Genomic DNA, 45,383 nt, shown 5'->3' on the forward strand with positions numbered 1-45,383 from the left:
GACTGTTGTCTATTCTAGGGAGAACTGTTCACGATGCATCAGTCTAACACATTGATTAAGAATACTAATGTGAGGTCAACCGTGAACAGAACACTCCTGAAAGCAAGTAGTATTAACCCGATCATAAAAGTGTTCATGCGATGGCCTTATCCATTGGAATGCCTAGATTGTCCAATGGGCATTTGTTCACCGTTATGTGTCGATCAGTAGGTGTGCCGTGAACACTATTGTCCGATCAGCCATTCATCTTGATCAGCATCCAGCTATGCCGCCTGAGGCATTGGCATCCTGTGCGTTACCAACGGGCTTTTTATTTTTGGTTGACGATGATACGGGACGCGTCATAGAGCCGGTATTACTGTATCTGATGGATCGATTCCTCATTCGTCACGGCAATACCAGGCCCAATACCTTGCGAGCCACGGTTTACAACCTGAAGGATTGGTGGGCGTTTCTGGCGGAGTTTGCCAAAACTTGGAACGAAGTCAGTGAGGATGAACTTCGATTTTACCGCGACGCTATGCTGCAGACCGTGTCGCCCAAAACCCATCAACCCTATGACGTAGGCACGGTCCGCCGTCGACTGACCACGGTATTGCAATTCTATGACTGGGCGCGGCGGGCGGGGTTTTTCGGAGTGATTTTCGATTCAAAATCCACTCGCCAAATCGTCAGATCGATGGACCACGATGCGTTGGCGCATTTGCATGCAAATCCGGTACAGCGTACCACCTCTGATTTACTACCATTACCACGTCGGGGCGCCGATGATGCCGTTCGACCATTGACTGAAACGGAGTATCGCACGGTTGCCCATTGTCTTGGGCCACTACCGCCAGGCAGCACACGATCTGGCGATGATTGCCGACCAACCTCGGACCGGCTGATTGCCGAAATTGCCCTCCATACCGGCATGCGGCGGGATGAAATTTCATCACTGAATCGTTGGCAAATTCTAGATCTGCGACCTGATGTATCACAACCTTTCGGTGTGGTGAAGCTGCGGCTCAGTCAAACCAAGGGGCTCAGGCCGCGTGTCGTGTTCATGCCCAATTGGCTGGTAACGGCATTGCACTGGTATATCGATCATGAGCGCAAGGACGCGCTGCATGCCGCCAAAAAGCAGGGCCAACTCAAAGAACCGAGCGCATTGTTTTTGAACGGTATCCATGCCGGACGTCATGTTGGAAAACCGATTCAAAATGGCAGTATTGATGCGCATTTTCGGCAGGCTTTGTTTGCCGCCGGCTTGACGCATACCGTGCATAAAACGGATCCGGAAACAGGGAAACCGTATACCACGCAAGCACCCCGTCATGTTTTCCACGACCTCAGACATACCTTTGCGACCTGGCTGTATTGGTTTGAAAAGTCGCAGGGTAATGCGGAACCCTGGAAAAAGATTCAGGCCCGCTTGGGACATACCGCTTTGGCGACAACCACCAATCTCTACTTGCGCGCCGTGACGGATTTTGAAGCTCAAGTCAGTGATACCACCATGAAGTTTTTCGAGGCGATGCGTCATGGCTGAGTCATTTTCTGATCGTCGCTCCCCACGCCCCAGTCGCTACGCACAACTCGTAGGTATGACGGTGGCAGACCTCGACGCTGTTCGCAGGGAACGCCTATCCTCGGTCAGTGAAGAAACCGATGGGGATGGCAAACGTCGGTTATTCATTCGTTTCCCGACACCACACAGTCGAGAATCCATTCAAACCTTGGAGGTTTCAAACTGGCTGATGGCGCCCGAGTTGGCGGTTGCCTTTGCCGAGATGGTCGTCGTATGGGGTGGGGATAAAACCGAACCAAGTCGGCAAACGTTTATCAACGATCTGAACCATGGGTTTTTCCAGTATCTGGCTCGCAGCGATACGCCCACGCCCAGTCTGCCAACCTTTGATACGGCATTCATCAACGGTTTTATCGAATGGTTGGGACGCATGGAAGACGGCGCCTATGTGCTTGCGGCTTACACCCGTTTGCATTACCTGGGTGCGTTTCGCAGCGTGGTTACCTTTCTGAAGAAATCTGCGCAATACCGTTCCCAGTTACCCAAGGATTTACATATTCGCCGTAATCCCTGGCCAGGGGCGTCACGGCAAATCGCACATCCGACAAAAATCATCGAGCCGGCGGATTGGATCCATCTTCACAGCACGTGTATCGAAGCCTGTACGCAAATCATGCAAACCGTCGAACAAGGCTGGATGATGTTGACCGAAGAATGCCCCAAACCCAATAGCCTGGCAAGCCATTTGCAAAGACTGGACGCACTGTTTCCGACAGTGATTGGGTCTTTCGTCAAACTACAGCAACTCGACGCGTCATTGGCCCGCCAAATTGGCACGCCGGAAGCACTGGCGACACTCAGAACCTACTTTCACCCCTCGCCAAGGGATCTGGTGCCGTTCCTACTGTTATTAGCCATGGTGAGCTTTTTCAGTGGCGAAACGCTGTTTGCAACCCGCCGAAGTGACGTGTCCTATATCGAAATCCAGGGTGTCAAACGCTTGGTTTGGCGCCCCTATAAATCAAGAAGCCGGCGTCGACAGCATCGCAGTTTTCCGATCTCGGATGCCCCAGACAGTCCGACGGTATTGATTCCGTTTATCGAGCGCTGGACAGCGCGGATTCGTCCAGTAGCAACGCCGCGTTTGCAAGAATGGTTGTTTATCTGGATTCCCGTGAACAAACCGTCTGAGCCTCATGGTTTCGAATCCAAGTCGGGAGGTAGCAAAGGGGCCTGGCAAAACCATTTGTCAGCCTTTTTGATCGAGAACGAACTCCCTCATCTGACACTCAGGCAAGTTCGCACAACCGGCCTGGATAATGTCCATACCTGGTTTGACGGCGATCTGCTGGCAGTACAAGCCGTCAGCGGCCATCAACACCCAGGGGTCATCCTCTCGCATTACACGTCCGATGCGGCACGCAAACGGCATGATGAGCGACTCGGCGACGTCATGGCCTTGCGTAGTCGTTGGCGAGAAACCGATGGCACTATCGATCCACGCACATTGCCGCCCAAACAGGACTTGGCGGCCGCGACGCCCGGATGGCGCTGCTTTGATCCCTATGACAGCCCGGTGCCTGGCCAGGACAAAGGCAAATTGTGCAGTGCTTACGGCGCTTGTCCAGGCTGTGCGTTAGCCCATCTGAATCTTCAGGACGGCTACGCGCTGGTCCGTGTTCTACAGCTTAAAGTCAAAATCGAACAGGCCCAAACCCAATTACCGGCTGCACGCTGGTTGACGGCGTGGGCACCGAGACTGCAACGCCTGATCGAATACTGGCTCCCGCGTTTCCAGGATGAAACGGTGATCCGCGAAGCCGCCCAATGGGATTTGGACGACCTGCCTGAACTGGAGTAATCGTCATGACTTCACTCAATTCTTTCACCAAACCCCAGATTCATTTGCTATCGGCCGATGATCTGACCGCGCAACGTGTTTCCCCCATCAGCCTCTGGGGTGACGCCCAATGGCGCCTGGATAATCCGACCCCCGGTCAACCCGATCATCGCTCCACCGTGAACTGGAATATCAAACTGCCGCACGGACAAAGCCTACTGGACCCGCAATGGGCCGGGTTACTCGACAGCTTACGACGCTTTGTCTGGAGTTTACTGACCGATCCCCGTGAAGGTAAAAGCCTGAAAACCACGTCGATGGCGACCATTAGTCGGATGTTGGCTTATCTGGTTAACTGGATGGCCACACAGGATTTTCGAGCTATCCATGAATTGGACAACCATGCCAGTTGGGAATACGTCGAACACGTCGCCATAACGGGGAGCGATAAGCAATATTCCACCTTGCATGAGGGTTGGGTCTGGCAACGGCTCCATATTTTGATGCTGCTGTATAAGCAAAGTGGCGCATTGCGGGAATCCGGCGTCAGCCCGATGCCTGAGCCGCCATTTGATGGCCGCAATCCCTTCGATGTTGCCAAACGCATCACGAATCGCCGACGTGATTTCATTCCGCCCTTACCGGATGCAGTGGCATTGCCGATCATGTCTGCAGCAGAGCGGTTGATCGGGGTACCTGCCGATGACGTGATCAAACTGCAAGACGTTTATCTTGCAGCTTATGCACAAGGCGGACCTGGCAATCACAAAGGGCCAGGCCACAGTTTGCCGGTTAGAACCGATGCCGCTCGCCGGGCCGTCCATTCATTCCAGTTTTCAGTGCTTGCCGGTGAATCAGAACCTTGGCATGACGTCATCGACACTCAACCGCGAAGAGGCGCTGGGCAAGTTGATTTCGTTGCCGCCATCCGATTGCTGATTATGGATATTCGGATTGCCTGCATCATCGTGTTACAAAGCCATGTCGGTTTACGCATCAGTGAAGTGATGGGCCTAAAAGCCGGTATCGATCCCGATAGCGGATTGCCGTCATGCCTGCAACAACGCCCGTCAAAAACCGGCTTGAATACCATTTTTTATCTCAAAAGCCTGGCCGCCAAAATCCATGGCAGACCGGTGGAATGGATCGTCGGCGCTCGCCCGGCCGACAGTCAGTATCTTCCGCCGCCGGTCAGGGCGTTAGTCGTACTCGAACGATTGTTTCGCCCGTGGCGTCAGTTAGGCGATTGCCAGCATCTGATCGTGTCGTTTTGCGCAAACCGCGGGCTGCCGAAAAACCAACGATCGGTTGGGCGTCCCTTCAGTCAGAATGTCAATCTCGGCCAAAAGGATTTTCTGCGCCGCTATGTCGATTGGCAAGCCTTACCGCCCAGCCCCGAACTGGACACGTACCGGGATGGGCGTTCGCTACGCACGCACCAGTGGCGGAAAACCTTTGCGCTGTATGTCATCCAGGTGGATAGCCGCATGCTTCCGCACATAAGCCAGCATTTCAAACACCTGTCTCTGGCCATGACCGAGCAAGGCTACATCGGTCGCGATCCGGAAATCATTGAAGCCATGTCCGATGCTCGGGCTCGTTTGACCGTAAGGTTGCTGTATGAAGCCGCAACGGGTGATGCGACCTATGCCGGCAACATGGCGCCATGGCTCGAAGCCCATCGAAAGTCGGTTAGAGCATCCATGCAGAACAAGACTCCGGAACAAATCCTTAGCGACCTGGAACACCAAGTCGTCGAGCACGATTTTAGAATTTGGTTCGCTGACCACGGGAAATGCCTGATCGAGCTGAAACCGGAATCGGCACGTTGCCATCAGATCGCCGGCACCACAAATTGGGAGGACTCGAATCCGAATTTCCAATACCGTGAACCGTCGGTTTGCGTTGGCTGCGAATGCTTTCTGATCGACCGGGAAAGCGCTGGGTTCTGGCGTAAACGCCATTTCGATAATCAACAAGCGGTGGAGAATGCCGAACGCATTGGCCGTGGTGACGAGTTTTATGTCGCCCGTCAGCGGGCGCGGCAAGCGGCGGCCATTTTGCACGCACTCGGTGAAGACATCGAGGAGAACGGCCATGACGCGTAAATCCAAAACACCACCGCCCATCGACCCGATCGAGCAAGACTTCCTGGATGCACTTGAACGTCTGGAGGGCGGCGTACCACTAAACACGAAGCTCGCCAAACAAGCCAAGTTAGGCACGCTCAAAATCAATGTTTCGGTGGTTGCCCAGGAAGCCGGTCACAGCCGAACTCTGATTGGACACGACGCTTGCAAATACCCTCGCATCAGGACACGCATCATGGCATTGAAAGCACCAGTTGCGCCAACAACAAACGCCGAAACGGTCATCCGGCACCTGCGCGAAGAGAACGCGGAGCTGCGGAGAAAACTGGTTCAACGCGACACGGAAAATGCCGCGCTGATAGTCCGGCTCCGTCAATTGGAAATCGACACCCAACGGGCCTTGCGCAAAGCCGAACGCATGGCCAACCGATCCGAAAAACCCTCGGATCAGCTTGCCGGCGCGAGCATTCCAGCTGAACGCGGCGAAATTTTACCTTTTCCGGCACCCCAGGAGGAGTGAGTGCAATTATTTACCCCATATCAAGTATCAACCGGCTGCCGCCGGTACCGATCCATCGGTTATCATCGGACTAGTCAGGTTCCCATATGGGGACTGCCCCGTGAACAGTTCAGAACCGGCATTCACTACGGCAACCCATGCGTGGCAAGGGTTGCAGGCGTTTCGTGGACACCTTCGTCCAATAGAAACTGTTGTGTTGGGTTATAAGGCGATGAGAAAGTTCTTTGAACCTCAAGCATTCGTCACGCAAAGCCTATCTGCGGTACTGTGCGTCACACTCGCTTGGACGCCGTTTGGCGTTTCCTGGGCGGATGCCATTCAGGCGGCCGGGCGTGATGGCCAACAATTGGGCCAACAAGTTCTGGGCGGTTTTGCGTTTCCGCTCGATACCGGTAACGGCACGCTAACCTTGAATCCGGGGACTGCTCAGGAAAGTGCCATATCGATTGGCACCTTGTTTCCGGATACTAACAGCGCTACGACCACGGCCCAGGACTTTGCCGATCTCTATGGCAACAACCCCGGCACACTGGCGGCGGGGTTAAACGCGCAGACAGCCTTGAACGGCGAAACCAGCTTCACCGGCGAAGCCTATCGCACCCTGATTGACAACGCCCACCAGTCGCATCCGGATTTACACAACGATGCAGTCTGGACTGCCGGTGATCAGGTGTTTGCCAATTTCACGCCCTGGGCGCAGTCGTTTTCGGACTGTACCACCGTGACCACGCAAACCGAGACCAGCCATTCTGTCCGTATCCCCGACTATCAGTTGTGTCTGCGCCAACCGACAGTACCGCAAAGCTGTACAGCGACACATCAAGTCAACGTAGAGACCCTACTCAGCTTTGTATCCGGTAACGGAGGCATGTCCAGCTGTGGATCTGGCTGCATGGATTTGTACGTGGGCCGCGTTGGCGATAACTATTGGTCAGCCGGTTGCGGCATATTCAACTGGGAAGTGACTTACAACGTCCTGCATCCGGAAGCCATCATCAGTGCCACATTGGAGGATGTCGAGTTCGATGACCATGCTCGCGTGTCCTATGGTGGCAATCTGATTTACACCGGCTCGACCGGCTGGGGCGGTTCTTGCGAACTGGGTAACAGTTGGGTGGATCATCCCAATCGCGATGTCACCTATGCCTTCAACAGCACGGGCAACAAAGTCTTTAAACAGGAAACTATGGTCGGTGGTAATGGTGAGGGTTATTCCAGGATTCGGCTCCGCTACGATTTGTCGAAACTGATCACCCAGGACCAATGGAGTTGGAGTGGCCCGAATTGCCAAAACTTAGCCGATGCGATTACCGATGGCATTTGTCAGGCCGGCAGCCAATTAAGTTGTACGAATGACCCCGCCAATGCTTCGGGTTGTTACGTCGATCCGACTTCGCAAGTCATGGTTTGCGGCACGGATTTGGCCCAAGCCCCGGTGGCCAGTTCGACCGGGATTCGCAATACCTGTATGAATATCCAGTCCTCTGGACACTGCGATTTGAATCAGTATGGCCAATGCTGGACCGATACCGCCGGCACCCACTGTTTAGAACCGCCGGCGAACGGGATACCCAACAAGACCTGTGAGTCGTTGGAAACCCAAGGCTGCTCGTTCATCAAAAGCCAATGCACCAGTGTGTTGGCCTCCGGCACCTGCTGGGACAGCGTCGATACTTATGACTGCGGGCAAACGGTGGGCATTCCCGGCATTCAAAGCAACACCCAACAGCAATGTGCCGGGCCGATTCGGTGCATGGGGGAAGATTGCATTACCGTGAATCGCACCCAGAGTCAGGATTTCAGCAAGGCGGTAGCCTTACTCAACAGCGCCCAGCAAATGGCGATGGATTTGCATTGTGACTATGCCAACGCCGATCTGCAGCAAAAGGATCCGACCACCTGCCAGGTATTCCAGGGCAAACCGGCCAGTTGCAAAATGGTCGGCGGCGCCCTCAGTCTGGTCGATTGCTGCGAAACACCCTCGGGTGCGATGGGGCTGGGCCGTTACATTGATCTGCTGATAGCCACCAGTCAAATGGACAGCGCAGTCATGGCTATGGACAGTACCTCCGCTATCCGTGGCGCCTGGGAAACCATGCGCACCCCGTTAACGTTGGCTGGCGATGCCTGGAACAGTTTTCAGGCGGATTTTGCCTCGACCGTGAATGACTTGGTCGGCACCGACATGCTCAGTACCAGCGACATTGCCTCGCAAGGTTTACTGGATTCGCTCAAAGGCGAATTGATGAAGTCGGTGGCGGAATGGATAGGCCAGACCTTTGGCGAAGCCGCCGGCAATGCGCTGTTCAGTGCCGGTGGCCAGGCTGCCTTTGATTCGGCGGGTAATCTGACCCCGGCAGCGGAATCGGGTGGCGTCGAGTTGGGCGGTGGTGCCGCAGTCGCCGGCGAACTGCTCAGTACGCTGATGACGGCCTACACCGTGGTGATGATCATCATCATGATTATCCAGATCGTCTATTCCTGCGAAGAACCGGAGTACGAACTCGCAGCCAAGAAACAGCTCAAAGTCTGTACGGACCTCGGCACCTATTGTGAAAGCAAGGTGGCTGGCGTGTGTTGGGTACGCAAGGAAAGTTACTGCTGCTACAACTCGCCGCTAGCGCGCATCCTCAATGAACAAATCAAACCGCAATTAGGGATGGATTTCGGCACGCCGGAAACTCCCAGTTGTACCGGGATAAAGGTCGCTGACCTGGACCGCGTGAACTGGACACAGGTCAATCTGGACGAGTGGTTGGCAATTCTGGCTCAGACCGGGCATTTGCCGTCCGCCGCCAATGCGGCATCCATGCTCAATCTCGATCAACTCACCGGCACAGGCAGCCGGCTCAATCCGCAGAAATACGGCGCAGCCTCCAGTGGCCGGCAAGACACCTTAACCCGCACCCAAGGCCGGATGACCGATTTGGATGTCCCTACGGTCAAACGGCAATCGGAACTGGAAGGCTGGGGCATGGGACCGCAATAAATGTGCGGCCAAAAACTTACTGAACTGCTACTTTCAAGCCTTTTCCGGCTTTGAAGGATGGTGATTTAGACGCAGCAATCGTAATCGCTTCGCCGGTTTGTGGATTGCGACCAGTGCGTTTAGCACGTTCCTTCACTTCAAACGTACCGAAGCCCACCAGCGCCACCGAATCACCGGCTTTCAGCGCCGCTTGAATGGAATGGGTGATAGCATCCAATGCACGGCCGGCGTCGGCTTTGGTCAGGTTGGCGTGGCTAGCGATAGCATTGATGAGGTCGGATTTGTTCATTTGTCGTTTCGTAGAAAATATTCATTGGAATAGTGTTCTGATTTCGCTGGTTGATCAAATCAATGCGATCATTCCTGCCCCATTGTCGGCTTCGCCGTCTTGCAGAGCGTCCATATTTGGATACAAAACCACCGATTCATCTGTGATACCTAAGACTCTACCATCGGCAAGTTCAACGACGTCCACCACTATTCCTCCACCGGAATCCCATGAGGAAACCGAACGAACATACTCAAGTTTTTGTTCCATATAAATTACCCAATTTTAAATATAGTTGGAGGTTATGAGACCAAATAAACCCATTTCTACATGATGATACTGACTATCTTACTTGACTTCCAAGCAAAATCTAACACACCAACAATTTCAAACCTTATCAACGATTTTTAGCTCGATCATCGTATTCAAATGACGTTCCAATAAAACCGGTACCCGCCCGCCATTAACCAAAACTCCCGCTTCCATATTCTTCTCCATCGCAAAACCCGTCAAATTTGCGCTGGTGATGAAACAAGAATGTCCATCCGCCAAGGCTATCTTGGCATGGACACGACCTCCACTGAAGGGATCGGTTTTGTTGGTCCATGCATACAAGACGACATTGGGAACCAGCTTGCGCATCTTGCCTATCACGTCCATAGACATGCTTCCACCATGCTCGCTAGATGATTCCAGCAACATGGAAACTATTGCACCCCGAGCGACTGCTATATTCAAAGCATTGATGATCGAAGAAACGTCATAAGCAACGAAACTGGTGATGAACAAAGTTTTCCGAGCCGACTCAATGACCTGCAACAATGCCTGTTCCGTTCGACGAGCAGAAACGAACGGTGTCGTAGGCCCGGTCCATACAAGTTCCAGGGATTGCTCGGCATTGATTTTATCGATCGTGTGAGATGAGGCTATCAACATCGCAGCCAACTCACTGGCAGAGACTTCGCTAGTTTGCCATGATTTTTTCAAGCGGGCGATCGCAGATGCTACTTGATGCGTACTTTCGAAATCGGTCAACGATACGGCCAAGGAGTTCGATTTCCGAATTCTATTGGCAATGGCATCAATTTTCTCACGAGGAACTAGAGTCACTAGCTCGGTGACCGCATCCAACAACGCTTTCATCTCAAAACCCTTTGAAGAAACCAGCCTCGGCGTGCTCGAAGGTTGGGATCAACAATGCCCTGTCGAGATAACGGTTGCCGCGTTCACACGAAGTCTCGGCCACGAAAGAGCAAGCATGGCATGCGGCGGCATGTAGGCTCCTGTCTTTTGCCGGATCGTGTTCGGAACACAGTGGGTCGGAAGAGCAAACCTTCGCCCGCTCCAATGCTTGTTTCAGTAACCTTCCCAAGTTTTCCGGTTTACCGAGTTCGACCAAACCACCCAGCGTCCCATCGGAATCCGCCGCAGCGGTATATATCAAGATGCCCGCTTGCGGTATGTCGTCGGTCATGTCGGCGTAGACTCGCTCACGAATGCTGGCCGCGTTATACCCACACTCCAAAGCCAACTCCCTGATCAATAGATGTGCCAACGTATGTAACATGGCATAACGAATGCCAGGATAGTCCTCATTTGGACTCAAATGTCTGGCATTACGCCAACCACGGTGACCACTCTGCAGGATTTGGTCGATGTCATCGACGGCTTTTCTGCTTTCCCAATCTTTCAGCGCCGATTCATCGAATTGAATGAAGATCCCTTCGCCATGAACCTCGCATGCCGGCACCCATTCGGGTTTCGTGCGGGAAATCGGCGCCATCGCCGAACGATCTTGTCCAATCGATTCATCCGGGGATTCGACTCGAGTGAAACCGATCAAGGCATTGACTTCACGCAAGCGTTCCAACAAGAGCACTCGGTTGATTTTCGACTCAAATCTTTCTGGCACTGCGACCGGTGTACTCATGAAATGCGGATAATCGGCCGGGGGATTCGGCGACGACAATACCAGCCATTCCGGTCCTTTGATGTCTGCTTGTTCGACGATCTGGTCACTGCCATCCCTATAGGCTTGAATGGCTGCCCAAATCGTTTCTGCTTCGTATTTTTCTATGCCTTGGGCTTCGCCACGTTTCTTCAGCGCCTTGATGGTACCTTTCAGTTCGCCGACGTCTTCGACATCCGCAAAATCTTCCCAATGATCGGCGATGATCTGATCCAAAGGCGAACCATCCTGCTGCGGAATCGCCAATGCGGATAGATTCATCGGAAACCAACTGTTGGTAGCCCCCAAGAGAACGGCCCTCGGCTCTTCGGAACAATCGGAATCGAATTTATCCAAATGCGGGTGACGCCCACGGCATCCGGGTAGATTTTCCCTACCGGCTTGGCCAAACGCGTGTGCCATGCTGCGCGATGCGGCGCAACCGTCACACTTGACCCACAGATTCTCGGTCTGTAACGAGGCGCCACTTTCGAAAAAGCGTAGAGTTCCCTTGCATTCACTCGGGCCACCATGAACGAAATAATGCCAAGGGAAATCGTCCAGATGTCCATTGCGACAAGCCAACAAAAAACGCGCCGGTACTGCATCGGCATCCTTGGCCTTGTCACTGCCTTTCGAACCCGTACAGCCTCTGTGTACGAATTTCGTCATTTCTGGTCTGTACCGATTTTCCTTCAAACCGAACAAACCCAAGTCGTAAGGCGACAGCAAACCACACTTCACACAACGCAGCCATCGAGGAAAAGGACGGACTGGCACGCCGATGTTGGCTTCTGCGGACCACAAGTCGACCATTTCAGCCTTGGTGAATGGAGGCATACGCAGACTCTCGACCTGAGCTCCCAGAACCTGCCGCACGGCATTCAACAATCGGGCCTCGTGGATGGGTTGACATCTGTCTCGCTCCCATCGGTCGATACCCAAGGTCACGACCGATAGATTCGGCAAGTCTATCAAGGCACCCGGACCATAGGTCCACAACAATTGACTGGGACGCACTTCACCGACGGGTGTCTTTTCACTCATGCTTCATCCTCTTCATTTCCTTCCGTGACCGTCGGGCGCGGTCTCCACTCGTATTCATCTTCCAGACGGCTGGTATTCATGATCAAGCGTACGCCTGGTTCGACTTCTCGCATCGACATGGGTACCGTCCAATTATCCCAGGCACGTACACCGGGTGATTTGATCAAAGCAACCGTCGTATCTTTTTGTTGCCCACGCTTTTCATAAGCCAGGGTTCGACCGCCCAAACCGGCTTCCTTCGCCCAATCGTCGGCTCGTGCCTTCAAACCGTCGATCGCAAGTTGCTTCTTGGTATTGTCTTCGACGTTACCGGCGCGGGCTGCCAGGACCTCGATAACCTTGGTCATCTCGGCTTGATTGGCCTTCTCCAACTGACCGGCACCTTCGTTGGGACTAAAGTCTTCATATGCCAAACGCATCACACTGAGCATCGCCCCAGTCAGTCCGCGGTCCATCGCTCGCGGCGAAAACGGTGTGACGGACTGTGCTTCGACGTGCTTGTAAAACGTCGCGTGATAATGCTCGAAAGTCTCGTAGTGCGACAAATCCCGTGGTCTCGCCCAAGTCAGTACCGTACAGACCAGACCCGGTGAGGCCCGGCCGACGCGGCTAGTGGCCTGGATGTATTCTGCCGTACCCTTGGGTTGGCCGTTCACTGCCATCAAACCCAACCGGTTGACATCGACCCCAACCGAAAGCATGTTGGTAGCCAAGACCACGTCGATGGCTCTGACCTCACCATCTTGCCAGCGACAGAGGTACTTACCTTTGTCGGCATCGTATTCGGCGTTGAATTTGACCTCCAACTGGTCGAGATACTTCGGGATGTCCTGATTTGAAACGCGTGAGGTCAATTCGCTGATGTTGTTGACACTACGCTGACTGAGACCAGGTCTCTCGACCAGACTCATCTGCACACGATAGGAACGCGTCTGCACGTCATCTTCGGCCAAACGTTTCATACCACCGAGTTCACGTAGTGAATTGAAATAACCGACCATGGTCATGTATGGATCGGCAGCCGAACCGAATCGTTCGAACAACGTTTGCCCTGCCGTCAAGAATGCCGTATAGACGCGAATCAACATCGCCGGCCGGGAGCTACCCGGTGAGCAAACCCCCAAATAACGGCGTCCTGGACGATCTCGAATCGGGCGCTGTATCGAGAAAAAATTGTCCTCTACGTCCAAACCATGAGGTGGAAATACGGCGACCTGTCGCATGAACACGTTGTTGACCTGTTCCCGTGCTTTGCGCACCGTCGCGGTCGAAGCGACGATCTTGGGTCGTACGGTCACATCATCGAATTGCCAGGCGCTCAATTCGTCGATGGCGGTTTCGTATAGGCCGACCATGGTACCCAGTGGACCGCTGATCAAGTGAAATTCGTCTTGGATGATCAAATCCGGTGGTCGTATCGGTGAAATCGTTTTGACTCTGACCGCCGGCAAACTTTTTTTGGATTGATGGGAGCCATGGCAATCCGCATCGGGTAACACTAGACCATGTCTCGGGCATTCCTTGTTCACACGACCGAATAGAGTCCTAACCTGGCCACGCCAAGCCATCATGGCGAATTTGTCGACCGTGCTGATCATCATCGTCGGCGGGCGATGATAGATTTCTTCGTCGACGACCAATACCGGAATCCCCGGATGAGTTCGTTTACTGGATTTTCCTTTGGAGAATTCGCATTGGCCCTTTTTATCGCCACAATAGATGACCGTCCGTAAGGTATCCCGATCCACTTCGATGTCACGGCCCGGCGCGATTTCCGATCCGCACCAGGGACAACTCGTCAACTGTGCCGGCGACGCCAGACCGGCCGTATTCTGGCCAGGGGTACGTCTGGCCTCGATGGCACGATGACTATCCTCGGTAGTGCCCGGTGTAACCTTGTTGCCAACCCACAGGCCGATGGTAAAGGGCTCCTTGCCCAATGACTCGTCACCCTTGTCTAGGGCTTCTCGTCGTAATACGTCCATCGCGCAAATCAATGCAGTGGCCCGTTGGAATTGCTGCAAGGTCAACAAGCGTAACGTGTAACGCATGATCACCGCCAAACCACGCGAACCATCATAGCCACCCAAGTCGAGTTGCATGCGGCGAATGGCCATGGTGAACGCGGCTACGCCCAGATAGGCTTCGGTCTTACCGCCACCGGTCGGAAACCACAGCAAATCGGCATGGGCTTCGATGGGAAGGGTACGATCCGGATGCTTAGGATCGGTCAATGACGGAATGGACAGCAACAAGAAGGCGAGCTGAAAGGGCCGCCAACTGCGATTCTTGGGTATGTCGATGCTCGCCAACGTACACTCTTCCTTACGTCGCATGGCCAGTGAATAGATACTGCGCACCCGTTGAGTCGCCATGGCGCGATTGGCGAATCGAAACGCCGCCAACGCCTTTTCATTGATTTCCAAGGTGGTAATGCCTTCGCGTAGACGTTTCAATACCTCATCGCAGCGGTCCAATGCCGGATATGCTTGATCGTCATGGCCGACTACATCCTGCCCGATACGGTTACGCTGTTCGCCTATCCATTCGGCGTAGTCGTCGGTCAATGTACACAAGACTTGCGACAGCTCCGTTCTTTCGAGGGTGGCCAGCGTCTGCATGTCCAGCCAGCCGTTTTCCTGCATCTTTCGCATCGCCGGACGGTCGCTTGGATCGTCGCCCGGTGTTTCCGTCACCGGTACTTCGTATTGGGGCATGATCACGGTGCGAATCTCGGTGGCCAAAGTCACATCATCACTCAGCTCCGCATGAACCGAAACACCATGACCGACACCGAATTCGACCCGATTCCGGTAGATCATTTCCAGAGCCTCGCGCTCTTGGTCCTTGCCATTGGCATCCAGTACCGGTCTACGTCGAAAGATGGCTGGATTGGGCGAATCAGAAGGCGCACGAACGATCACTTCCGGCTGGAATAGCCAAGCGGCATCGCGATTTTCTCTCGGTTCTTCTTGGACATTGACCAAAAACAACGTCACCAAGCGATCGCCGTTGGCATTCGGGGCACGAATCGAACCTTGCAGCCTGATCTCGGGGCACTCCGGGTCCGGAGCCTGGTGGGGAATGGTGCCAGTGGTCAGAGGGAGTACCAATTTGCCGCCTCGAGGTATTCGCTGCCATACTCGAGCTCGGACTTCTTCTTGCTCCACTCGTACGACGTTACCATCGGCGTCCCGTATCTTGCGATTGATGAGTTTGGTTCGGCCACTGTCCTCACCGGACAATCGTTCGTAACGGCCGAAATGCGCTTCGACCTCAATGGCCGTCGCATCACCGGAAACACAAAACGTGAACCCCATGCTGGAAGGGATCAACGACTGATTGTTGGCAACATCGATTTCATCACCGGAATCCGACTCGGGGTCGACACGTCCCGTCGCACCGGCGAATTCTGCGCCGGGTTCGTGTTGGCCCGGTACCAAGGTATCTGCCGATTCGTCGTCAGCTTCATCGGTCAGGGAACCTTCCCAATTTTCATCGCCCCCAGATGCTTGTCTAGGTGCCAATTTGCCGACCAGATAGCGATCACGCACGCTCATGTCGACGATCTGTTCGTGTGGGCCATCCGCAGGCCCTAAGAGATCGTCCATAACCGCCAATTGCAACAATTCTCGGATATAGGCACGTTCCCGAGCGCTTTCTCCACTACCGATCACAGGGATGTCTTCGAGCCGGGTCTTCGAGATTTTCGTCAGTCCTTCGAGGAAATCGGTCCATTGCAAACGTCCTATTGTGCCCGCCCCTGGTAAGGAAAAGGGTGTATCGGTCAACGGTATCGTTTTATCGAATACCAACGATCTATCGAAATACAAGGTCGTGGTGTCGAGGTCGGAACGAATCCGCATGATTCGGGCGACCTTCGTGATGGCCTGGGTGTCGTCGATGACCAGAATCCAATCGTCTTCCCTAATCGACTGGTACAGTGAACGTTGACCTCGAAGGATCAGCACGAAGGGTTTCAGGATGGGATCGACGGGTAACGCGCGATCCACTGCTATCCAGGCATTGATGTCGGTCATTCGGTGTTTCCTTTCAGGTCGGTATCAGTTGGGCTTGGATCGTGATCCTTGGAGGCCGACATCGAGCGTTGGCGTATGGCTTTTCCCAATTCCGTGAGTCGATAGCGTTGCATTCGACTGGTGGGTTTGTCGGGCAGGGTCATTTCGATCACCTGCGCAATCAGCGCCGGTTTAAGGTAAGCATTTCGGAAGTGCTCTTCGCCTTTCAGACCCAGTGCGGCCTGAATTTGCATTCGGGACATTTCGCCGACCACGACGCGAATCATGCGCTCGACTTCCCCTGTGACTTCCCCTGTGACTTCCCCTGTGACTTCCCCTGTGACTTCGGGGGTAGTGTCGGCAATCGACCTCGATACCTCATCGGGCAAAAATAGCTCGAAAGCCTTGCGTACCCGGTCGTTGGTATAGACGGGCTCGGCGTGGCCCAATGCTTGCCATTCACGGCGCATCATGCGCAGGCCGGTGCCGGCCTGTTCGCACATGTCGATGCGGCGCAGGGCCATGGCAATGGCCGGGTTGCGCACTTCCTTCTCACCGGGTTCCAGCAGGCGGGCATCATCGCCAAAACTATCGCCGGGGTTCCACAACTCTATGCCATCGGTGAAAAATCGGATGACCGCCTTGCGGGAGTGGTCACCATAATCCTGATGTATCAACAGATTCATGGCCGCTTCACGAAATACGCGAAACCCCGCTGGGGCATCGCGGCGTTCCAGCGTGGCTGGATCGATGTCGCGGAAGGTTTTGGGCATGAAGAACAGGTATTTGGCCAACAACTGTTGCCAGCTTTGCAGGATGTTTTCTTCACACACCAGGCGATCGATCCAGCGCGTCTCCGGCATTTCATCGTGGCTGCCGTAGCCTAGAAACTGCACGTCCAAAATAGGCCGCGGCAGCAGATTACGCACCGCACGCAGAGAGCCAAACAAGCCGATGCAGGCGCGCGTGGGCAACAGTCGGCCACCGTCTTTGACCAAGTAGCCCCAGTCGTACAGAAAGTCCAAATGGGGCTGTTCCACGTCGAAGCCGGGGTTGGCGGCATGAAAGCGGTCGCGGTACCACTTGAGACTGCTACCGTGCAGGGCCTCGGCCAGGTCGACCCGCGTGAAAGGTTGACCATCCCAACGATCGGCGTTGGCATCACGCAACATGCGTTCGATGTCTCGGGGCTGGGCCTTGTAATCGCCACCACCCTTGCGAATGAAGGTTCGGCGGATGTCGCCGTCCAGATAGACCGGTTTACGGCTACGCGGGTTTTCGGCGACGTGGAAGGCCAAAACGGTCTTGCCATCTTGGATATGACGATGTTCGCTGATGTCCAAATCGTGATTGACCTTGTTGTCGGCATGTAGCACCGACAGAAAGTCGTTCTGAATCTTGTCGGGTTCGTCGACGCCACAAATCTCGAAACGCTCGCCATCCTGTTTGATACCCAACACGATCCAACCGCCATGGGTATTGGCAAACGCCGAGACGGTTTCGAAGGCGGATTTCGGCAAAGAATTACGTGCTTCCTTGAATTCGGCGTCGTTCCATTCGCCGCTTTGTAAAATTGTCTGAAGGGTTATAGGTGTACTCATCAACGGACTCATTTGGGCGTAGTACGTCTAAACCCAGAAAGTTCGAATCCTTCCGGCACTGGTTTATAAAGGTCATCTTCGCATGGCCAGCGTTTCGCACGACTCTGGAATGCCCTCAAACTATCGATGTCCAACTCGACGACTACGACATGTTCATTCTCACCACCTCGCAATCTGCAAAGATCTCTTCGATGATGAGCTTTCGCTGGAACTCGAACCCTGCTATCGCCATACTTCCTATTGTTTACCAATGCAATATGGGCATGAACATCCAAGCTGGCAGATTCGACGAGCGCCGAAAACGTTTCCAAATCCTGGTTCCACGAAAGAACCATCATGCAGTCGACATAACCCTGAAAATATTTGCGATAAGAAATGTTTTGCAATTCCGAGCAAACCAATACCCCAAAATGAAATCCTGCGTGGTCATATATGGGCTTTTGTCGATTGATGAGTCCATCGGTCCATTTCCGATCAAATAGTTTCAGCAACACTTGCTCTTCTCCGGGCGCAGGCAAGCATTTTGGCTGACGTATCTGCACCGAAGCGGGAAAGCCCAATCGATCATCCAGCAAAACCAAAACGGCTTCGCTATGAATCGAGTCCAAAGCCCCGATTTGATAGTCCAGTCCCGCAATGAGACTGATGTTCGCGTCTCGTAACATCCCCGAAACGGTATCTATCCATCTTTCGGGTAGAGAAAGTTCTGGAAGTAACAAATGGGTAGGCTTTGGATAGGCAGAAATGGCCGCATTGACGATTCTTTCGATGCGGGCATATCTATGAGGAGAAATGTCAGGGCGCCCCTTGGCTGCGGCGATATAGCTGTCGTCATTGGTCAATAAGCTACTGATACCCAATTTGATTTGCGATTTGCTTTTCGTCCCGAGCTTCGCAAACCTTTTCCCCTGATTGGTATTTTCACTTTCAGAAACGGTGGACGTGTAAACATCGAATCCGAGTAGATTTCCCCATACCCATATGCCACGCATGGCTCGGGTATATCTGGCCCAAGTCTTGGCCGGATTTTGGACACCGTTGGAAAAAATACATTGTTCGGGAAGAAACAGGGGTATCTCTTGGGTGGAATAAGGCCGAGTTGGAAATAAGTAGGGTAATAAAGAGAAATTCTTTCCTGGTTCGCCGTTTTCAGAACAACGACTATTGACTCTATTGACCCCTGAAGGATTCGGGGCGGCAGATTCGTCAAGAAAAGCACGCAAATCGATTTCAAAGTCATACAGTCCGTGTAACAGGGTTTCGTCAGCAACCAATGGACGCTGCCTTGTCGCATCTCTGCGTAAGTGATCTTTATAGGCTGCTTTTGCCCAATCGGATTCCCTCAACAAAATCGACAAGTCTTCGATTTTCTGAAAATCTATTCCCAATCCAACTTTTTCACAAACCGATAAAGCTGTTTCGGAAAGAGGCCTGATTCCACCTTTTCGTTGGCTCCATCGCAGAGACCGAGTTATGGCATCAGCACTCAGTTTTCGTACGGCATCATCTAGACCTTCCCATATTGGTTCAATATTTCCAGAGGCCTGATGACCATTGATCTTTATTGGATCGGCTTGAGTATGCTTTTTGAGCGTTCGAAGTGACGTAAAAACGGCATCCAATAATTTCGAAGCATCCACCCAATCCATCAAGGCAACGGCCAAAGACAAAAGCCTTGGCAAATAATCGATGTGGTCGAGGATCTTATCTGGGCGCAAAATGTGACTATGAGCGAACTCGTAAAATTTGATACGTTCGTCTTTCCAATCGTCAGAGCGCAAATCTCTAGCAAACATTTCCACGGCACGGAGTTGAATGGACCAACCCAAGCGACGAACCGACAAACCATCGGCACGACGCAATGTATCGGCTTCTTCGGAAGGGTGAGCAGCGGCTGTCAAAACCTTCGCGGAAGACATGGATTCCAATCCTTTCAACGAAGGCATCAACCGTCGTTCACTGGATACACTGCGAATCTGTGTTTCAATGTTGTCGAGTAAATCCAGTCCCGCTTGCCCTTGTAGGAAAAAAGCTTTTTGTTTGTTCTTCTGTAACGTTAGTTTCGTTGCGCCTTGAAACCCGCCGGGCAGTTTCAGCTCGATTTCATCCGTATTCCCCGCATTCTTGGGGAAACACACGGTACGTTCTGAAATGAACTTGAGCAGATCGTTGGTACTTCGAAGATGTCCTGGGTCGCGAAGTACCAAAAAAATATCATCGACGTAGCGGCCATAGTAAATGGGGGCCAATCCCTGTTCTATATCGCGATCCAATGAGATCAACAAAGCATTCGAAACGATCCGGGATATGGACAATCCTATTGGTAATCCACCAATTTTGATGTCTTCAGATGAGCACCCCATTTCGATGAGTTTTTCAGCCGTAAGTTTTGACCAGCTAATAAGGGCTTTGACGAATGCCTTGGTAAAGTCCAATTCCCAATCATTGAGTTCGATACCTGCCGATGCCAGAAAACGTTTATTGCTGATGAAAGAAGGATCGATTTGATGGTAGTAACTGGTGAAATCCATTGAGATGGCCACGACCGAGCTATCTCCTTCCAATTCCTCACGGATCGCATGCATTCCTCGTTCGCGCCACTTTCTATACAACCCGAAATACGGCATGAATGAGCCGATGGTCTCCAGGTGGTAACGGCCTACATTGGTTTCTATTTCTTCGGGATCAGGTCGGTAACGGCGAAGTCTCGAACCATAGGTAGATTTGGACAAAGCAGCGTCATACTTGTGACCGACCAGATTGATCCAAAGCGCCGACATCACATGCATTTCAACCGAAAAATCACCAACGAGCCTGAATTCTGGTGTGATTTCGTTGGCAATGCGAAGAAATTCAAAAGCCCTAGTTGAATCAGAAAAAAAGCAATGGCCACCCAATTCTGCCTTCTTGTCTTCTTTAGTTTTGATTCCCAATTTTTTTGCGGCGACACTAGGTGTCCCGATGTTTTCGAGCAATATGCTTTTGGCTTTCCCGGCGTGCAAGCGATCCAAGAGTTCGGACAAGTTTTCGGGCAAGTTGGCTTCGTATTCGGAAAATTGCCTTGCAATACAGATAGATCGTTCGAAATAGCAATCAGCCTTGGCTTTTCGATAGGCATAGAACAGGTCTTTCAATTCGATATCTAGCCACGATTCCCGCATTTTCATTTCCATGGGCGTCGATCCATATCAGGGTTTGGCTCTGTAACGAACCGCATCTGGTTCACCTTGTGACTCAATGTATTCGTCTTTCAAGAGTTCATCAATCGCAGAAAGCCACTCATTTGGATCGGCGCCGCAGCCGTTCAAAATAGCTGATTTGGTGAACCAGCTTTTGTGTGCTTCAAGCCAAGCAAGAATCTGATCAGATGCAATTGATCCCCACTGATTTCCAGTTTTTTGATTAGTAGTAGAGGTTTTGAACTCAGAGGGAATAGTAAAAAAATCAAAACTAAGTTGCCTGTCATGAAATTTCTTTTTTGAAAGTTTTTGCTTAGTCTTTACTTTTGTGACATTAGAACTAAATGCTTTTTGGCCCAACGTTCCCAATGATGGCAACGGAGGTATAGAGCTAAAGATTTCTTCAACAAAGTTATCGATTAACTCAGGATTTTCACTATTACGAACCTTACTAAGCAATTCATCAGCTCTAAGAATCACGGATTCATTTAATACCTCAGGTGGTGGAAAAGGAAGCTCTTTTAATTCTTTAACAAGAACTTTTGGGAACATACCCTTAGAAGACTTTGACGATATGAACGATATAAATTCAGAAGCCAAGCAGCTATTAAGATATAGCTCAAGAAAACCAAGTAATATTTCATTCCCTTTCGATTTTGGTTTAATACAAATAATACTTGGATTGTGAACGGAGTATTCCTTAAATTGTGAGGCAATAATTAATCTTGGTGGCTTGTCAACAATTTCACGAACAAGCACTCTCTTGTCATTAAACCAAGAAGGATCCAGATAGTTGGAAACCCATGGACCATAGCTAGCCCACAATCCACTCCATGTGACTTTATATCTTGAAACATCCTTCCCACGTAATTCAGGCACATAGGTTTCGTCTAACTTTTGCTCTGCATGCCATGGCTTTTCCGAAACAATTCTCTTAGCCTCCGATTCGGCCATTCTTTTTAAAAGCGCGTGTTTATCATATGGCTTATATCCCTGCTTTACAAAAAATAAATCCTCTATCGTTAATGCTCCACTTGGAATTATTACCTCACTGGAATCTATATTTGCCCAATGTGGTCTAGATAATAACTTATCCTGATCTAACTTTATTGAATCACCGATATGGCAATCAAGTGATCTTGAATAATAAAATGACTTGGAAGTGTTCTGGTTTGCTTGAAAAGTTAGAACACAGCAACGAACTGATGCGCCTCTAAAAATCTCATGCTCAGTCAAATCCGATATAGAAATAATTCGAAATGAATGACAAATATAATCTCGTATTTTTCTCGAAGAGCCGTTCAATAGTAAGGTATTAGGAAGCACTAAACCGCCCATCCCATTACATTTAAAAATGCGAGTTACTAACTCAACAAAAGCAATTGCAGTTTCGTAATCCCCAACGTATTGATAGGTAAAGTCGAACCATTTTTTGTGATCAAAATCTACAGTGCTGCCCCATGGCGGATTACCAATAACTGCATGAAACCCTTCGTTCTTGTTAGCAAAAACCTCAGGAAATTCTAATGTCCAATGAAATGGTTTATATCGTTTTTTTAACTCCAGTCCGTTAATTACTCGTTTGCGGATGTTTTCACCACTAATTAAATCACCTTTCAGATATTGATCTGCTTCAATTGCCAGAGTCATTAAGGCCGCGTCCAAGGAGTTTTCATTGCTGCCAGTTTTAATAATCTCTGCAATGAATGCGTCAGCAATCCGTTCCGGCGCTTCCAGTTTGGCTTTGGCCTCTTTATCCAATCTGGCCATCGTTTCCACGTCATGGATGTCCCGAATCGGCATCTGACGCAAGCGTTTGCGCAATTCGATGGCTTCTGCCACGGCCTGTTCGATGTTCCGGCCGAAGAGTCGCATCTGCGTGTTCTTTCGACCGGGGGTCATACTCAGTTCGGTGAGCTGATCCAGTCGATGAATGCCCAGCAAGCTGTCCCCACAGCGCAGATTGTGATCGAGAAAGCCGAACGGCCGACCTTTTGCCAGCGTCACCAACCAGATCGACAGTTTGGCCAGTTCCACCGCCAATGGATTCAAGTCCACACCGTACAAGCAGCGCTCAGCGATCAAGCGGCGGGCGATGACGATGCGTTCTTCGTCGTCTCTCGGCAAGGGCTCCTCGCCGGTCACGGCGTCGCGAACCTCGCCGTCGACCGTGACGTATTTGCCAGACGATTCCGCTTGGGTCCAGGCCTCTACCAAGCGTTCCGCCAACCAGCGGCAGACTTGCACCAAGAACGCGCCGGAGCCCATGGCCGGGTCGCAGACCTTGAGATCCAACAGTTCGGCGGCCGACTTGAGTTGCCATTCTTCTCTTGGCTTGCCTTCCGCGGGTCCGACATAGACCACGGGCGTGAGGGTCTCGGTGACGATGGCTTCGGTCAGGGATTTGGGGGTGTAATGGGTGCCGGTCTCGCGCCGGTCGGAACCGGTGGTGACCATGAACGAGCCGGCGGGATAGACCAGCGGATAACCCCAAGGATCGACACGCAGCAGGTTGGCGTAAGGTTTGACGCGATCGCGTAGCACCACGTCGGCGTGACATGCCGTCAGCAGTTTGTCGGCCAATACGTCGTCGATGGCTTTGACCAGGTCGTTACGGATACGGCTGGCCGAACTGCCGGAACGCTCACGAAGCAATTCGGCCAATTTTTCATCGCCGGTTTTTCGCGCCGTTTCCAGTTCGGTCAAGGTCACCCAAGGTGACTTGGCGCTCTTGGTGGCGTCCAATTCCAACGTGACGTCCTTGGCAGGCTTGACGGTGCGTTCCAGTAAGCCTTCGTAGACGTAGCCGATCTGCTCCACGTCCAGTGCCCGATAAGACAAGGTGCGGCCTTGGAATTGCTGGATCGCGTCCAACAGCAATAGGACGGTGCGGTTGTCGATGGGCAAAGGTTTGGCGGGATCGATGCGCCATTGGCTGTGTTTGTCACGTCCTTCCAGGAAAGGAAACCGGTCCGGATCGAACAAGGAACCACCCAAGGCCGGCATGCGCAGGTTCTCGTGTTCGATGCCGCCGTAGACGGCACGGAACAAGGCCAACAATCGCGACCAGGCGTCCCAACGGCGTTCGAGGATTTCCGCGCTGTCGGCACGCAATTGCATTCGCAACGTGGACAGAGCATAGTGGGTTTCGTAACGTTCGTCGCCCAACAGTAACAAGCCGCGTTCCTCGGCGGACAACAGGAACACCAAGCGCATCATCACCGTCAGTGCGGCTTCGTATATTTCGGCGGTCGAGACATCCGCCAACAAGGCGCGGTCACGGTCCAGATCGGCTTTGTCCAAGGCCTGAATCAAGACTTCCACCGCACGGCGGACCTGTTCGCCGAGGGCTTCGGTGACTTCGTCTTGGTGTTTCAGCGAGCGATCGAACAAAGCCGGCAGTCGTTCCGAATCGTCGACGAAGAAACGGCGAATACCGAGCAGATGCACGAAGGCTTGCAATGTGATCGGCTCCTGTCCCCACAAACGCGCATACCAGCTGGCGAAAGTGGTGACGGCGCCGACGGGTGCGTCCACCAGCATCCAACGCTCGCCATTGGTAAGCAAGCCCAATCGGCAACCGGTTTGACGGCAGAGCTGGACCATGCGTTCCGCCGGACTACTTGCCCAACCATCGCGTTTGCTGGTGGCTTCCAGATCGGTGTGGACCGGAAAAGTCTGGATCAGCATCAGTGCATTGCCACTCTGTTCGTCGACCACGGTGGCATCTGGCGCGAGTTTCACACCGTATTCGGGTAAATCGATGATCAGTTTGTCGGGAATGGCCGTGCTACGCTTCAATACGTCTCCGCGCCCATCCTCGTCCAATTCCAAACCACGGTCGAGTACCTCGGCTATCCAGGCCTGATGCAATTCAGGGAAACGCGGGTCGTCGTTCTCCAAGGCTTCTCGCCATTCTTCGTAGGCTTGGCGCAGACGTTTACGCTTGTCGACATCCAGTTGTTCTAGGCCTTGCGGGAATACCTCTTTCAGTACCGGAACCGCCAGGAACGGACCGGAAATTTCGATCAGCGACAACCATTCCGCATGTGAATCAATGAAGCTCATGCCCGATCTCCTTTTTCCATTTTAGCGGGAATCAGAAAGATGACGGCGACCGGAAAGGTACGATCATTGAAGCCGGCGTAACGGTGCTGAATGGCTTCGATTTCGCGTTGGCGTTCCTCGGGGATACGATCCAATCGTGCTTGCAATGCGCCGATGTCGCGCTTGAGCTGGGTTTTCTCGTCGTCGCTGAACATGTCGAATTGCTGAGGCTTTTCGTCTTTGTGCAATTCGGCTTGGATGGCTTTTTCGAGTTCAGACAGGACGTTGGTGATGTCTTCGATCTCTTGATTCATACGAGCATCCAATTTATTGACCAGTTGCTTGAGCTTATCCTTGGAACGAGCGTCGACGGTTTGTAGTAAGGCGTTTTCGCTTCGTTCGAAGCGGGCGTGTAACATTTGAAAAGACGCCTCATCCGCCTTGGATGGTCTGGCCTGCTCCAACCAACCCTCGACGCGCTTTACACCATCTTCTCGTTTGTAACCTTGCTCGCGCAGATAACCGCCGGCATAGGTCAATTCCTCGTGTAAACGGTGATGGTTGCCGCCGGTGATCATCAAACGAGAAATCACCACCACGGCCACCTCGTTCAGCTCGTTATCCGGAATGCTTCGCACCGTGACGCGGTGCAGCTTTTTGACGTCGTCCTGTGCCCATATTTCGGCCCTCAGCAATCGAAGACACATCTGCACCAAGCGATGATTGAGGTGGATCAGTACGACATCGTCACGGCCATTGGCGACGGCGTGATCGAACGTGATGGGGCGAGTGACTTGGGTATGGGGATGTCGCAAGCCTTCCTGGCAGCGCGCCCAAGAGCCGGCAAGTGCTGGCATCTTGAAGACGGAACCATCCGGTGCGGATGGTAACCGAACGGTTTCCAATGGCGGTTTGCCGGCCAATTTCAGCGCGGTTTTCACGGCCATTTCGATGTGAGTGGACGTGAGGTGAAAATCGTGCCGGGTCTCTAGTAATCGCTCGTGCAATTTGGCGACACGAGCTTTTAGTTCTCGCTCTGCTTTGACATATTTGCGGGCACCGGCGATCTTGGCTTCGGCGAGGCGGGTATCCAGGTCCGTGAGTGAACCTTCGATCAATCCGGCCATCTGCGGGGCGATGACCGGATTGACACTACCCATGTCGGCGCGCATCGAATCCAGTTTACGTAAGGCACGAATGATGTCTTCGCCATGGCCACCAACCTTGTCATTGCCTGAATCACCACCGTCTACGGGATGCCAGATCAACACTTCCGAATGCCGCTGACCATGTCGGTCGACACGGCCATTACGTTGCTCCATGACGTTGGGATTGTAGGGAATTTCCAGGTGGATCAAGCAATGACAGTGGTTCTGCAAGTCGATACCTTCGGAAGCCGCATCGGTGGCGAGCAGGATACGTACGGCGGAATCGTGAGGTGAGGTTTGGAAGGCCGCTTTGACTCTCTCACGCTCATCGTGATCCATGCCACCATGAAGGATCTCCAGACGCTCACCGCCAAAACCATTACTGGCAAGGATTTCATGCAACCATTGATGGGTGGTGCGGTATTCCGTGAAGAGGATGACACGGTTGTCGTTCCAATCGCCATGGGCCTTGAGATGTTCTTTACACCATTCGAGGACGCTATTGGCTTTGGAATCGGCTTGATTCTTGGCCCGTTGCGCCCAGGACCTGAGTTGATCCAAAAGCTTACGTTGCTCCGGAGTCAATTCGGGCGCACGCCGAGAGGCTTCTTCGACGGCTTCTGATTGCGCATTCTCGTAATCCTGGTCGTTGGCGTAATCTTCTTCGACCTTGAGTATCGCCTTGTACAAGATGCGTTCAGCCATTGCATCGCGCTTTTGCTTAGTGACACTGCCGGACAGCGTGGCAATGTGTTTTTCGAGGGTAGAGGCAAATGCCGCTGGCGATGAAAACAGGCGTTTCTTTAGCACGCGATTCGTGAAGGCCGTACCGAATGCATCACCATTTTGAGCTGCTGATTTTTCTCGGCTGGCACAATATTCGTTGAGCTTCTGATGAATGGCCCTTTCCTCGTCGGTATAGGCCACCAACAACGATTGTAATACCCGCTTGGGATAGATTGGATTTCCATCGGCATCGACCAGATCGCTTTTGAGGCGACGGATCATCACTTGCGAGAGGCGCTTTTCGTCTGGCAGGATATTGCGTGCGAAGCGCTGGTCGTCGAGGAGTTCCAATAGCGAGGTGAACGATTCGGTGTAACCGTTGTGCGGCGTAGCCGTCAGGAACAACCGATGCTGGAAGTGGGGTCCGATGGCGCGAATGAAACGGGTGCGTTGGCTTTCCAGGGCATAATGCGCGCCGGCCGAAGGAGCAACGTTGTGCGCTTCGTCGACGACCAAGATGTCGAATTTTCTAGGGAAACCGATGTGCGGTGGCAGGACGTCACGCATCAAACGCAACCCTTCACCCGTCTTCGCCCAGTCCATGGATGTGATGAGCCGGGGATTAGATGTCCAGGGATTGGCGTGAATGCCCCGATCACGACGTAGCTGCTTGATATAGGCCGTATCGACTATCTGGAATTCGAGACCAAATTTCTCGAGCATCTCGACACGCCATTTTTCTTGCAGGGATGCCGGGCAGACGATCAAGACGGTACGCGCCCGATGTCTGAGCAGTAATTCCTGAATGACCAAACCAGCCTCGATGGTCTTACCCAAACCCACGTCATCGGCGATCAACAGATTGACGCGGGCCATGTCGATGGCCCTGACCAGCGGATCGAGCTGGAAGTCTTCGATGCTGACACCGCTTCGGAATGGTGCTTGTAGGAATCCACGATCGGCGTTGGTTGCAGCGCCCCAACGCACCGCGTCGAGAAAGGCTTCCAACGTATCGGGATCGTCCTGACCGGAAATCGAAGGCAAACCAGCTCTCTCTATGGTGTGGGCACCAGGTTCGATTTCCCAGATGACTTCCAATTCCTCGCCGAGACCATCTTCATCGATGGACGACAAAGTCACTAGATTCTGTTGAGCGTGGTTGGTCGCCAATTGCGATGAGACCACATCAGCTACGACCCATTGTCGGCGTCGGACTTCCACCAATTGGCCTGGTTCGGGTGGTGTGGCGTAGATTCTAGAGTTTTCGTCGACCGCTTGATTCATGAGTTCCATCTGTGTCTTCTTCATTATCGTCATTTTTTGGTCGGAGACTGGGTGTGGCCCCGTTCCTTATGGTGTCAATGACCGTTTTGAGGGCATTGGCTGCCATTTCTGGGCGTTCGTGCTCCCAAATACGAATCACGGTCCAGCCGATTTCCTTCAATTTGGCATCGGTATCGACATCTCGAGCCCGATTGGCTTCGATCTTCTGCTGCCAAAACTCCGAATAGCTCTTGGGCCAACTCGCATGTTCCGGGCAACCATGCCAGAAACAGCCATCGACGTACACCGCGATCTTGAGCTTGGTGAATGCTACGTCTGCAATACGACGTGGTTTCTTCAGCACCTGGAAATTGACTCGGTAACGTAGTCCCAAACGATGCAGTTCCCGTCTCAAAGCCATTTCGGCTTTGGTGCCCGTCTGACGGACCTTAGTCATCCGACGGCTGGCTTCTGGCGATGAGGCTTTGATTCGTCCCATCCAGACCGACCGAGTTTATCAGTTAGAGTTGACTGCCGACAAATGAGTGGTGATGCTCTTGGCTATCGCACGCCCAAGCTCGACGGGGACTGCATTGCCTATCATACGTCCCAAAGCCTTGAAGCTGACTTGGTCTTCTTCAGGTAAGAAAGCGTAGTCTTTCGGGAAACTTTGAAGGATGGCCGCTTCTCTGAGGGAAATTGCACGATCCTGTTCGGGGTGACCAAAACGCCCGTTACCGAAGCCATAACATTGGGTGGTCATGGTCGGCGATGGTTTTTCCCATTCCATTCGACCATAGACACTTGGATAGGTCTTGCCTGTCTTGGCTTTGTGACAATCGGCCCTCAGATGTTCTGGCCAGTCGCGCCAAGTGCCACCGGGTTTGGAAATACGAATCCGTTGAAGATTTTTATCCGAAAGTGTCGATGCAATATGCAACTTATCGTCGGGATGAGACGCTCCGGCCTCAATGGCCGGCATATTGCCAATGGCTTCTTCGACAGTGATTGGCTTTGGATGAGTGGGGGCGATCATTCGGATTTCGCCGAATCTTGAAGCCAGGAGCACCATGCGGCGCCGAGATTGAGGAACCCCGTAAAGCGAACTATCCACGACGTCGTACCAGACGTGGTAACCCAAATTCTGCAATTCCGTTACGAAATCATGGAAAACCTGATGCCTGACGACTGTCGGGACGTTTTCCATGGTGATGACATCGGGGTGGGATTCTCTGACCAAGCGTCCGAATTGATAGAGCAGTCCCCATTTTCCGTCGATTCCGTCCGACTCGTAACGCTGAGCATAAGTTGAAAAAGGTTGACAAGGCGCGCAACCCGCGAGGATTTTCAGTTCGGAATTCCCAAACAGTTCATTGATATCCTCGGCCGTGACTTGGCTTATGTCGCGCTTTAAAAACTTGGCAGTGTTGTTCGTCTCGTAGGGAAAACGGCAAGTGGGATCCAGATCGATCCCCGCTACGACGGGAATCCCTTCCAAGGTGAAACCGTGCGTGAGCCCGCCTGCTCCACAGAAGAGATCGACGCAAGCCAAATTTACTGGATAGTCATCGCTCGTCATTGTATTACGTGCATTCCAAAATCAGTTTGATTGTACTTTCAATATCTAAAATTTTAGAAATATACATCAATATGTGACATGAGATGAAACTGAATATGTAATTGCTTGTTTTTTAGTGTACCTCATCGTTGTAAACGGCAAAAATCACATTGTGGTGTCCCCAGCGTCAGAATGGTTGTCGCCTCAGAAACTGCGCCAAATTCCAAGCTTTCTGTTCAGATAATGGAACCCTCAAGCCTATTCTCCCGGATTAGCGGTCATTGCGCACCGGCCTTATCCGAACCAGCCTCATCAACCAATGAGTCCTCATCCTTGGAAAGTTTCGCTGACTCATCCAATAGTCCTGATTCTTGTCGGGCCAATCGCACTTCCTCTCCATGTCCTTGTTCGTACGCTGCTTGATGCGCATGCCGTTCCATCGTCACAATTTTATTGGCTAGCCGCTGCAACCGCTGCTGCCACTCTAGGCGTGCTGCAATGCAATGTTTGTTGGAGATGACCTGGCACAGCCACAATGTGTCCATCACGATCATCAATTGATCCAGTAAACGAATCAGCTCGACGAATTGGGCAATCTGCGGCGAGGCAATCTTGGCCACAAATTCCCTGGGGTGCGTGTAAGTCGGCGTTTCAGTAATGCCGTTGTCGGCCTTGAGTTTTTCCAGCCGACTTTTTTCCTGCTGTAGTTGCTCCGCGCATTCCGCAATCATCTGACTGACAATATTCTCGATTTCATCGACCGTTTCCTCCCGGCCGATGATGCGCAGTATCACGTCGATCGCATACAAGGACACCATCAGTCGATGATAGCTATCACGGATGACCCGAATGGCTTGTTCGCTGTTGATGCTAAACGTACGCTCAAATATCGGGCGACTAATGGCGCGACGCTGGGCTGGTTTGGGCTGTGGAGCTGTTTCGGACATGACCGTTTCCTGATGTGGACGAATGGTTCATGATCGTATGCCAATTTTTTTTCGACCTTTCTGCAATAAAGGTCGAATTCGTCCTTTATTGCAAGATCACTTCAAAAAATCTCTGTTTCAATACCCGCCAACGGAATCAGTTGGTCATCGGCCTTTCGCTTCTTCCCAGACTTTCTCGGCTGATCTTTCATGATCGCCTTGATCCGACTTCGGTCGGCGTTCCGCTTTTAAGCGGCGACGGTGGTTGTCCATCGGCGTGTCAGGTGCGTCAAGCCTGATGTGATGTTTGTAATTTAGATTTTCATCCTGTCTGGGAGTACATATTCCTAGCCGGGAATGTACCTGCCGGATGTGACCCATCGCCGCGCAGGTGGGTTCTATTTTCCATTGTCGGGCGCGGCCGATAGGAGGACATCATCATGGCCAATCGTGGTGTAAACAAAGTCATCTTGCTGGGCCATCTCGGTGTCGATCCGGATGTTCGCTTCATGCCGAACAACGGCGGCAAAGTCGTGGCGGTGCGTTTGGCAACCAGTGAGATTTGGAAAGATGCCAAAAACGCCAAACAGGAACGTACCGAATGGCATCGGGTCGTGTTTTTCAAAAAACTGGCCGATACCGCCGAGCAGTATCTCAGCAAAGGCAGCAAGATCTATGTGGAAGGCAGTCTTCGTACCCAGCAATGGGATAAGAACGGCGAAAAGCGTTACCGCACGGAAGTGGTGGTGCATGACTTGCAACTGCTCGATCGCCCAACAGCGCCTGCATCTGTAAATGGTTCATCATCGAGCCCGGTAACGGATGACGCCGATTGGGATGACGAGTATGCCGACATGCCGCTCAACTAAACCCAGGCGATAAATGAACGGCCGCAACAGCGGATAAATTTTAACTTACTGCCGACCAGCTTTTGCCATTTCGGCTTTCCAACCCAAAGGGGACGACTATCCCCGTTGGGGCCATGGCGTTCCCATTTATTAAGGAGATCACCCATGAGCAATCAAAATCGAAATTATCCTGCGAAGTCTCGCGACTTACCCATGCCGATGGCAGCCCAACAAGGCTATGGCATTTCTGAGCAATCCTGGAAGGTACTGACCGAAGTCACCTTTCCCACGGCGAAAACCCCGGAAGCTATTCTGATGGCGCTGGATTATTGCAAGGCCCGCAAGCTAGACATCTTCAAAAAGCCGGTACATATCGTGCCGATGTGGAGTGCCGCCTTGGGCCGCAATGTCGAAACCGTCTGGCCGTCCATTATGGAAATTCAGACGACCGCGTCTCGGACCGGTGTTTGGGCTGGCATGGATAGACCCGTCTGGGGCCCGGATGTCACCAAGACCTTTACCGGTCGCTACAAGGACGATAACGAGCAATGGCAAGAATCCAGTGTCACCGTGACTTTTCCTGAGTGGGTGGCGGTTACTGTTTATCGGATTGTCGCCGGCAAACGTTGTGCCTTTACCGAGGAAGTCTATTGGCTCGAAGCCTACAGCACGGCCGGCGGTAAAAACTCGCAAGTGCCAACCGCGATGTGGATCAAACGCCCCAAAGGGCAATTGGCCAAATGCGGTAAAGCAGCGTCGCTCAGGGCAGCGTTCCCGGAGGAATGCGGTTATGCCGCCGAGGAAATGGATGGCAAAACCTTAGACGACATTGCAGACGGTCGTGTGATCGATGGTAGTGCCAGTGTTGTGAATGCAGCCGAGTTTGGCAGTGACGATCACGTTTTGGGAGATGATTCAGGCGTTAACGCAAACCGCGTCATCAATCTGTCGAAAATCCATCCCAAGGTGCAAAAAGCCGTTGCGGAACTGGTTAGACGGACTGCGGCGGCTGGTGCCTGGAAAGCGGCCTACGACTATGCCAACCAGAAGTTCAAAGGCATTGATCTGACCTTTGCCTTGGCCGAGTTGGACAAGGTATCGGAGGTCGACCCCAGAGCAACGGCAGCCTTGAGCCAAACCGACAGTACCGGTATGCCGCCATTGTCACCCAAAGAAATGGCCATGAATCAGGCCCGTCAAACCTTGGGTAACACCGCCTAGTGGCTTTGCAGTCTCAATTTTCCTAACCACCCGCTAGGGCGTCATGATTCGCCCACTGGGTCGGACATGACGCTCTTCAATTATCAGGAGAGATCATGAACGCAATCGATCAATCATTGAACCGGCTGCCCTGTCATACCGACTGGCGGCGTTACGACTCACCCACGGTGATTCGCCGGCATGGGCGCGGCTTTTTAGAACGTAACTTTAAACCGGGCCTAGCCGTGGCAGAGATCGACAAACCTTCTAAATCTGAATTACACAATTTGGTGGAAAGCTTTGGCGGCTTGGTGTTGCCAACCCCAGATGCCGTGTTGTTGCTATTTGCCGATTTCCATTGGGCCAGGCGCTGTGAACAGCATTTAACCCAGCGCGGCGTGCCTTCGTTGCGGTTAGGCTGTCACATTCAGTTGCCGGAATCCTGGCAATGAAAATCGTCAACGTTTCGCAACGTTCCGATGCCTGGCGGCAATGGCGTTCACAAGGTGTCAGCGCCAGTGAAGCGGCCATCGTCATGAACCGCTCGCCCTATAAAACCCCTTGGCGGCTCTGGGCAGAGAAGATCGGCCTAGTGCTGGAAGCCAGCCTGGACAACAACCCGTTGATCCGCGCTGGCATCCAGCAAGAGCCCGCGGCTCTGCACCGCTTCGAGGATAAACACGATCTGATGTTGTTGCCGCTGTGCGGCGAGTCGGAACAGTATCCCTTGATGCGGGCCTCGTTCGACGGCTTGTCCGAAGCGAATGAGCCGGTGGAAATCAAATGTCCGCATGAGACCACGTTTTTGGATGTGCTGTTGAACCGGGAAGCATCGGCGGCCTATCAGTTGTATTGGTGCCAGGTGCAACAGCAACTGCTGGTCGCCGAAGCCGAACGCGGCTTTTTGTTTTTCTACCACCAAGGCCAGGATGTGGAATTCGAGATTCAGCGCGATGAGACTTTTCTCACCACCCTGGTCGATTCCGCGATGGACTTCTGGTCGGCGGTCAAATCGAAAAAGGAACCGATTAAGGATCCCGAACGCGATTTGTACTTACCCAAAGGTGAGGCAGAACGGCAATGGCAACAGCTGGCGGCAACGTATCGGCAGCGGGCGTTGACTATCCAAGATCTCAAAAGCCAACTCAACCAGTTGGAGGATGAGCAGTCGAGCATTGAAAACACCTTGGTGGCCTTGATGGGCGATTACGTGGCTGCGGAGCATTCCGGGTTACGCATCAGCCGCTTTCAAAGCCAGGGTGCTATCGATTACAAGGCAGCACTTCAAACCTTGCAACCGGATGTTCAGTCTGCGGCCCTGGAAGTCTATCGTAAATCGTCGGCCACGCGAGTTCGTGTGACCTGCCGAGAAGACGACGGCAAACATGCCGAAGTGCCATTCGATGCCCAAGCCCTGAAATATCTGGCGAGTGTGGACTTTTGGTTTTGATGGTTCGTTTCAAGACATCCTGTAACCCAAGCGGTTACGGGATGTTTATTCATTGACGGCAGGATCGGTTCAGGTCGGGCATGTCGGTTTTAGGCTGGGCTTTCAAAAAAAGTCCAACCCAAAACTCGCATCGTTCAGGCATTCCCTTCGTGGAATCCCGAATCCGGTTTCGACCGGCGTTCCGTTGTTAAGCGGCATGAGCGTTTGTCTCGTGTGCCAGGTGCGTCAAGCCTGGTGTTTTTGTTTGTCCCGTTGGGGTTCATCACCCTTGCGGGACTCGGTGACCCTTTTTATCTATTGAAGGAGGTCATCATGAATCACGACTTTTGGAAAACCTTGCACGGCTGGTTGAACGTTGCCAATAGCGACGACATCCAGGCCAAAAGGCGGTTGCTGCTGGAGATGCACCGTCAAATCTCGGACCCCGGTTTGAGAAGCGACATTCAGCGCATTGTTCGTTTGATGGATCGGGAGCTGTTGGCTCGCGCCGAATGGGCGATGTACTGCGTCATGCAGTTACGTTAATTTTTTCTCCCCTGGTTTACCAGGTCTTTACTCACCCGTTGGGGCTCATCACCCCTCGGGGCCGGTGTGCCCCTTGTCATTTGAGGCTAGTCCTCGAGGAGCTCACCATGTATCAATCCTATTCCATCGCCGACACCTTCGGCATTCAGGCCCCGGCATCCATGAAAGTGGAAGGCTTTATTCCGGCCAATAACCTTTATGTGCCAACAAAAAAGCCGTACGTGTTTCGCAAGGATCACTTGCGCGATGTGTTGGCGTTTTTAGGTGCCCACAATGGCGACGGCTTATATCTGACCGGTCCCACCGGTTCCGGTAAAACCTCGTTGTTGGAACAAGTTGCGGCGCGCCTGCATTGGGGCATACATTCAGTCACCGGCCACGGTCGATTGGAACTCAACGATCTGCTCGGCCAGTACATGCTGGTCGACGGCGGCGCGATGAAGTGGATCGATGGTCCGTTGACCCTGGCAGTTCGTCTGGGCCATATATTGTTGATCAACGAGATCGATGCCATAGATCCGGCCGAGCTGATTGGCTTGAATGAAATCGTTGAAGGAAAACCTCTAACGATTCCGCAAACCGGCGATGTGATTGCTCCGCATCCCAAGTTTCGTTTGGTCGCAACCGGCAATAGTGCTGGGTTTGGCGATCAGTCGGGCTTGTACCAAGGTGTGTTGCGTCAAAATTTGGCTTTTCTCGATCGTTTTAGATTAATGGAAGTCGGGTACCCCGAGCCGGAAGACGAAATGAAGCTATTGGCTGATGTGGTGCCGACCATGCCGGAATCGGTACGGGAAAGCATGATCAAAGTCGCTAACCAGATTCGCAAAGTCTTTATCGGCGGTGCGGATGGCGGCGGCATGTTATCGGTGACCCTATCCACACGCGGTTTAGTGCGTTGGGCATCGTTGGTCGCCACATTCAAAAGTGCGCCGAATGCCTTGGCTTATTCGCTGGATCGGGCTTTGACCTTTCGTGCCGAACCCGCCGAACGCGAAGCGATTCATCGCATCGCCAAGGATGTGTTTGGGGACGATTGGGCAGTCTAGCCATGGCGGCCTGGACTTTATACCGTCACCGTAATGCTGACGGCAGTTCCAAAGACTGGGCGGTTACCACTCATGCCGACGGTTCGATCTCGACGCGTTGGGGCAAGACGGCTTCTCGTCTGCCGACCATCAACACGCGAACCGGAATACGCCAGCATGATATGGAACGGCAAAAGCAAGCCAAAGGCTATGTGTTTGTCGGCGAAGTCGAAATCGATGCTGATGGCAACATACACCTGCCCCGTTCCACGCCGATAGCCGTTCCGGTACACGTGTCGACAGAAACCCCGCCGGTCGGGGTCGACAAGCTGTATTGGCATGTCGATTGCCGTGCTGGGCACGCTACGTTGCTCGACATGGGCATCGCGCTACGGCGTTGGTTGGGCGATCTGGATGCCTGGTCTCAGGCTCATGGACTGACTGCAAGTGACTGGTCTGGCTGGCAACGGCTGATCGATGTCAGCCTGGGCGAGGAAGCCTTCGATCTCAGCGGACAAATCCACCGTGAACACGGGGTGTTGCCTTGGCTGTGGTTGATAGCCTTGAAGCTGGCCGATTTTCCCGGCGTCTCGGTCGGCATTGCCACCGAAAGCGGCCGCGACGTGTCGGCGGACCTCAGGGCTGAAACCGAGGTATTGGCGTTATTCGATACCAACATCGAAGTGCTTAGACCGTTGGCCGAAAGCCTGGGGCTTTTGAAACCCCGACTCGATCTGGCGTTGGCCATGGCGGATCACACCGATCATTGGTTTTGATTGGCTGACGGCCCAGCCGTTTTGCCCTGTATCGCGTTCGATGCAGGTTTTTAACACTCACCCGGAAGGGGCCATTCGCCCCTGCGGGGTCAGTGTGCCTTCTTCCATAGGAGGTTCACATGACACAAACTCAACTCATTTTGGATCAAGTGGTCTTGATCAAAGTCGACGCCACGATTTACGGCGCACGCAAAAAGCTCAACAAAGAGGATCTGGTACTGGCCGACGGTAGCAAGTTGCCACCGGAGGATTTGGCCAGTTTGGGCTCGAAACGCTTGCTCGATCCGGACCGGCTATCGGTGTTCAACCGTCTGAAGAAGGAAGCCGAACGCATTTGTTTGCGCGTCGGCACCCGATTTCTAGGCGGATTCATCGTACCGGCCGCAGCAGCGGCGCGGGTCACGGCGGAACTGGATCGTATCGCCGGTGACTTTGCCGAGGCACGGGCAGAGTTTTTGGATGGTTACGATGCGGCGGTACAAGACTGGATGGTCAAACATCCGGAATTTGCCGGCATCATCGAAAAGGCCATCGACTCGGTGGTTTTGGTCGCCACCCGCTTGACCTTTGATTATCTGGTGGTCTCGGTCGCTTTACCCGAACAGTTGCCGAAACAGGAGGTCGAACGCCTGGAAAGCAAAATCGGTTCGTTGAGCGAGCAGATGTTCCATGAAATTTCGGTGGACGCCAACTTGCTGGTCGAGCAATCGTTACTCGGTAAGGAACAAGTCACCCGCAACGCGCTCAGGCCGATCAAACGCATCCGCGACAAGCTCGATGGTTTGAGTTTTCTCGATTATCGCGTGGCGCCAGTGATAACCACCATTGACGACTTGCTCGGCAAAATCCCGAATAGGGGTACGATCGAAGGCAGTTTGCTGCAGGAAATCCTCGCCACGGCGATGCTGTTGTCCGATCCGGATAAAACCCGGCGGCACGGTGAAGGTTTATTGACGGCGCAAGTGCCGGCAATCCGGACTGATGCCGATACCCATGTTGACGTTGATGATGAAGTATCCGTTGATCAATCGGAACTCGAATCATCAGTACTGCTAGCATTACCCGCTCCAGTGATTGTTGAGAACGTTGCAGACGATCCGGACTTTTCCGATCTGTTTGATGGCATCTTTGACGATGAGCTCGAAGTGGAATCGGCATCCGATAACTGGGCGTTGGATGTTTTGCTGGATAAAAGTCAATCCAATCTGGAAACCGATAGCGATGCGGCTAGATACGAACACTCGGAAAACGCAGCGGAACCGGCAACGGTGGCGGCGGGCGACGATGAGGAAACGGACGATTCCGACCAGGACTACTGGTTCTGATCTGACGCCATTTAACCATTCACCCACGGGGGCAAAGTCATGTCCCACTGGGATCATGGTTTGCCCTCCACAATTGGAGCACACCATGAAAAATAGAACCTTACACAACGCATTCCCCATCGTTGCGGCAGCCATTGGCAATCGCTTTGGGGTCAAAGTCCGTGTCGGCGGTGATAAAGCCGAAACCGATGGCCAAACCATTTGGCTGCCAGGCTATGGGGGCGACGATCCGGATTACCAGGATGTTGCCTGGGGCCTGTTGGCCCACGAAGCGGCACATATTCGCTATTCGGATTTTACGCTGAGCTATGGCAGTTCGGTATTACGCCGGCGCTTATGCAATGCGATTGAAGATATCCGCATCGAGCACGAACTGGCCAAGGACTTTCCGGGTACACGACTGACGATACGAACCGTGATTGAAAATATGATTGCCAAAGGCGACTTTGTCGCCAGCCGTATCGATGATCATCCGGCCAATATTTTGTACAGCTTTGTTTTGAAGAGTCTGCGAGCCAGGGTGTTGGGTCAAACGGCGTTACGGCCGTTGGTTGAACAAACCGAAATTGCATTGAAGGCAACCTTTCCCATCGGCGCGGTGACGCGGCTTAAAGGCTTGCTGTCCGAAGTACCGGATGACTTGCAATCGGAGTCCGATTGCCTGCAATTGACTGATCGCATCCTGGCCATGATTGAGCAGGAATTCGCGCAACAAAGGCAACGCAATCAGGCAAGGCCATCGGCAGATGAGGAAAATATGCCCGAATCGGATGATACGGATCAGGACGGTGAAACAGCTGACTTGGATGGTTCGAACTCCTCGGATTCCGAAGATGACGTGGATCCCGATGAACGTTTACCAAACGACACTGATGACGAATCGTCTTCAGAATTCGGTGGTAACGATGCATCGAATCCGGAAAATCCTGACGAAGAACCGACAACATCTTCCGATAGCGCTCCATCCAATCCGCAAGATGAGGATGAAGAAAATACAGAGATTACCGACCCGATGGGCGTCTTGCAAACCCTGTTGTCCGCCGGAGACGGTGACATCGAGCAGGATTTATTCGAATCCCTGAAATCGGCTTTGTCATTGGCCGCGGAAAATGAATCGGAATTGCTGATGCCCAGTGGCCACGAGCCACCAATGGATGAGCGAGCCGGAGCGGTTTTACTGCGCAAGGTGCAAGGCGAATCAGGGAAAATCCGCGCCGCGTTGCAAGGCATCGTCCAATCGCAAACCCTAAGCCGCACGCAACACGCTTGTCGTGGCAGCCGGTTGGACAGCAAACGTTTACACCGCTTACCACTCGGCGAAACCAAGCTGTTTCAGCGCAAGCAGTCCAAGGTGGCACCCAATACGGCCATCCATCTGTTACTCGATAAATCCGAAAGCATGGGTTATCAGGTGGCCGATAGCCAAGGCCAACCGATGGGATCGCGAATGCCGATTGCGTTGGAAGCGACTTTGGCGCTGGCATTGGCCTTTGAAGGGATTCCGGGGGTTAGTCCTGGCGTCACTGCCTTTCCCGGTCATCAAGATGACTCGGTTTTTCGGCTGCTTGAGCATGGCCAACGCGTGAATGCCCGCACCGGTGCCTTTTCGCTGGCTGCTACGGGTAGTACGCCGATGACGGAAGCGATTTGGTTTGGTGCAGCGTCACTGCTGCGTTGCCGGGAACCCCGTAAAGTGTTGCTGGTGATGACCGATGGTCAACCCAACGATACCCTCAGCACGCTGGAACTGTTGCAGCGTTGTCGGGATAGCGGTATTGAAACGGTCGGCGTAGGTTTGGGACTGGATGTCAGTCATCTATTCCAGATTGCCATCACCATTAACGACCTTTCAGAGCTGAGAGCGCAATTGTTCGGGCTCTCGAAAGCGGTGTTGTTGGCGGCGTAATCCTCAGTCCGTTATCCGTAGCCCAATCCTTGGCTTAATGCCTTGGATTGTGGCTACGGGTAGCTGAATGCAACCGCAGTTTGTCGAATGCACTCACTTACTGGAGCCCATTCGACAAACAGACATTTCATGCGTTCTTTCCGAAGAATGCTGAATCCGACTTCGGTCGGCGTTCCGTCTTTAGGCGGCGAACACGTTAAACCGTGATCGTGTCGGGTACGTTAAGCCCGATGTAAATCGCAGTGGTTCTACCCACTGCAAATCAAAACCCGCTTCGGGCGACCATCGCCCGGCCGGGTGCTGTTCATTCGAAGTGTTTTCTTAAATTTTTAAAGGAGAACTTCAATGAACTTTATTTTCGGCATCATCTTATTGGCGATGTTCATCCTTGCCTTGCGAGTGATTTGGGCAACGGCGTTGCAAATGCTGGGCGCGTTGAAACACACAGCTCAAACGTTTCACCGTTATCGCGCGCAGCGTTTGGCGCGACACCGGCTACCGGTGATCATGCCTCGTAACAGAGAAGACTTGGATTGGTTGGCGATATCGGATTCGGTGCGCCAGGAAATTCAGACGCGCAATCACGGTTTCAATCGAGAGGCGGTCCGACTGGAAGCACAATTACAGGCCAAGTTAAAAACGATCGAAATCTACGAAGCGGATATTCAAATAGCCAAACTGGAACGGGAATTATTGAAGATCAAACCAGTGATCGAAAGTCCCGAGCCTGAAGTCAAAAAATCTCGGCGCTCGAAAAAGCAATCGGCTGCGGTTGCAAACGTAGTGGCCCAGAAAGTTCCGCATCAGGTATCCCAACTTCGGGCAGCACTGAAAGGCAACGGTTTATCGACGCCAGTCAGTGAGTCTGTCCGCCATTGAAAACCTCAAGCGTCGCGCCGGTTTGTGTCATTACGGTGCGTACCTGCTTGGCCAAATCATTCTTAGGTTCGTCGAAACGAAAGCCGTCCGGCAGCAATGATTGGAGATCGTCAAAGGTTTCCCGTCGCAATTGCCGGATATTGATCAATAACTCCCAGGCTCGCTTCGGATCGTCGATGTTTTGCAAAACATCGGCTTCCGCAACATCCAGTTTGGTCAAAATTGTTTTGCAAAGATTTAACGCATTCAGTCTGGGAGCAAGCGGTATTGCCATCGATTTTCGTACTGGTTGCGTGCTCTCGGTCTGCTTAGGACTGAGAAAATCAAAAATGCGAAAAATATCGTCAATCATGGCTTTTTCTCTGCTTTTTAGTGATTTTTAGCCACCATATACCGATTTTTGTGTGAATTCAACCCAGCTGTGCGAGCCATTTTCCGGCATTAATCAGCGTTCTTTACCTGCAGGAACATCATCTTGTCGGGTGGTCGTTCCTGCGTTTTTTGGAGGAATTGACCATGTCATCGATAGTAGAAAATGGCATTTGCCATTCGCATACTCAAATTAATGCGGCTCGCTATTTGAATGAGTACCGCTGTCCTTACTGCCAGACCGAATGGGAGGATGTGTGGGATTGCGGCTGTAATGATCGTTGCCCGGACTGCAATAAGGAAATCGAGCCTTATGAAAGCGCATTGATCGAGGGTGAATCGGGGGAAACCGAATTGCCAGTCGAAGAACCAGCCTTGGCCAATGCCAAATCGGAATGTATGAATCGACGTTTCGTAGTGTCCTACGAGATCGATAATGTCCACCGGGTGATGGTAGGTATCTCCGCGGATAGTCCCGAAGCGGCATAACAGGTTGCCGAACAGGCATTCAACGATGCCACGATTTGGGATGACACCGCTGCCATGCCGTTATTGTCCGATGAATATCATGAAGCTGAGGGTGAAAGCCTAGTCTGGGAAAGCGTTGCCGTTGCACAGTTGCCGGAACCGGATTATTCGGTACGGCAATTGAAGAAAGAGCAAGCCGCCATGCAAGTTTGCCGAGGCTTGATTGAAGCCTATCAACAAGGCGAAGCCGCCAGTGGCAGTATCGATTGGGAGGATTTGGATCAGTTAATCCCTCAGGCATTACAAGCCTTGGGAAAACCTGTTCTGGAAATCCAATCCTGAAAACTGCGCGCTGAAATTTTTATGCGCACACTTTGTACAAGCCTGAGTTAGCCAAGTCATTCGATTCGGCGCTCATTTTTATCAACCCACACGGGAATGTCCTATTCCCGCTGGGGAATCGTGATGTTCCCGCTATTTCATTGAGGACAACATCATGAATCAAATCTTTGAACACACCTTCGGCACGGGTCATTGCATTCAATATCAGCGTTTGCCATCCGGCACCTGTTATCACGCCGACACACCGGAGCCGGTGGTCGAGTTGTTGGAACAACTTCGCCATAGCCGGCGCAAAATCCGGTTGTATTACGGCGATACCCAAACCGGCCAGTCCTGGCACGATGAACACGATGTCATCGGCTGGATTGGTCGCTCGATGGGCACGATCAAAGTGCCGTTGTTGATCGAACCCGGTGACATCGGTGGTCCGGCATTACTGGATCAGTGCATCGTCCGTATCGACAGTCCACGCCAGGTCCTTTACCAACACGATGATTTTGGGGTTGGCACAGTAGAACTGGTGAAAGGCGAGCTTAACCGCTTGCCTTGGGAAATCTGGATCGATGGCAGCGTGCATGCCCGATTCAAAGCAAAAACCGAAGCCCGGCAGTATCAGGACTTCATTCAAGGTAAGCGGTTCGCGTTGATCTGATACGCCGTTTTCATTTTTGACACTCGGTTAAGCCGAGTTTTTCACTGTACCCCTGCGGGATGATTCTATCCCGCCAGGGATAAATCGGTCGTCAGGGGCTTTTTTGGAGAATACCATGACAGACCCTTATCAATACTACCCCACGCCAGAAGCACTGAGTCGTAAAGCTTGGGCGATGTTCAAGAACCAGCAATTCGTTCGGGTATTAGAGCCTTCAGCAGGCGAAGGACATTTGCTGCGTCCAGGACCATACCAGTACGGTAAACGTTTGCCGATCGATTGCATTGAAATTGATATCCGCAAACACGCGGTTCTGCGCGATGAAGGCTTTGCGGTGGTGGGGATGGATTTTCTGCAGTTTCAAAGCGGCAGTGTCTATTCTCACATCATCATGAATCCCCCGTTTGCCGAAGGCGCCAAACATGTGTTGAAGGCTTGGGAGATATTGTTTGACGGTGAAATCGTCGCCATTCTCAATGCCGAAACCGTGCGCAATCCGTTTTCGAAAGAACGCCAGCTGTTATTGCGTTTAATTGAGCAGCATGGCGAGGTCGAGTTTCTGCCAGAAATGTTCGCCGGCGAGGAAGCCGAACGCAAAACGCCGGTCGATGTGGCCCTGGTCTGGTTGAAAAAAACTTCGACGTTCGAACAGGACATCCTCGGCAGTATTCTGGACGATTTGCGCCAGGATCGCCGGGAGGCCGACCATGTGGCGGGCGATTTTCAACTGCCCCATGAGTTGGCCTTGCCGAATGCCTTCATCGATAACGCGGTGTTGATGTTCAATGCCGCGGTCGAAGCAGCGCGACAGGCCGTGGTCAGTGAAGCCCGTGCCAGCCGTTATCGGACCATGCTGGGCAAAACCCTCGGCGAACTGAGCGGTGGCGGTATCAGCAGTGAAGACGAGTCGTCTTCGGATGCGGTGAAGCGAACGCTGTTTAAACGCTATCACGATCTGAAGAATCGGGCCTGGGCGAGCATCTTACGCTCGACACAGGTCACTTCGCGCTTGTCATCGGCGGCGCAGAAACGCTTGGAATCGGATTTCGAAACGGTGAAGTCCTTGGAATTTACCGTGCCGAATATCTATGGCTTTCTGCAAGGCATCATCGATCAGCAAGGTGAAATTCAACTGAGCATGGTGTGCGATGTGTTCGATCTGATCACTCGCTATTACAGCGATAACGCGGTGTTTTACATGGGTTGGAAATCCAACGATAAACATCGCTCGTTGGGCATGCGGATCAAAACCACTCGGTTCGTTCTGCCAGGGCACAAAGTCGAGTCCTATCACAATAGCCTGAACTGGGAGTCAGAACGTCTGTTAGCGGATTTCGACAAGGTGTTTGCCTTGCTCGATGGCAAGACCGAAGCGGACGTGAGTTTGGTGTCGGTGTTTCGACAGCATTTTCACGAACTTCGAGTTGGAAAACGGATTGGTGGCAGTTATTTTGACGTTCGCTATTATCCGGGCATCGGCACCATTCACTTTTTCCCGAAAAGCAAAACCTTGATCGATCGTATGAACCGTTGGGTTGGACGTCAGCGCCGCTGGTTACCGCCTGTAGATACTCAAGCCGGACAAGGTTTCTGGCAGCAGTTCGAACAGGCAGAGAACTTAGCTCGGGCGTTTCACACCGAAGTGAACAAGCAGTGTCCACGCAGTAGCCGGCATGTCCATTTCGATCCCTTTTGGGCGATCAAATACGGCGGTGAATCGGAACGGGAAAAAGGCCATCGCCTGTTAACCCAGGCGATGAGCACGGTACTTGCCAGCCGAGGCATCGATCCCGATGCGGTATTGGAAAACGAACAATCCAGCTTGCTGGAATGGACGGGCTCATTACCCTCTTCTACTGATCTGGCTTTGGCATCGTAATCCGGTGTTAGATCGGGACTTAACTTAACCACTGGCCTAGCCAGTATTACCCGCCTCGAGGAGATGATCCGTTCTCCCCGTCGGGGTTGGACTGTGTCGTTTCCTCGGGGCTTTTTTATTCGAGGAAACCCATTCCCAAACACCTGACGCAAGAGAGGCGTCAACTTAAGTTTTATTAGCGAAGGATGCTTCAGCGGACGGCCAACGTTTGCGGGCATCGCTGACAACGCTTTGCACATTTTTGACAACCCTTCCGGAGAAAGTCCATCCCGGAAGGGGGCGGCTTTCTCCAAATTTTAAGATTACCGGAGAAAGCCCATGTTATACATTCGAGGAACCAATAATCGTTACCGTATCGCCGATGAACAGGATGTCATCTTGGAGGCCATTCAGATCTACAACCGCACGTTCAGTCGAGGCGAAGCCTTGACCAGTCCGGACAAGGCGAAGGACTGTATTAAATTGAAATTGGCGCCGTATGAGCACGAAGTATTTCTGTGTCTGTTCTTAGACAATCAACATCGGGTCATCGCTTGCGATGAATTATTCCGGGGTACGATTGATGGCGCTAGCGTGTATCCGCGCGAAGTGGTCAAAGCCTCGCTGCACTATAATGCGGCCGCGTTAATTATTGCGCATAACCACCCGTCCGGCATTAGTGACCCCAGTCAGGCCGATCGCGTGATTACAGCAAAACTTAAAGAAGCCTTGGCCTTGATTGACGTTCGCGTACTTGATCACTTCATCGTCGGCGAAACCGTGTATTCCTTTGCGGAGCATGGCTTGTTGTGAAAAGGTATTAGCGCCGAAACTATTCCTCGGTATCCAAGGCAAGCATATGTATGAACGAAGTTGAGCAATGGATTCGCCATTGGTAACCATGAGGCGGCATTGATGCGACTTCGTATAATGAAATAAAACCCACGTCTCTCCAGGATCAGAAGCTAAACATTGCTCTGGTTTCTGGGGAGACTAACTCGATTAACGGTCGGTCGTCATTTAGCTCAATCGACCTATTTTTGCCACTTGCGATTCTCCAAAGATACCAGTCTTTCGA

At 52.5% G+C, this 45,383-nt stretch carries 33 protein-coding genes; 20 read left to right on the top strand and 13 right to left on the bottom strand.

Features of this window, described 5'->3' with window-relative positions:
* Positions 1-217: 217 nt before the first annotated feature.
* The 5 genes from M0R33_RS20565 (at position 218) to traN (ending at position 8,949) form a co-directional block, all read left to right on the top strand.
* Entirely contained in the window at positions 218-1,531 is a 1,314-nt protein-coding gene (locus M0R33_RS20565; RefSeq protein ID WP_292573738.1) for a site-specific integrase, read from the top strand.
* The gene (locus M0R33_RS20570) at positions 1,524-3,371 is read left to right on the top strand and encodes a hypothetical protein (RefSeq protein ID WP_292573740.1); all 1,848 of its coding nucleotides are present in this window, start codon (positions 1,524-1,526) and stop codon (positions 3,369-3,371) included. Before M0R33_RS20565 ends, M0R33_RS20570 begins: the two co-directional genes overlap by 8 nt.
* A 5-nt stretch (positions 3,372-3,376) precedes the next feature.
* Positions 3,377-5,458 (top strand): hypothetical protein, encoded by a 2,082-nt coding sequence (locus M0R33_RS20575; protein ID WP_292573741.1) that lies wholly within the window; start codon positions 3,377-3,379, stop codon positions 5,456-5,458.
* Positions 5,448-5,960: a hypothetical protein gene (locus tag M0R33_RS20580; RefSeq protein WP_292573742.1), complete on the top strand. Its 513-nt coding sequence runs from the start codon at positions 5,448-5,450 to the stop codon at positions 5,958-5,960. The genes M0R33_RS20575 and M0R33_RS20580 overlap by 11 nt, the downstream gene beginning before the upstream one ends.
* 100 nt (positions 5,961-6,060) lie before the next feature.
* Positions 6,061-8,949, top strand: a complete 2,889-nt coding sequence (traN, locus tag M0R33_RS20585; RefSeq protein WP_292573744.1) for a conjugal transfer mating pair stabilization protein TraN — start codon at positions 6,061-6,063, stop codon at positions 8,947-8,949.
* A 16-nt stretch (positions 8,950-8,965) separates the two neighbouring features.
* Here the strand turns inward: traN and M0R33_RS20590 are convergent, their stop codons facing one another.
* From M0R33_RS20590 to M0R33_RS20645, 12 genes are all read right to left on the bottom strand, one after another.
* The gene (locus M0R33_RS20590; protein ID WP_292573745.1) at positions 8,966-9,238 is read right to left on the bottom strand and encodes an HU family DNA-binding protein; all 273 of its coding nucleotides are present in this window, start codon (positions 9,236-9,238) and stop codon (positions 8,966-8,968) included.
* A 54-nt stretch (positions 9,239-9,292) separates the two neighbouring features.
* The gene (locus M0R33_RS20595) at positions 9,293-9,487 is read right to left on the bottom strand and encodes a hypothetical protein (RefSeq protein ID WP_292573747.1); all 195 of its coding nucleotides are present in this window, start codon (positions 9,485-9,487) and stop codon (positions 9,293-9,295) included.
* 117 nt (positions 9,488-9,604) lie between these two features.
* Positions 9,605-10,360 (bottom strand): DISARM system phospholipase D-like protein DrmC, encoded by a 756-nt coding sequence (gene drmC, locus M0R33_RS20600; protein WP_292573749.1) that lies wholly within the window; start codon positions 10,358-10,360, stop codon positions 9,605-9,607.
* Between the two features lies 1 nt (position 10,361).
* Positions 10,362-12,212 (bottom strand): DUF1998 domain-containing protein, encoded by a 1,851-nt coding sequence (locus tag M0R33_RS20605; RefSeq protein ID WP_292573751.1) that lies wholly within the window; start codon positions 12,210-12,212, stop codon positions 10,362-10,364.
* Positions 12,209-16,252, bottom strand: a complete 4,044-nt coding sequence (drmA, locus tag M0R33_RS20610; protein WP_292573753.1) for a DISARM system helicase DrmA — start codon at positions 16,250-16,252, stop codon at positions 12,209-12,211. The genes M0R33_RS20605 and drmA overlap by 4 nt, the downstream gene beginning before the upstream one ends.
* Entirely contained in the window at positions 16,249-17,832 is a 1,584-nt protein-coding gene (locus M0R33_RS20615; protein WP_292573756.1) for a Fic family protein, read from the bottom strand. The genes drmA and M0R33_RS20615 overlap by 4 nt, the downstream gene beginning before the upstream one ends.
* 8 nt (positions 17,833-17,840) lie before the next feature.
* Positions 17,841-21,005, bottom strand: coding sequence for an RNA-directed DNA polymerase (locus tag M0R33_RS20620; RefSeq protein WP_292573757.1), 3,165 nt, complete (start codon positions 21,003-21,005; stop codon positions 17,841-17,843).
* 15 nt (positions 21,006-21,020) lie between these two features.
* A complete protein-coding gene (locus tag M0R33_RS20625; protein ID WP_292573759.1) occupies positions 21,021-25,079 on the bottom strand; it encodes an N-6 DNA methylase in 4,059 nt (1,352 codons plus the stop codon).
* A complete protein-coding gene (gene drmD, locus M0R33_RS20630; RefSeq protein WP_292573761.1) occupies positions 25,076-28,225 on the bottom strand; it encodes a DISARM system SNF2-like helicase DrmD in 3,150 nt (1,049 codons plus the stop codon). The genes M0R33_RS20625 and drmD overlap by 4 nt, the downstream gene beginning before the upstream one ends.
* Entirely contained in the window at positions 28,188-28,694 is a 507-nt protein-coding gene (locus M0R33_RS20635; protein WP_292573762.1) for a very short patch repair endonuclease, read from the bottom strand. Before M0R33_RS20635 ends, drmD begins: the two co-directional genes overlap by 38 nt.
* A gap of 18 nt (positions 28,695-28,712) precedes the next feature.
* Complete coding sequence (locus M0R33_RS20640) at positions 28,713-29,774, bottom strand: DNA cytosine methyltransferase (RefSeq protein ID WP_292573764.1); 1,062 nt, start codon at positions 29,772-29,774, stop codon at positions 28,713-28,715.
* Between the two features lie 257 nt (positions 29,775-30,031).
* Positions 30,032-30,700 (bottom strand): hypothetical protein, encoded by a 669-nt coding sequence (locus tag M0R33_RS20645; RefSeq protein ID WP_292573766.1) that lies wholly within the window; start codon positions 30,698-30,700, stop codon positions 30,032-30,034.
* A 419-nt stretch (positions 30,701-31,119) separates the two neighbouring features.
* On the opposite strand from M0R33_RS20645, the gene ssb reads away from it, so the two are divergent.
* From ssb to M0R33_RS20695, 10 genes are all read left to right on the top strand, one after another.
* The gene (gene ssb / locus M0R33_RS20650; protein ID WP_292573767.1) at positions 31,120-31,548 is read left to right on the top strand and encodes a single-stranded DNA-binding protein; all 429 of its coding nucleotides are present in this window, start codon (positions 31,120-31,122) and stop codon (positions 31,546-31,548) included.
* 144 nt (positions 31,549-31,692) lie between these two features.
* A complete protein-coding gene (bet, locus tag M0R33_RS20655; protein ID WP_292573770.1) occupies positions 31,693-32,748 on the top strand; it encodes a phage recombination protein Bet in 1,056 nt (351 codons plus the stop codon).
* Between the two features lie 95 nt (positions 32,749-32,843).
* Complete coding sequence (locus M0R33_RS20660) at positions 32,844-33,179, top strand: hypothetical protein (RefSeq protein ID WP_292573772.1); 336 nt, start codon at positions 32,844-32,846, stop codon at positions 33,177-33,179.
* Entirely contained in the window at positions 33,176-34,177 is a 1,002-nt protein-coding gene (locus M0R33_RS20665; protein WP_292573774.1) for a lambda-exonuclease family protein, read from the top strand. Before M0R33_RS20660 ends, M0R33_RS20665 begins: the two co-directional genes overlap by 4 nt.
* Before the next feature lie 312 nt (positions 34,178-34,489).
* Complete coding sequence (locus M0R33_RS20670; RefSeq protein ID WP_292573776.1) at positions 34,490-34,702, top strand: hypothetical protein; 213 nt, start codon at positions 34,490-34,492, stop codon at positions 34,700-34,702.
* Positions 34,703-34,809: 107 nt separating this feature from the next.
* Positions 34,810-35,751 (top strand): MoxR family ATPase, encoded by a 942-nt coding sequence (locus M0R33_RS20675; RefSeq protein ID WP_292573778.1) that lies wholly within the window; start codon positions 34,810-34,812, stop codon positions 35,749-35,751.
* A 2-nt stretch (positions 35,752-35,753) separates the two neighbouring features.
* Positions 35,754-36,506 (top strand): hypothetical protein, encoded by a 753-nt coding sequence (locus M0R33_RS20680; protein ID WP_292573780.1) that lies wholly within the window; start codon positions 35,754-35,756, stop codon positions 36,504-36,506.
* 119 nt (positions 36,507-36,625) lie between these two features.
* Positions 36,626-37,831, top strand: coding sequence for a DUF3150 domain-containing protein (locus tag M0R33_RS20685; protein ID WP_292573782.1), 1,206 nt, complete (start codon positions 36,626-36,628; stop codon positions 37,829-37,831).
* A gap of 85 nt (positions 37,832-37,916) precedes the next feature.
* On the top strand, positions 37,917-39,737 hold the full coding sequence (locus M0R33_RS20690; protein ID WP_292573783.1) for a VWA domain-containing protein: 1,821 nt from the start codon (positions 37,917-37,919) through the stop codon (positions 39,735-39,737).
* A gap of 345 nt (positions 39,738-40,082) precedes the next feature.
* Positions 40,083-40,616, top strand: a complete 534-nt coding sequence (locus M0R33_RS20695) for a hypothetical protein (RefSeq protein ID WP_292573785.1) — start codon at positions 40,083-40,085, stop codon at positions 40,614-40,616.
* On the opposite strand, the gene M0R33_RS20700 is transcribed toward M0R33_RS20695, so the two are convergent.
* On the bottom strand, positions 40,594-40,968 hold the full coding sequence (locus tag M0R33_RS20700; protein ID WP_292573786.1) for a hypothetical protein: 375 nt from the start codon (positions 40,966-40,968) through the stop codon (positions 40,594-40,596). The genes M0R33_RS20695 and M0R33_RS20700 overlap by 23 nt on opposite strands.
* 164 nt (positions 40,969-41,132) lie before the next feature.
* Between M0R33_RS20700 and M0R33_RS20705 the strand changes: the two genes are divergently transcribed.
* The 5 genes from M0R33_RS20705 to radC all read left to right on the top strand — a co-directional run bounded on the left by M0R33_RS20705 (position 41,133) and on the right by radC (position 45,118).
* Positions 41,133-41,474 (top strand): hypothetical protein, encoded by a 342-nt coding sequence (locus M0R33_RS20705; RefSeq protein ID WP_292573788.1) that lies wholly within the window; start codon positions 41,133-41,135, stop codon positions 41,472-41,474.
* Between the two features lie 54 nt (positions 41,475-41,528).
* A complete protein-coding gene (locus tag M0R33_RS20710; protein WP_292573790.1) occupies positions 41,529-41,795 on the top strand; it encodes a hypothetical protein in 267 nt (88 codons plus the stop codon).
* A 154-nt stretch (positions 41,796-41,949) separates the two neighbouring features.
* Positions 41,950-42,447 (top strand): hypothetical protein, encoded by a 498-nt coding sequence (locus M0R33_RS20715; protein WP_292573791.1) that lies wholly within the window; start codon positions 41,950-41,952, stop codon positions 42,445-42,447.
* 115 nt (positions 42,448-42,562) lie between these two features.
* Positions 42,563-44,326 (top strand): DUF4942 domain-containing protein, encoded by a 1,764-nt coding sequence (locus M0R33_RS20720; RefSeq protein ID WP_292573793.1) that lies wholly within the window; start codon positions 42,563-42,565, stop codon positions 44,324-44,326.
* Positions 44,327-44,644: 318 nt separating this feature from the next.
* Positions 44,645-45,118 carry a DNA repair protein RadC gene (gene radC / locus M0R33_RS20725; RefSeq protein ID WP_292573795.1) on the top strand — a complete coding sequence of 158 codons (474 nt, stop codon included), beginning with the start codon at positions 44,645-44,647 and terminating at the stop codon, positions 45,116-45,118.
* Positions 45,119-45,383: the final 265 nt, after the last annotated feature.

The organism is Methylomonas sp., from assembly GCF_023228165.1.
GTDB lineage: Bacteria > Pseudomonadota > Gammaproteobacteria > Methylococcales > Methylomonadaceae > Methylomonas.

What these genes read in the sequence shown, in the direction of transcription:
- M0R33_RS20570 (WP_292573740.1), top strand. Translation starts at nt 1,524, where the DNA reads ATGGCTGAGTCATTTTCTGATCGTCGCTCCCCACGCCCCAGTCGCTAC.
- M0R33_RS20575 (WP_292573741.1), top strand. Translation starts at nt 3,377, where the DNA reads ATGACTTCACTCAATTCTTTCACCAAACCCCAGATTCATTTGCTATCG.
- M0R33_RS20580 (WP_292573742.1), top strand. Translation starts at nt 5,448, where the DNA reads ATGACGCGTAAATCCAAAACACCACCGCCCATCGACCCGATCGAGCAA.
- M0R33_RS20590 (WP_292573745.1), bottom strand. Translation starts at nt 9,238, where the DNA reads ATGAACAAATCCGACCTCATCAATGCTATCGCTAGCCACGCCAACCTG.
- M0R33_RS20595 (WP_292573747.1), bottom strand. Translation starts at nt 9,487, where the DNA reads ATGGAACAAAAACTTGAGTATGTTCGTTCGGTTTCCTCATGGGATTCC.
- drmC (WP_292573749.1), bottom strand. Translation starts at nt 10,360, where the DNA reads ATGAAAGCGTTGTTGGATGCGGTCACCGAGCTAGTGACTCTAGTTCCT.
- M0R33_RS20605 (WP_292573751.1), bottom strand. Translation starts at nt 12,212, where the DNA reads ATGAGTGAAAAGACACCCGTCGGTGAAGTGCGTCCCAGTCAATTGTTG.
- drmA (WP_292573753.1), bottom strand. Translation starts at nt 16,252, where the DNA reads ATGACCGACATCAATGCCTGGATAGCAGTGGATCGCGCGTTACCCGTC.
- M0R33_RS20615 (WP_292573756.1), bottom strand. Translation starts at nt 17,832, where the DNA reads ATGAGTACACCTATAACCCTTCAGACAATTTTACAAAGCGGCGAATGG.
- M0R33_RS20620 (WP_292573757.1), bottom strand. Translation starts at nt 21,005, where the DNA reads ATGGAAATGAAAATGCGGGAATCGTGGCTAGATATCGAATTGAAAGAC.
- M0R33_RS20625 (WP_292573759.1), bottom strand. Translation starts at nt 25,079, where the DNA reads ATGAGCTTCATTGATTCACATGCGGAATGGTTGTCGCTGATCGAAATT.
- drmD (WP_292573761.1), bottom strand. Translation starts at nt 28,225, where the DNA reads ATGGAACTCATGAATCAAGCGGTCGACGAAAACTCTAGAATCTACGCC.
- M0R33_RS20635 (WP_292573762.1), bottom strand. Translation starts at nt 28,694, where the DNA reads ATGGGACGAATCAAAGCCTCATCGCCAGAAGCCAGCCGTCGGATGACT.
- M0R33_RS20640 (WP_292573764.1), bottom strand. Translation starts at nt 29,774, where the DNA reads ATGACGAGCGATGACTATCCAGTAAATTTGGCTTGCGTCGATCTCTTC.
- M0R33_RS20645 (WP_292573766.1), bottom strand. Translation starts at nt 30,700, where the DNA reads ATGTCCGAAACAGCTCCACAGCCCAAACCAGCCCAGCGTCGCGCCATT.
- ssb (WP_292573767.1), top strand. Translation starts at nt 31,120, where the DNA reads ATGGCCAATCGTGGTGTAAACAAAGTCATCTTGCTGGGCCATCTCGGT.
- bet (WP_292573770.1), top strand. Translation starts at nt 31,693, where the DNA reads ATGAGCAATCAAAATCGAAATTATCCTGCGAAGTCTCGCGACTTACCC.
- M0R33_RS20660 (WP_292573772.1), top strand. Translation starts at nt 32,844, where the DNA reads ATGAACGCAATCGATCAATCATTGAACCGGCTGCCCTGTCATACCGAC.
- M0R33_RS20665 (WP_292573774.1), top strand. Translation starts at nt 33,176, where the DNA reads ATGAAAATCGTCAACGTTTCGCAACGTTCCGATGCCTGGCGGCAATGG.
- M0R33_RS20670 (WP_292573776.1), top strand. Translation starts at nt 34,490, where the DNA reads ATGAATCACGACTTTTGGAAAACCTTGCACGGCTGGTTGAACGTTGCC.
- M0R33_RS20675 (WP_292573778.1), top strand. Translation starts at nt 34,810, where the DNA reads ATGTATCAATCCTATTCCATCGCCGACACCTTCGGCATTCAGGCCCCG.
- M0R33_RS20680 (WP_292573780.1), top strand. Translation starts at nt 35,754, where the DNA reads ATGGCGGCCTGGACTTTATACCGTCACCGTAATGCTGACGGCAGTTCC.
- M0R33_RS20685 (WP_292573782.1), top strand. Translation starts at nt 36,626, where the DNA reads ATGACACAAACTCAACTCATTTTGGATCAAGTGGTCTTGATCAAAGTC.
- M0R33_RS20690 (WP_292573783.1), top strand. Translation starts at nt 37,917, where the DNA reads ATGAAAAATAGAACCTTACACAACGCATTCCCCATCGTTGCGGCAGCC.
- M0R33_RS20695 (WP_292573785.1), top strand. Translation starts at nt 40,083, where the DNA reads ATGAACTTTATTTTCGGCATCATCTTATTGGCGATGTTCATCCTTGCC.
- M0R33_RS20700 (WP_292573786.1), bottom strand. Translation starts at nt 40,968, where the DNA reads ATGATTGACGATATTTTTCGCATTTTTGATTTTCTCAGTCCTAAGCAG.
- M0R33_RS20705 (WP_292573788.1), top strand. Translation starts at nt 41,133, where the DNA reads ATGTCATCGATAGTAGAAAATGGCATTTGCCATTCGCATACTCAAATT.
- M0R33_RS20710 (WP_292573790.1), top strand. Translation starts at nt 41,529, where the DNA reads ATGCCGTTATTGTCCGATGAATATCATGAAGCTGAGGGTGAAAGCCTA.
- M0R33_RS20715 (WP_292573791.1), top strand. Translation starts at nt 41,950, where the DNA reads ATGAATCAAATCTTTGAACACACCTTCGGCACGGGTCATTGCATTCAA.
- M0R33_RS20720 (WP_292573793.1), top strand. Translation starts at nt 42,563, where the DNA reads ATGACAGACCCTTATCAATACTACCCCACGCCAGAAGCACTGAGTCGT.
- radC (WP_292573795.1), top strand. Translation starts at nt 44,645, where the DNA reads ATGTTATACATTCGAGGAACCAATAATCGTTACCGTATCGCCGATGAA.